The organism is Rhizobium sp. S152 (genome assembly GCF_030380735.1).
Taxonomy (GTDB): domain Bacteria; phylum Pseudomonadota; class Alphaproteobacteria; order Rhizobiales; family Rhizobiaceae; genus Rhizobium.
Genome location: NZ_JAUDRZ010000008.1, coordinates 56,375 through 111,070 on the forward strand (window position 1 = coordinate 56,375; position 54,696 = coordinate 111,070).

General features: G+C 62.7%; 58 protein-coding genes and 1 tRNA gene (2 of these 59 only partly in view). 34 read left to right on the forward strand and 25 right to left on the reverse strand.

Annotated features, from left to right (window positions below; genetic code table 11):
• The 9 genes from QTL95_RS09770 to QTL95_RS09810 form a co-directional block, all read left to right on the forward strand.
• A protein-coding gene (locus tag QTL95_RS09770; RefSeq protein WP_289719785.1) for a globin-coupled sensor protein crosses the window boundary here: on the forward strand, positions 1-1,060 show its 3' portion. 437 nt of this gene lie to the left of the window's left edge; the window shows 1,060 of its 1,497 coding nt (coding positions 438-1,497); its start codon lies beyond the left edge, outside the window; the stop codon is at positions 1,058-1,060.
• 95 nt (positions 1,061-1,155) lie between these two features.
• Positions 1,156-1,674: a peptide deformylase gene (def, locus tag QTL95_RS09775; RefSeq protein ID WP_289719786.1), complete on the forward strand. Its 519-nt coding sequence runs from the start codon at positions 1,156-1,158 to the stop codon at positions 1,672-1,674.
• Positions 1,675-1,738: 64 nt separating this feature from the next.
• Positions 1,739-2,026 (forward strand): FitA-like ribbon-helix-helix domain-containing protein, encoded by a 288-nt coding sequence (locus tag QTL95_RS09780; RefSeq protein ID WP_289719787.1) that lies wholly within the window; start codon positions 1,739-1,741, stop codon positions 2,024-2,026.
• Positions 2,023-2,442 carry a type II toxin-antitoxin system VapC family toxin gene (locus QTL95_RS09785; protein WP_289719788.1) on the forward strand — a complete coding sequence of 140 codons (420 nt, stop codon included), beginning with the start codon at positions 2,023-2,025 and terminating at the stop codon, positions 2,440-2,442. The genes QTL95_RS09780 and QTL95_RS09785 overlap by 4 nt, the downstream gene beginning before the upstream one ends.
• A gap of 40 nt (positions 2,443-2,482) precedes the next feature.
• The gene (gene fmt / locus QTL95_RS09790) at positions 2,483-3,415 is read left to right on the forward strand and encodes a methionyl-tRNA formyltransferase (protein ID WP_289719789.1); all 933 of its coding nucleotides are present in this window, start codon (positions 2,483-2,485) and stop codon (positions 3,413-3,415) included.
• Positions 3,415-4,221, forward strand: a complete 807-nt coding sequence (gene truA, locus QTL95_RS09795; RefSeq protein WP_289719790.1) for a tRNA pseudouridine(38-40) synthase TruA — start codon at positions 3,415-3,417, stop codon at positions 4,219-4,221. Before fmt ends, truA begins: the two co-directional genes overlap by 1 nt.
• Positions 4,199-4,606 (forward strand): arsenate reductase (glutaredoxin), encoded by a 408-nt coding sequence (gene arsC / locus QTL95_RS09800; RefSeq protein ID WP_289719791.1) that lies wholly within the window; start codon positions 4,199-4,201, stop codon positions 4,604-4,606. Before truA ends, arsC begins: the two co-directional genes overlap by 23 nt.
• An 87-nt stretch (positions 4,607-4,693) precedes the next feature.
• Positions 4,694-4,924 carry a DUF4160 domain-containing protein gene (locus QTL95_RS09805; RefSeq protein WP_289719792.1) on the forward strand — a complete coding sequence of 77 codons (231 nt, stop codon included), beginning with the start codon at positions 4,694-4,696 and terminating at the stop codon, positions 4,922-4,924.
• Complete coding sequence (locus QTL95_RS09810; protein ID WP_289719794.1) at positions 4,896-5,375, forward strand: DUF2442 domain-containing protein; 480 nt, start codon at positions 4,896-4,898, stop codon at positions 5,373-5,375. The genes QTL95_RS09805 and QTL95_RS09810 overlap by 29 nt, the downstream gene beginning before the upstream one ends.
• Here the strand turns inward: QTL95_RS09810 and QTL95_RS09815 are convergent.
• The 3 genes from QTL95_RS09815 to dapD all read right to left on the reverse strand — a co-directional run bounded on the left by QTL95_RS09815 (position 5,372) and on the right by dapD (position 8,152).
• The gene (locus QTL95_RS09815; RefSeq protein ID WP_289719795.1) at positions 5,372-5,968 is read right to left on the reverse strand and encodes a hypothetical protein; all 597 of its coding nucleotides are present in this window, start codon (positions 5,966-5,968) and stop codon (positions 5,372-5,374) included. The genes QTL95_RS09810 and QTL95_RS09815 overlap by 4 nt on opposite strands.
• On the reverse strand, positions 5,955-7,148 hold the full coding sequence (dapE, locus tag QTL95_RS09820; protein ID WP_289719796.1) for a succinyl-diaminopimelate desuccinylase: 1,194 nt from the start codon (positions 7,146-7,148) through the stop codon (positions 5,955-5,957). Before dapE ends, QTL95_RS09815 begins: the two co-directional genes overlap by 14 nt.
• A gap of 143 nt (positions 7,149-7,291) precedes the next feature.
• On the reverse strand, positions 7,292-8,152 hold the full coding sequence (gene dapD, locus QTL95_RS09825; RefSeq protein WP_289719797.1) for a 2,3,4,5-tetrahydropyridine-2,6-dicarboxylate N-succinyltransferase: 861 nt from the start codon (positions 8,150-8,152) through the stop codon (positions 7,292-7,294).
• Between the two features lie 195 nt (positions 8,153-8,347).
• On the opposite strand from dapD, the gene QTL95_RS09830 reads away from it, so the two are divergent.
• Complete coding sequence (locus QTL95_RS09830; RefSeq protein WP_289719798.1) at positions 8,348-9,214, forward strand: LOG family protein; 867 nt, start codon at positions 8,348-8,350, stop codon at positions 9,212-9,214.
• Positions 9,215-9,218: 4 nt separating this feature from the next.
• Here QTL95_RS09830 and QTL95_RS09835 read toward each other — a convergent pair whose 3' ends face one another.
• The 3 genes from QTL95_RS09835 to QTL95_RS09845 all read right to left on the reverse strand — a co-directional run bounded on the left by QTL95_RS09835 (position 9,219) and on the right by QTL95_RS09845 (position 11,194).
• Positions 9,219-9,638, reverse strand: a complete 420-nt coding sequence (locus QTL95_RS09835) for a DUF2442 domain-containing protein (RefSeq protein ID WP_289719799.1) — start codon at positions 9,636-9,638, stop codon at positions 9,219-9,221.
• Positions 9,639-9,734: 96 nt separating this feature from the next.
• The gene (locus QTL95_RS09840) at positions 9,735-10,376 is read right to left on the reverse strand and encodes an EF-hand domain-containing protein (protein WP_289719800.1); all 642 of its coding nucleotides are present in this window, start codon (positions 10,374-10,376) and stop codon (positions 9,735-9,737) included.
• A gap of 110 nt (positions 10,377-10,486) precedes the next feature.
• Positions 10,487-11,194, reverse strand: a complete 708-nt coding sequence (locus QTL95_RS09845; protein WP_289719801.1) for a pyrimidine 5'-nucleotidase — start codon at positions 11,192-11,194, stop codon at positions 10,487-10,489.
• Between the two features lie 120 nt (positions 11,195-11,314).
• Here QTL95_RS09845 and QTL95_RS09850 point away from each other — a divergent pair, with 120 nt between their 5' ends.
• A complete protein-coding gene (locus tag QTL95_RS09850) occupies positions 11,315-12,085 on the forward strand; it encodes an isocitrate lyase/PEP mutase family protein (protein ID WP_289719802.1) in 771 nt (256 codons plus the stop codon).
• 184 nt (positions 12,086-12,269) lie between these two features.
• On the opposite strand, the gene argB is transcribed toward QTL95_RS09850, so the two are convergent.
• Positions 12,270-13,157 (reverse strand): acetylglutamate kinase, encoded by an 888-nt coding sequence (gene argB / locus QTL95_RS09855; protein ID WP_037187812.1) that lies wholly within the window; start codon positions 13,155-13,157, stop codon positions 12,270-12,272.
• A gap of 153 nt (positions 13,158-13,310) precedes the next feature.
• Between argB and QTL95_RS09860 the strand changes: the two genes are divergently transcribed.
• From QTL95_RS09860 to QTL95_RS09870, 3 genes are all read left to right on the forward strand, one after another.
• A complete protein-coding gene (locus tag QTL95_RS09860) occupies positions 13,311-13,850 on the forward strand; it encodes a sigma-70 family RNA polymerase sigma factor (protein ID WP_289719803.1) in 540 nt (179 codons plus the stop codon).
• A complete protein-coding gene (locus QTL95_RS09865; protein ID WP_289719804.1) occupies positions 13,847-14,569 on the forward strand; it encodes an anti-sigma factor in 723 nt (240 codons plus the stop codon). The genes QTL95_RS09860 and QTL95_RS09865 overlap by 4 nt, the downstream gene beginning before the upstream one ends.
• 104 nt (positions 14,570-14,673) lie before the next feature.
• A complete protein-coding gene (locus tag QTL95_RS09870) occupies positions 14,674-15,231 on the forward strand; it encodes a fasciclin domain-containing protein (protein ID WP_289719805.1) in 558 nt (185 codons plus the stop codon).
• Between the two features lie 59 nt (positions 15,232-15,290).
• On the opposite strand, the gene yihA is transcribed toward QTL95_RS09870, so the two are convergent.
• The 4 genes from yihA to rpmH all read right to left on the reverse strand — a co-directional run bounded on the left by yihA (position 15,291) and on the right by rpmH (position 18,434).
• Positions 15,291-15,947 carry a ribosome biogenesis GTP-binding protein YihA/YsxC gene (yihA, locus tag QTL95_RS09875; RefSeq protein WP_289719806.1) on the reverse strand — a complete coding sequence of 219 codons (657 nt, stop codon included), beginning with the start codon at positions 15,945-15,947 and terminating at the stop codon, positions 15,291-15,293.
• Between the two features lie 140 nt (positions 15,948-16,087).
• A complete protein-coding gene (yidC, locus tag QTL95_RS09880; protein ID WP_289719807.1) occupies positions 16,088-17,878 on the reverse strand; it encodes a membrane protein insertase YidC in 1,791 nt (596 codons plus the stop codon).
• Positions 17,878-18,279, reverse strand: coding sequence for a ribonuclease P protein component (gene rnpA / locus QTL95_RS09885; protein ID WP_289719808.1), 402 nt, complete (start codon positions 18,277-18,279; stop codon positions 17,878-17,880). The genes yidC and rnpA overlap by 1 nt, the downstream gene beginning before the upstream one ends.
• A 20-nt stretch (positions 18,280-18,299) precedes the next feature.
• A complete protein-coding gene (gene rpmH, locus QTL95_RS09890; protein ID WP_065689331.1) occupies positions 18,300-18,434 on the reverse strand; it encodes a 50S ribosomal protein L34 in 135 nt (44 codons plus the stop codon).
• Between the two features lie 448 nt (positions 18,435-18,882).
• Between rpmH and QTL95_RS09895 the strand changes: the two genes are divergently transcribed.
• The 4 genes from QTL95_RS09895 (at position 18,883) to QTL95_RS09910 (ending at position 23,194) form a co-directional block, all read left to right on the forward strand.
• Positions 18,883-20,883: a methyl-accepting chemotaxis protein gene (locus QTL95_RS09895; RefSeq protein WP_289719809.1), complete on the forward strand. Its 2,001-nt coding sequence runs from the start codon at positions 18,883-18,885 to the stop codon at positions 20,881-20,883.
• A gap of 138 nt (positions 20,884-21,021) precedes the next feature.
• Positions 21,022-22,539 carry an ATP-binding protein gene (locus QTL95_RS09900; RefSeq protein WP_289719810.1) on the forward strand — a complete coding sequence of 506 codons (1,518 nt, stop codon included), beginning with the start codon at positions 21,022-21,024 and terminating at the stop codon, positions 22,537-22,539.
• A gap of 121 nt (positions 22,540-22,660) precedes the next feature.
• Positions 22,661-22,737 (forward strand) — tRNA-Arg (locus QTL95_RS09905).
• Between the two features lie 175 nt (positions 22,738-22,912).
• The gene (locus QTL95_RS09910) at positions 22,913-23,194 is read left to right on the forward strand and encodes a type II toxin-antitoxin system ParD family antitoxin (RefSeq protein ID WP_289719811.1); all 282 of its coding nucleotides are present in this window, start codon (positions 22,913-22,915) and stop codon (positions 23,192-23,194) included.
• 135 nt (positions 23,195-23,329) lie between these two features.
• Here QTL95_RS09910 and QTL95_RS09915 read toward each other — a convergent pair whose 3' ends face one another.
• On the reverse strand, positions 23,330-23,542 hold the full coding sequence (locus tag QTL95_RS09915; protein ID WP_289719812.1) for a hypothetical protein: 213 nt from the start codon (positions 23,540-23,542) through the stop codon (positions 23,330-23,332).
• 209 nt (positions 23,543-23,751) lie between these two features.
• Here QTL95_RS09915 and QTL95_RS09920 point away from each other — a divergent pair, with 209 nt between their 5' ends.
• From QTL95_RS09920 to QTL95_RS09940, 5 genes are all read left to right on the forward strand, one after another.
• Complete coding sequence (locus QTL95_RS09920) at positions 23,752-24,081, forward strand: hypothetical protein (protein ID WP_289719813.1); 330 nt, start codon at positions 23,752-23,754, stop codon at positions 24,079-24,081.
• 120 nt (positions 24,082-24,201) lie between these two features.
• The gene (locus tag QTL95_RS09925) at positions 24,202-24,573 is read left to right on the forward strand and encodes a surface protein (RefSeq protein WP_289719814.1); all 372 of its coding nucleotides are present in this window, start codon (positions 24,202-24,204) and stop codon (positions 24,571-24,573) included.
• A gap of 553 nt (positions 24,574-25,126) precedes the next feature.
• Positions 25,127-26,413: an alpha/beta hydrolase gene (locus QTL95_RS09930; protein WP_289719815.1), complete on the forward strand. Its 1,287-nt coding sequence runs from the start codon at positions 25,127-25,129 to the stop codon at positions 26,411-26,413.
• An 87-nt stretch (positions 26,414-26,500) separates the two neighbouring features.
• Complete coding sequence (locus QTL95_RS09935; protein WP_442981280.1) at positions 26,501-27,748, forward strand: NAD(P)/FAD-dependent oxidoreductase; 1,248 nt, start codon at positions 26,501-26,503, stop codon at positions 27,746-27,748.
• 55 nt (positions 27,749-27,803) lie between these two features.
• Positions 27,804-28,841: a 4-hydroxyproline epimerase gene (locus QTL95_RS09940; RefSeq protein ID WP_289719816.1), complete on the forward strand. Its 1,038-nt coding sequence runs from the start codon at positions 27,804-27,806 to the stop codon at positions 28,839-28,841.
• A gap of 3 nt (positions 28,842-28,844) precedes the next feature.
• On the opposite strand, the gene QTL95_RS09945 is transcribed toward QTL95_RS09940, so the two are convergent.
• Together QTL95_RS09945 and QTL95_RS09950 are read right to left on the reverse strand one after the other, a co-directional pair.
• Positions 28,845-29,327: an RbsD/FucU family protein gene (locus tag QTL95_RS09945; protein ID WP_289719817.1), complete on the reverse strand. Its 483-nt coding sequence runs from the start codon at positions 29,325-29,327 to the stop codon at positions 28,845-28,847.
• Positions 29,311-30,558 (reverse strand): ROK family transcriptional regulator, encoded by a 1,248-nt coding sequence (locus tag QTL95_RS09950; protein WP_289719818.1) that lies wholly within the window; start codon positions 30,556-30,558, stop codon positions 29,311-29,313. The genes QTL95_RS09945 and QTL95_RS09950 overlap by 17 nt, the downstream gene beginning before the upstream one ends.
• 235 nt (positions 30,559-30,793) lie before the next feature.
• Between QTL95_RS09950 and QTL95_RS09955 the strand changes: the two genes are divergently transcribed.
• From QTL95_RS09955 to QTL95_RS09980, 6 genes are all read left to right on the forward strand, one after another.
• On the forward strand, positions 30,794-31,819 hold the full coding sequence (locus QTL95_RS09955; protein ID WP_289719819.1) for a sugar ABC transporter substrate-binding protein: 1,026 nt from the start codon (positions 30,794-30,796) through the stop codon (positions 31,817-31,819).
• A 300-nt stretch (positions 31,820-32,119) separates the two neighbouring features.
• A complete protein-coding gene (locus QTL95_RS09960) occupies positions 32,120-33,199 on the forward strand; it encodes an ABC transporter permease (RefSeq protein ID WP_183901236.1) in 1,080 nt (359 codons plus the stop codon).
• Complete coding sequence (locus QTL95_RS09965; protein WP_289719820.1) at positions 33,199-33,981, forward strand: ATP-binding cassette domain-containing protein; 783 nt, start codon at positions 33,199-33,201, stop codon at positions 33,979-33,981. The genes QTL95_RS09960 and QTL95_RS09965 overlap by 1 nt, the downstream gene beginning before the upstream one ends.
• Positions 33,978-34,604 (forward strand): nucleoside triphosphate hydrolase, encoded by a 627-nt coding sequence (locus tag QTL95_RS09970; protein WP_289719821.1) that lies wholly within the window; start codon positions 33,978-33,980, stop codon positions 34,602-34,604. Before QTL95_RS09965 ends, QTL95_RS09970 begins: the two co-directional genes overlap by 4 nt.
• Positions 34,605-34,721: 117 nt before the next feature.
• Complete coding sequence (pyrC, locus tag QTL95_RS09975) at positions 34,722-35,762, forward strand: dihydroorotase (protein WP_289719822.1); 1,041 nt, start codon at positions 34,722-34,724, stop codon at positions 35,760-35,762.
• 187 nt (positions 35,763-35,949) lie between these two features.
• Entirely contained in the window at positions 35,950-37,128 is a 1,179-nt protein-coding gene (locus tag QTL95_RS09980; protein WP_289719823.1) for a GGDEF domain-containing protein, read from the forward strand.
• A 20-nt stretch (positions 37,129-37,148) separates the two neighbouring features.
• Here QTL95_RS09980 and QTL95_RS09985 read toward each other — a convergent pair whose 3' ends face one another.
• Positions 37,149-38,420, reverse strand: coding sequence for an MgtC/SapB family protein (locus QTL95_RS09985; protein ID WP_289720347.1), 1,272 nt, complete (start codon positions 38,418-38,420; stop codon positions 37,149-37,151).
• A 165-nt stretch (positions 38,421-38,585) separates the two neighbouring features.
• Positions 38,586-39,488, reverse strand: a complete 903-nt coding sequence (locus tag QTL95_RS09990) for a GGDEF domain-containing protein (protein WP_289719824.1) — start codon at positions 39,486-39,488, stop codon at positions 38,586-38,588.
• 435 nt (positions 39,489-39,923) lie between these two features.
• Between QTL95_RS09990 and QTL95_RS09995 the strand changes: the two genes are divergently transcribed.
• Positions 39,924-40,613, forward strand: coding sequence for an orotate phosphoribosyltransferase (locus QTL95_RS09995; protein WP_289719825.1), 690 nt, complete (start codon positions 39,924-39,926; stop codon positions 40,611-40,613).
• A 90-nt stretch (positions 40,614-40,703) separates the two neighbouring features.
• Positions 40,704-41,630 carry a carbohydrate kinase family protein gene (locus QTL95_RS10000; protein ID WP_289719826.1) on the forward strand — a complete coding sequence of 309 codons (927 nt, stop codon included), beginning with the start codon at positions 40,704-40,706 and terminating at the stop codon, positions 41,628-41,630.
• Positions 41,631-41,735: 105 nt separating this feature from the next.
• Here the strand turns inward: QTL95_RS10000 and QTL95_RS10005 are convergent, their stop codons facing one another.
• Together QTL95_RS10005 and QTL95_RS10010 are read right to left on the reverse strand one after the other, a co-directional pair.
• Positions 41,736-42,539 (reverse strand): alpha/beta fold hydrolase, encoded by an 804-nt coding sequence (locus tag QTL95_RS10005; protein WP_289720348.1) that lies wholly within the window; start codon positions 42,537-42,539, stop codon positions 41,736-41,738.
• A gap of 83 nt (positions 42,540-42,622) precedes the next feature.
• Complete coding sequence (locus QTL95_RS10010) at positions 42,623-44,053, reverse strand: aminotransferase-like domain-containing protein (RefSeq protein WP_289719827.1); 1,431 nt, start codon at positions 44,051-44,053, stop codon at positions 42,623-42,625.
• Between the two features lie 90 nt (positions 44,054-44,143).
• Between QTL95_RS10010 and QTL95_RS10015 the strand changes: the two genes are divergently transcribed.
• Together QTL95_RS10015 and QTL95_RS10020 are read left to right on the forward strand one after the other, a co-directional pair.
• Positions 44,144-45,007: a DMT family transporter gene (locus QTL95_RS10015; RefSeq protein ID WP_289719828.1), complete on the forward strand. Its 864-nt coding sequence runs from the start codon at positions 44,144-44,146 to the stop codon at positions 45,005-45,007.
• Between the two features lie 105 nt (positions 45,008-45,112).
• Positions 45,113-45,256, forward strand: a complete 144-nt coding sequence (locus tag QTL95_RS10020; RefSeq protein WP_289719829.1) for a hypothetical protein — start codon at positions 45,113-45,115, stop codon at positions 45,254-45,256.
• 98 nt (positions 45,257-45,354) lie between these two features.
• Here QTL95_RS10020 and pgi read toward each other — a convergent pair whose 3' ends face one another.
• Positions 45,355-46,980 carry a glucose-6-phosphate isomerase gene (gene pgi, locus QTL95_RS10025; RefSeq protein WP_289719830.1) on the reverse strand — a complete coding sequence of 542 codons (1,626 nt, stop codon included), beginning with the start codon at positions 46,978-46,980 and terminating at the stop codon, positions 45,355-45,357.
• A 138-nt stretch (positions 46,981-47,118) separates the two neighbouring features.
• On the reverse strand, positions 47,119-48,819 hold the full coding sequence (locus tag QTL95_RS10030) for a long-chain fatty acid--CoA ligase (RefSeq protein ID WP_289719831.1): 1,701 nt from the start codon (positions 48,817-48,819) through the stop codon (positions 47,119-47,121).
• Between the two features lie 250 nt (positions 48,820-49,069).
• Between QTL95_RS10030 and QTL95_RS10035 the strand changes: the two genes are divergently transcribed.
• Entirely contained in the window at positions 49,070-49,462 is a 393-nt protein-coding gene (locus QTL95_RS10035; protein WP_289719832.1) for a PRC-barrel domain-containing protein, read from the forward strand.
• A 113-nt stretch (positions 49,463-49,575) separates the two neighbouring features.
• On the opposite strand, the gene QTL95_RS10040 is transcribed toward QTL95_RS10035, so the two are convergent.
• The 5 genes in view from QTL95_RS10040 to QTL95_RS10060 are tightly spaced (at most 49 nt apart) and all read right to left on the reverse strand, a layout consistent with a single transcriptional unit that may run on beyond the window.
• Positions 49,576-52,044, reverse strand: a complete 2,469-nt coding sequence (locus QTL95_RS10040) for a glycoside hydrolase family 2 protein (protein ID WP_289719833.1) — start codon at positions 52,042-52,044, stop codon at positions 49,576-49,578.
• Positions 52,045-52,054: 10 nt separating this feature from the next.
• The gene (locus QTL95_RS10045; RefSeq protein ID WP_289719834.1) at positions 52,055-52,450 is read right to left on the reverse strand and encodes a VOC family protein; all 396 of its coding nucleotides are present in this window, start codon (positions 52,448-52,450) and stop codon (positions 52,055-52,057) included.
• A 49-nt stretch (positions 52,451-52,499) separates the two neighbouring features.
• Positions 52,500-53,249 carry an ABC transporter permease gene (locus QTL95_RS10050; protein WP_289719835.1) on the reverse strand — a complete coding sequence of 250 codons (750 nt, stop codon included), beginning with the start codon at positions 53,247-53,249 and terminating at the stop codon, positions 52,500-52,502.
• Positions 53,246-54,190 carry an ABC transporter ATP-binding protein gene (locus QTL95_RS10055; protein ID WP_289719836.1) on the reverse strand — a complete coding sequence of 315 codons (945 nt, stop codon included), beginning with the start codon at positions 54,188-54,190 and terminating at the stop codon, positions 53,246-53,248. Before QTL95_RS10055 ends, QTL95_RS10050 begins: the two co-directional genes overlap by 4 nt.
• Positions 54,187-54,696, reverse strand: partial view of an ABC transporter permease gene (locus QTL95_RS10060; RefSeq protein WP_289719837.1) — the final stretch only. Its footprint extends 657 nt past the window's final position; only the last 510 of its 1,167 coding nucleotides appear in the window; its start codon lies beyond the right edge, outside the window — the gene reads right to left on this strand; it ends in the stop codon at positions 54,187-54,189. Before QTL95_RS10060 ends, QTL95_RS10055 begins: the two co-directional genes overlap by 4 nt.

Below are 54,696 nucleotides of genomic sequence, written 5' to 3' on the forward strand. Positions count from 1 at the left end.
CGCTGTCGTCAAGGCTGCCCTGCTCGACATGGACTACTCCATCTCCGTCTATCTGGAAACGCTGGAAGAGCGACGCCAAGCACTGGAAGCCGAACGGGTGAAGGCAGAATCGGATCAGGCGATTGCACTCGATCAGCTGCGCCGCGGCCTGGAGGCCCTGTCTCGCGGAGACCTCGAGGCGACCTTGCCGACGGACCTGCCCGGCAGCTTCAGGGAAATGGGTGAGGACTACAACCGCGCCGTCGCCGCCCTACGCGCCTCCTTCGCCTCGGTCCGCGCGACGTCGGGCGAAATCCTGCGCGGCACCGATGTCATAGCCAAGGCTTCCGACGATCTCGCGCTGCGCACCGCGCAACAGGCGGCCGGCGTCGAGGAAAGCTCGGCGGCCCTCCAGCAACTCGCCGTCAGCGTCGGCCAGACCGCCGCCAATGCCGAGAAGGCGTCCGAAGCCGTTCGCGAGACGCAGGACAAGGCCAAGAATTCCGGCGAGCTCGTCAACAGCGCCGCGTCCGCCATGGCCGGCATCGAGAAGTCCTCGACCGAGATCTCTAAGATCATCGGCGTCATCGACGAGATCGCCTTCCAGACCAACCTGCTCGCCCTGAACGCTGGTGTCGAGGCGGCGCGCGCCGGAGAGGCGGGGAAGGGCTTTGCCGTCGTCGCGCAGGAAGTCCGCCAGCTCGCCCAGCGTACCGCCGACGCCGCCAAGGAGATCAAGAACCTGATCTCCGACAGTTCCGCGCAGGTGAACGAAGGCGTCGATATCGTCAGCACGACGGGCAGCGCGTTGAGCGACATGATCAGCCGCATCGACATCATCAACCGCTTCGTTGCCGATATCGCCGCTGCCGCGCGCGATCAGGCGACCGGGGTCAACGAAGTCAGCGTCGCGATCCGCAACATGGATACGATCACCCAGCAGAATTCGGGCATGGTCGAGCGCACGTCGGCCGAAACCCGCCGCCTGCGCGGCGAGGTCGACGATCTCGTGGCGCTGCTGCAGCGCTTCCGCACCGGCTCCGAGCAGCGTCTCACCGCCGCCACGCGCCGCGCCGCCTGACCAATGCGGCGAATTTCCGGGCGGCTGCATAAAAAGTGCCTCCGCCCGGTCGCGGGATAATTCCATCCTGAAGAAAGATGCGTTATGGGAACCGCATGACCATCAAGCCACTCATCATTCTTCCCGACCCCGTTCTGCGTCAGCTTTCCAAGCCGGTCGAACGCGTCGATGCCGATCTTCAACGTCTCGCCGACGACATGCTCGAGACGATGTACGATGCGCCCGGCATCGGCCTCGCCGCGATCCAGATCGGCGTGCCGCGCCGCATGCTTGTCATCGATGTCGCCCGCGAAGGCGAGGACAAGCAGCCGCTCGTCTTCATCAATCCGGAGATCGTGACGTCATCGGACGACCGCTCCGTCTACGAGGAAGGGTGCCTTTCGATCCCCGATTACTACGCCGAGGTAGAACGCCCGGCGACGATCGGCGTCCGCTATCTCGATCGTGACGGCAAGGAACAGACCGTGGAGGCCGACGGCCTGCTGGCCACCTGCCTGCAGCACGAGATCGACCACCTGAACGGCGTGCTCTTCATCGACCACATCTCCCGCCTCAAGCGCGAGATGGTGATCAAGAAGTTCACCAAGGCCGCGAAGACCACCAAGGCACTCTGAGCGGCCGGTTGAAAAAACCGGTCGGCCATCCTATGATATCAACGATATCAAATGGGAGGTGCCGATGGGTGATCTTCTGATCCGCAATATTTCCGACGCTATGAAGCGGGATATTGCTTTGCGCGCCGAGAAGAACGGCAACAGCCTTTCCGACGAGGCGAAGAACCTCTTGCAGAAGGCGATGGTCTCTACGCCAGGCACGGATGCGCCGGCGCGTTCGGCTCTGGACGGGTTTCGCGAGATTTTTTCGCCGCTGACAGACGACGAGCGGGAAGAATTCGCCAAGATCATGGACGACATCGAAGCCGAGCGGAAGAAGGATTTTGGCCGACCGCTCGAGGGCTTCGATTGATCGTTCTCGACACCAATGTGATTTCGGAAATCATGAAGCCGGCAGGCGATCCGCGCGTGCTCGCATGGGCGGCCGTCCAGACCGAAGACCGGCTTTACCTCTGCGATATCGTGTTGATGGAGCAATCCTACGGAGCCGAGCGCGTCTGGCTCCGTGACAAGTCCCGCCGCTACTATGAAACACGCGACAGGCTGTTGGCTGCCTACAACGGGCGAATCCTTGCGCTTGAGCGGCACATGGCAATCGAAACCGGCAAGCTCCTCGCGCGTCGCGAATCCACCGGGCGGCCGATCTCGGTGCAGGACGCCATGATCGCCGCGATTTGCCTCGCGCATGGCGCCACCCTCGCCACCCGCAACACAAAAGACTTCGAAGGGCTTGATCTCAGGCTCGTAAACCCGTTTGAAGGCAGCTGATCTTTAAGATTGGCTCCGAGCCAGGAATTGGCGGCATAGAATGTCTCTTCGCATCATCTTCATGGGCACGCCCGAGTTCTCCGTTCCGACGCTGCGCACGCTCGTCGATGCCGGACACCAGATACTGGCCGTCTACACGCAGCCGCCGCGGCCAGGCGGGCGTCGCGGGCTCGACCTGCAGAAGTCGCCGGTCCACCAGGCCGCCGAGCTCTTGGGCCTGCCCGTCCTCACGCCCGTGAACTTCAAGGATCCGGAAGAGCGCGAACGTTTCGCGGCGCTGAAGGCCGATGTGGCCGTCGTCGTCGCCTATGGCCTGCTGCTGCCGGAGGCCATCCTGAACGGCACCCGCTTCGGCTGCTACAACGGCCACGCATCGCTTCTGCCGCGCTGGCGCGGTGCCGCGCCGATCCAGCGCGCCATCATGGCCGGCGACGAGAAGAGCGGCATGATGGTGATGAAGATGGACAAGGGGCTGGATACCGGCCCCGTGGCCCTGACGCGAGAAGTCGCCATCGGCGCCGACATGACGGCGGGCGAACTCCACGACGCGCTGATGCTGACGGGCGCCAAGGCGATCGGCGAAGCCATGGTCAAGCTTGAAATGGGCGACCTGCCGCTTGTGCCGCAGCCGGAGGAGGGAGTTGTCTACGCCGCCAAGATCGACAAGGCGGAAACGCGCATCGACTTCACGAAGCCGGCGGCCGACGTTCACAACCACATCCGCGGCCTGGCCCCCTTTCCGGGTGCGTGGTTCGAGATGGTCGGTGACAAGATGGAGCGCGTCAAGGTGCTCGGCTCACAAGTCGCCGATGGCGCCGGTACGCCCGGCGAGATGCTGGCGGATGGCTTCGTGGTTGCCTGCGGCACGGGGGCTGTGCGCCTGACGAAATTGCAGAAGGCCGGCGGCAAGCCGCTTGCCGCTGACGATTTCCTGCGCGGCACGCCAGTAGCACCGGGAACGAGGTTCGCCTGATGCCGCGTTATCGCATGACCGTCGAGTATGACGGCGGGCCTTATGTCGGCTGGCAGCGGCAGGACAACGGCCCCTCGGTGCAAGGCGCGATCGAGAAGGCCATCCTGTCCCTCTCGGGCCAGAAGGTATCGATCCGCGGCGCCGGGCGGACGGATTCCGGCGTCCATGCCATAGGACAGGTGATCCACGCCGATCTCGAACGGGAGTGGTCGCCCTTCAAGCTGCAGAACGCGCTCAATGCGCATCTGCGGCTCGCCGGTGAGCGCGTGTCGATCGTCGATATCGAGACGGCCAGCGAGTTCTTCGACGCCCGCTTCTCGGCGCTCCGCCGCCACTATCTCTATCGCATCATCACCCGCCGCGCGCCGCTAGCGATCGAAGCCGGCAAGGCCTGGTGGGTGCCGAAGCCGCTCGATCACGAGGCGATGCACGCCGCCGCCCAGACGCTGGTCGGTCGGCACGATTTCACGACGTTTCGCTCGGCCCATTGCCAGGCGAACAGCCCCGTTCGGACGCTCGACCGGCTGGATGTGACGCGGTCAGGTGACCTGATCGAGATCCGCGCCACCGCGCAGAGCTTCCTGCACAACCAGATCCGCTCCTTCGCCGGCACGCTGAAGCTGGCGGGCGAGGGCAAGTGGACTGTCGAGGAAGTCAGGGCCGCTCTCGACGCCTGCGACCGCAAGGCCTGCGGCCCAGTCGCGCCGCCCGACGGGCTCTATTTCATGCAGGTGGACTATCCCGACGTGATCACCGACAGAAGCAGCGGACCGGAAAAGCACGATGAAGACGACGATCTATCATAACCCCGCCTGCGGCACCTCGCGCAACACGCTGGCGATGATCCGACAGTCGGGCGAAGAGCCCGTCGTCATCGAATATCTGAAGACACCGCCGACGCGCGAAACCCTGATCGGCCTGATCGCCGCCATGGGTATCTCCGTCCGCGCGCTGCTTCGCGAGAAGGGCACGCCCTACGCGGAACTCGGCCTCGGCGATCCCGCGCTGACCGACGACCGGCTGCTCGACGCCATGATGGCTCACCCGATCCTGATCAATCGCCCGATCGTCATCACGGAAGAAGGCACCCGCCTCTGCCGTCCGTCCGAGATGGTGCTGGAGATCCTGCCGAACGCCGATATCGGTGTCTTCACCAAGGAAGATGGCGAGGTGATCACTGCTTCCCGATAGGCAATCCGCCGAAATTGCCTGTCCTTGAAATAGTGCGCTAGGTGCACTATTGTCGTGTTTGTAGCAACGATCGCAACAAGGACGCCAATGCCGACCCTTGTGACGATCGGCAACATCAGGATCAGGATGTTCGCGGACGATCACAATCCGCCGCATTTTCATGTGCTGACGCCGGATTACGAGGCGCTGTTGCGGATGTCTGATTTTTCGGTGCTGCGCGGCTCGATCGATCGCCGGAGCTACGAGATCGCTTCGCGGTGGGCGGCGGAAAACAGGGAGCGACTGGAACATGAGTGGCAACGTCTCAACGCGCGATGAGGTCATCTCCGTCGGCAAGCCGCTTCCCAGGATTTCCGGAGTGGAACCGCTTGATGCGCGCAACATCAGGATAACCTGGCAGACCGGCGAGACGGTGACACTGGACCTCGCGCCGGCGCTGCAAAGTCGGCGTATCTATATCCCGCTGCGTGGCGACGATTTGCTGTTCAGACAGGTTGCTGTCAACGAGTATGGTGATGGTATCGAATGGCCGGTGGAAGATCTCGAATTTTCGGCAGCCTGGCTGGAAAGCCTTCCCTCGATTGAGTTCTCCAATGCCGATTTTCGTACCGCGATGGAGAGGCTCGGGCATAGCCTCGAAGGGATGGCAACCGCGCTGCAGATTTCCCGACGGCTGGTGGCGGATTACCGCAAGGACAAGCCGATCCCGCGCCATATCGCTTTCGCGACGCGCTACATGCTCGAACATCAGTTCAGCAAGCTCACTTAAACGGGATAGATTCCCAGGAAGCGCTGCAGATATTCCGATAGCATCAGGGACGGCACGAACAGCGCCAGCGTCAGCGCGCCGACGACAAGGCCGTTGCCGAAGAAGATCATCCTGAGAATCCGCGCCAGAGCGAAGATTTGCGCGAACATGAAGATCAGCAGCAGGATGGAGACCAGGCTGATGGAGCCGGGGACGAAGTAGACGAGTGCCAGCAGGAGCCCGTTGATATAGGCAAGCGGCACCCCCAGCCAGTTGATGCTGACGACGACGGGCGCGAAGCGCTCGCCTTTCTTCATGGCAAGCAGCAGCAGGCCGGCGAGCACCAGCGGCGCGACCCAATTGGAAACCTCCACAAGGCCGAGGCGGAAGTAGAATAGAAGCCCGACATCGGTATGCGGCGGCATGGTATCGAGGAAGGCATGGCGCCACCAGAGCCAGGAAATGCCCATTGGCGGCAGGCACCAGAAGATCGCCCAGAAGGAGCGGCTGACGCCGCGCTCCGACATATCCAGAAAGCGGAAGCCGCGCGGATCCATGCGGATCAGCAGCCAAAGCCCAGCCAGATAATATTGAACCTCCCTAAGCCCCGGCATTCTCGAACCAGCGCTCGATGAAGGTTTGGTAGATGACGGTCAGGCTTTCGAGGTCGGCGACGGCGACGCGCTCGTCGACCATGTGCATGGTCTGCCCGACGAGGCCGAACTCGACGACGGGGCAGTAGTCCTTGATGAAGCGGGCGTCCGAGGTGCCGCCGGTCGTGGAAAGTTTCGGCGCCTGACCGGTCACGCTTTCGACGGCCGATGAAAGCGAGGCGATCAGCGCATTGTTGCGCGTCAGGAAGACGTGGCTCGGACGCTCCGCCCAGACGATGTCGTAGCGCAGAGGTTCGCGGCCGGGGCGCAGCGAACCGTGGGCGGCTGCGTCGTCAAGGCGCCGGATGATCTCCTGCTGCAGGCTCTCCGCCGTCCAGGTATCGTTGAAACGGATGTTGAAGCTTGCCGACGCCCGGGCGGGAATGACGTTGGTGGCCGTATTGCCGACGTCGATCGTCGTCACTTCGAGATTGGATGGCTGGAAATTCTCGGTGCCGCCGTCGAAGGGTGATTCCATCAGCGATTGCGTCAGCTGCAGGATGCCGCGAACCGGATTGTCGGCCAGGTGCGGATAGGCCGCGTGGCCCTGCACGCCGTGCACCGTGATCCTGCCCGACACCGACCCGCGCCGACCGATCTTGATCATGTCGCCGAGCCGGTCCGGATTGGTCGGTTCGCCCACCAGGCAGGCGTCCCACCGCTCGCCGCGTTCGGCGGCCCACTGCAGGAGCTTGGTCGTGCCGTTGATGGCGGGACCTTCCTCGTCGCCGGTGATCAGGAAGGAGATCGATCCCTTCGGCGCACCGTGCTTCTCGATATGGCGGGCAACCGCGGCCACGAAGCAGGCGATTCCGCCCTTCATGTCCACCGCGCCGCGGCCAAACAGTTCGCCGCCCGATATCTCGGCGGCGAAGGGTGCGTGCGTCCATGCGGCTTCGTCGCCGACAGGCACGACGTCGGTATGCCCCGCGAACATCAGATGCGGACCGTCGCTGCCGAGACGCGCATAGAGGTTCTCGATATCCGGCGTGCCCGGCTCCGTCGCCAGCACCTTGTCCACCTTGAAGCCGAGCGGCGAGAGCATCGCGTCCAGCGCCGTCAGCGCGCCGCCTTCGGCGGGCGTCACGGAGGGGCAGCGGATCAGGGTCTGAAGATTGGCGACGGGATCGGTAGCGGTCATGAAACTGGAGGTATCCGGCGGTAGTGGCAAAGAAAAGGCAAGGTGAAGTTGTGCGCGGCGAAATCCGCCGCCGGGTCTTGCCGGGCCTACCCCCGGCAAATGTCGTCCGGCGCCGGGGGGCGGCGCCGGAGAAAGGGGCAGGCTTAGTCGCGCAGCAGTTCGTTGATGCCGGTCTTCGAGCGGGTCTTCTCGTCCACCGTCTTGACGATCACAGCGCAGTAGAGATGCGGCGCGGCAAGACCGTTCGGCATCGTGGCGTTGCCGGATGGCATGGAGCCGGCGACGACCACTGAGTAAGGCGGGACTTCGCCGTACATCACTTCGCCGGTGGCGCGATTGACGATCTTGGTCGACTTGCCGATGTAGACGCCCATGCCGAGAACCGAACCCTCGCGGATGATGCAGCCTTCGACGACTTCCGAGCGGGCGCCGATGAAGCAGTTGTCTTCGATGATGGTCGGGCCGGCCTGCATTGGCTCGAGCACGCCGCCGATGCCGACGCCGCCGGAAAGATGCACATGCTTGCCGATCTGCGCGCAGGAGCCGACGGTGGCCCAGGTGTCGACCATCGTGCCCTCATCGACGAAGGCGCCGAGGTTGACGAAGGACGGCATCAGTACGACGTTCTTGGCGATGTAGGCGGAGCGGCGCACCACGCAGTTCGGCACGGCGCGGAAGCCGGCGGCGCGGTACTCGTTCTCACCCCAGTTTTCGAACTTGGAAGGCACCTTGTCCCACCAGGTCGAGTTGCCCGAGCCGCCCTTGACGACTTCCATGTCATTGAGGCGGAAGGAGAGTAGGACGGCCTTCTTGAGCCACTGATTGACCTTCCAGACGCCATCGGCGCCGCGTTCGGCGACGCGCGCCTTGCCGCCGTCGAGAAGTTCGAGCGCGGCCTCGACCGCATCGCGTACTTCGCCCTTGGTCGAGGTGCTGACGCTGTCGCGGTTGTCGAAGGCGGTTTCGATGGTCTTTTCGAGGGAGGAAAGGTCGGTGGCGCTCATGAGAATTCCTTAAACTTCGATCTTTATCGTGGAGGCCGAAGCCTCCGGGAATTGTGATTGGCGGGATGCGATCTGCTCTATCGCATGCAGGGCTAAAATGGAATGATTTTTCGGGGCGGGATCGATCTCCCGATCACAGGCATGAAACGACACAACGGCAGCGTTTGCCGGCGGTACTGAAAGGCATTGCAGGACATGGCAAAGGGTAAGAACGGCAGGCTGCGGCGCAAGGATGGCGTCTGGGATCCGTTGAAGACGAGCGAGACCGACCGGCAGCGCGCGGAAGCCGTGCCGAAGACGCCGCAGACGCTTTCGCCTGCCTATCGCCTTGCCTATGCCGACGAGGATTTCCTGTGCCGCGAGGAACTGCGGCCGATCCGGCTGCAGCTCGAGCTGATGAAGCCGGAAATGCTGCTGACGGAGCGCGGCATCAAATCAACAGTCGTCATGTTCGGCGGCGCCCGTATCCCGGCGCCCGGCCAGAGCGCCTGGGCGGCGCGCAACGAAACCCAGCGCGCCAATCTGGAGGCGGCGTCCGTCTATTACGACGAGGCCCGCAAGTTCGCGCGGCTCTGCTCGAAATACGCCGCCGGCTTCGATTTCCACGAATATGTCGTCGTCACCGGCGGCGGCCCCGGCGTCATGGAGGCCGGCAACCGCGGCGCTGCCGACGAGGGCGCGCCCTCGATCGGCCTCAACATCGTGCTGCCGCACGAGCAGGCACCGAACGTCTACGTGACGCCGGAGCTCAGCTTCAACTTCCACTACTTCGCCATCCGCAAGATGCACTTCATGGTACGCGCCAAGGCTATCGCCGTCTTCCCAGGCGGCTTCGGCACCATGGACGAATTCTTCGAATGCCTGACGCTGATCCAGACCGGCCGCATGGAAAAGATGCCGCTCATCCTCTTCGGCGAAAAATTCTGGAAGAGCATCATCAATTTCGAGGCTCTCGCCGAATTCGGCACCATCGCCCCTGACGACGTCAAGCTGATCAGCTTCGTCGACACTGCCGATGCCGCCTGGAAGATCATCCAGGAATTCTACGAGCACCCGGAATAGGGGCTCAGGGGGCGTCGCCGGCCTTCTTCGGCCGGCCGCCCTTGGCGCCGTTCGCCCGGCTCGCCGCCGCCTTCGCGGCTGAGCGGGATTGCCCGCCACGGCGTTGCGCCTCCATGAAACTCTTGGTGCCGAACACGCCGTTCATCAGACCTGAAATCGTATAGTCGGCATCAAGGCTTTCCCAGTGAAGGCCGGTCTCTCCAAGCAGTTCGACTTCCGCAAGCTCGGCTACGGTCGCGTCTTCCAAGCCCTGCAAGGCCCTTGCGGGGAAGATGAACGATGCGCCATTGGTGAAATCGAGGATGATGCGCTCCGAAGCGGCGTCGAAGCGGACCGATATGGGTATCGGTCGCTCGGCACGCTCGGCCTCCCAGCGTTGCTTTGCCTGTGCGAGTTCGGTGTCCGTTATCTTGCTCGTAGACATGCTGAAAAAATAACCCAACAACTTGGGTATTTCAATTGCACGAAAAAAGCCCGCCGCGATCGTCGCGGCGGGCTCCCTCATCGGCTGTGTCTCGTCTTACAGGAACGGGCGTTCCGGCATGTCGGCGATCGAGATCGCGCCGTCCTTGTTGGTGTCCATGCGCGTGAAGAACTTGTCGAAGGCGGCTTCGGCTTCCTGCTTGGAAATCTGGCCGTTCTCGTCGGTGTCGATCCGCTGCATGACCATGAATTCGCGGATCATGCCCGGGCCGCGCATGCCGTGGCGGCCAGGGCCGCGGTCGGCTTCGCCCTGCGGCGGTGCAGGCTGGCCTGCGTCGGCGTCAGCCGGCGGGGGGGCGGGCGGGGCATCGTCATCGGCCGCCATGTCGTCGGCGGGCGCCTTGATCTTTGCCATCTGCGCTTCGTGATACTTGCGGATCTCGCCCGGCGTCAGCGAGCCATCCTTGTCGGTGTCGATCGCGGCGAAGATCGTTTCCATGCCGTTCTTGGCTTCGTCCTTGGAAACCTGGCCGTCCTTGTTCGTGTCGAACTGCTGCAGCATGCGAACGAACACGACCTCGCGCATCATCGGACCGCGTGGCCCGCCACCCATCATCGCATGGTGCGGTTTGGGCGGATGCTTGTGCTTGTCGCCAGGCGCGGCAACACTGGTGCCGGCTGCGGCACCGACGATCAGGACGGAGGAGAGTGCGGCCAGTATCAGCTTGTTCCGAGACATATGAATTCCTTTCAGTGTGTAATCTCATTGGGGATCACAGACGAAAAGGTAGGGCCGGTGGCACGGATTGCCCAATTAAACATCGGTAAGCTGGATGAAACTTTCGTAACCTAGTAGATGATCTTCTCAAGAAAATCAGTGAGATCGTCGGTCACGAAGTCGATGTGATCGTCCTCGCCGCTGGTCTTTTCCCACCATTCGACGACCGTATCCTCGAGGTTATTCGGAACGAGCAGAACCGTCTGCATGCCGAGCGCCTTGGGCACCTTGAGATTGCGCGGCAGGTCCTCGAACATCGCCGCCTTCGCCGTTTCCACGCGCTTCAGCTGCGTGAACTTGTCATAGGTTTCCTGCGCGGGTTTCGGCACGAATTCGGCGGCGACGATATCGAAGATGTCGTCGAAATGATCGAGAATGCCGAGCGCGCCTGCCGCCATCTCCGCATGCTTGACGCTGCCGTTGGTGAAGATGAACTTGCGCCCGGGCAGCGCCTTGATCGCCTCGCCGAGATCAGGCTGCGCCGTCAGGCTGGAATAGTCGATCGCATGCGCCTTCTCGAGGAAGTCGTTCGGATCGACCCCGTGATGGATCATCAGCCCCTGCAGCGTCGTGCCGTGATCGTAGTAATACTGTTTCTGCAGCTTGCGCGCCTCGTCCCGCTCCATCTGCAGCAGCGTCGAGACATAGGCCGTCATGTTCTTGTCGATCTGCGCGAACAGGTTGACGTGATGCGGATAGAGCGTGTTGTCGAGGTCGAACACCCACTCTGTCACGTGCGAGAAATCTGTCTTGGAGGGGGCGCGATCTATCTTGCTCATGTCTGCCTTATGACATGCGCGGCGTTCGATTGAAATCTGGAATGCGACCATTCACGCCGCACGATTGATACGCCGCATCAGGCGCAATAGGCTCGGCCCCGACAAACGAGGAGAGAGATCATGAACCAGGCGGAAAAGGCAAAGGCATTCGAGGCGCTGCACCGGAAAGGCGATCCGGTCGTTCTCTACAATATCTGGGATGCGGGAACCGCGAAGGCCGTGACCGAAGCAGGCGCCAGGGCGCTGGCGACGGGAAGCTGGTCCGTTGCCGCGGCCCAGGGCTATGGCGACGGCGAAAAGATCCCGATGGAAGCGTTGGTCGCCACCACCCGCCAGATCACCGCCGTCAACGACCTGCCGCTTTCCGTCGATTTCGAGGGCGCTTATTCCACCGATCCGACCGGTGCGGCAAACAATGTCGAACAGCTGGTAGACGCCGGTGCCATCGGCATCAATTTCGAGGATCAGCTGGTCGGCGGCGATGGACTGCACCCGGTCGAGAAACAGGCCGCCCGCATCCGCGCCATCCGCGAGATGGCGGACCGTCGCGGCATTGCGTTCTTCATCAATGCGCGCACGGACCTGTTTCTGCGTGAAGGCGATCTTTCGAAGCATGCCGGGCTGGTGGAAGAGGCTATCGAGCGCGGCAAGGCCTACGCAGCAGCCGGTGCCGATGGCTTCTTCGTACCCTGGCTGATCGATGAAGCGCTGATCGAGAAGATCTGCGCCGCGTCGCCGCTGCCTGTTAACATCGTGATGCGACCGGGCGCGCCGGACGTGAAGACGCTGGCGAAGCTCGGCGTCAGCCGTGTCAGCTACGGGCCGGGGCCATACAGGGCGATGATGGAGAAGCTGAAGGAAGCCGCGGCGGCGGTGTACGGAGCCCAATAAGATAGACCCCTCCCCACAAGGGGGAGGGGCTAACTTGTGGCGCCCTCAGCGCCATCTCATACCATCGGCGTCTGTTGAGACGCTTCGGTTTCGTAGAGAGGGTAAGCCCAGCAAGCCCCTCCCCCTTGTGGGGAGGGGTTGGGGAGGGGACTTCATCCGATCTCAGAAGGAAAAGCGACCGCCCTTACGGAACGATCAGCGTGCCCGCACCGTGCTCGGTGAAGATTTCGAGCAGGACGGAATGCGCGGTCTTGCCGTTCAGGATGACGACACCCTGAACGCCTGCCTTGATCGCATCGATGCAGGTCTCGACCTTCGGGATCATGCCGCCGGAAATCGTGCCGTCGGCGATCAGCGCATGCGCCTGCGAGACCGAGAGTTCCTTGATCAGGTTGCCCTGCTTGTCGAGCACGCCGGGGACGTCGGTGAGGAACAGCAGGCGCGTCGCGTTGAGCGCGCCGGCAATCGCGCCGGCGAAGGTATCGGCGTTGATGTTGTAGGTCGCGCCGTCGCGGCCCGGAGCAACCGGGGCGATGACGGGGATCATTTCCGAACGTGCGAGAAGGTCGATCAACGTGCGGTCGACTTCCACGACTTCGCCGACGAAGCCGAGATCGAGAACGCGCTCGATGTTCGAATCCGGGTCCTTGATCTTCTTCTGCGCCTTTTCGGCGAAGACCATGTTGCCGTCCTTGCCGCAGAGACCGATCGCCCATTCGCCCGTCTGGTTGATCAGGGCGACGATTTCCTTGTTGATCGAGCCGGCGAGAACCATTTCGACGATCTCGACCGTCTTGGCGTCGGTGACGCGCAGGCCGCCTTCGAATTTCGATTCGATGCCCATCTTCGTCAGCATCGCGCCGATCTGCGGGCCGCCGCCATGGACGACGATCGGGTTGACGCCGGATTGCTTGAGAAGGGCGATATCGCTCGCGAAAGCCTTGCCGAGCTCGGGATTGCCCATCGCATGGCCGCCGTATTTCACGACGATCGTCTTGTTCTCGTAACGCTGCATGAAGGGCAGGGCCTGTGCCAGCAGCCGTGCCTGAGTTTCGCTTTCGGTCTCGATCATGGGATACCCCGCAGAATTGATGGCGGCCTTTTATCGCAAGTTTTTGACAGATGGAATAATCCAGAGCGCAATAGTTTGCCGTATGGGGGGTGTCTTGCAAATTGGCCCGTGAAGCCTTCTGCTGAGACATGGGGTGATTTGAGGGATAGCGGCATGACGAGTGAGGAAGTCGCGCAGTTGATCGGCCGCGTTGCGATCGGCGATCGCAAGGCCTTTGCCGCGCTTTATCGGGAAACGAGCCCGAAACTTTTTGCCATATCTTTGCGTATTCTGAGGGACAGGCCCGAGGCGGAAGAAGCACTGCAGGAGACCTACATGAAGATCTGGCTGCGCGCATCGGTCTATGCGGCCACGAGTGGCGCCCCGTCGCCCTGGCTGGCTGCAATAGCGCGCAATCAGGCGATCGACCTGATGAGAACCCGCAAGCCTGTCGCAGATGAACTGGATACCGCGTATGACCTCGCCGATGATGAACCCGATCCAGAGACACAGACTGTGATAAAGGATGAGGGAAGGCGGATTGACACCTGCATGGAAGAGTTGGAAGCTGATCGCGCAGTGGCAGTGAAACGGGCTTATGTCGAAGGGCTGAGCTATCAGGAACTGGCCGATCAGTTTGGCATCCCCTTGAACACGATGCGCACCTGGCTGCGACGCAGCCTCTTGAAGCTGAGAGAGTGCATGGAACGATGACATCGTCGGATCAAAGCAAGGGAGGCCGCTCCCGTGATGAAGTGCTCGCCGGCGAGTATGTTCTTGGTGTTCTCTCTTTTCAGGATCGTCGTGTCGTGGAGGAGCGTATGCGCCGCGACCGGCAGTTCGCCGCGATCGTCAGTCGCTGGGAAACCAATCTTTCCGCCTTCAACGACGATTACGATGTCGCCAGTCCGAGCCAGGAGACTTTCAAGCAGATCGAGGCCCGCCTTTTCGGGGCGTCGGCTGCTGCTCCGGCACCAAGGGGATTGTGGCATTCGGTGGTGTTTTGGCGGTCGCTGGCCGCCGTGTCGCTCGTCGTGACCGCGGCGTCGCTGGTTCTCGCCTTCGTGTCCGTCTCTCCCCCGAAAGCGGGCGCTCCGCTTCTGGCCGAACTCTCGGCTCCGGGCAGCCAGGTCAACCTGCTGGCGTCCTACGATGCTGAGAACGGCCGTATGCGGCTCATTCCGGTCGCCTCCGGACATCAGGAGGAAAAATCGCTCGAACTCTGGCTTGTGCCGACCGAAGGCGCGCCGAAATCGCTCGGCGTATTCGCGACCGGACAGGGGGCGGATAGCGAGCTCGTCATCCCCGCCGATCTGCGCGGCGCGATCGGTGCCGGCACCACCTTCGCCGTCAGTCTCGAGCCTTTCGGCGGTTCGCCCACCGGCGTGGCGACAGGCCCGATCCTCGCCAGCGGCATCGCGCGCCGGCCCTGATTCTTTTCTGAAACTATTTTCACGACCCTCCCGTAGATCCTTCCGTCCCCGCAGCATCAGGCATTCAGCCGATACTGGACAGCGGACCGAGGAGGATAACAGTCATGATCAAGTCCGCATTGCGCACCACGGCAATTGCCGTCGCCGTCTCCGCAATCGCCTTCGCGGCGCAAGCCAAGAACCCGATGGTTGGTGGCGCCGCCATGTATCCCACCAAGAACATCGTCGAAAACGCCGTCAACTCGAAGGATCACACGACGCTCGTTGCCGCCGTCAAGGCGGCCGGCCTGGTCTCTACGCTTGAAGGCAAGGGACCCTTCACCGTCTTCGCGCCGACCAACGAGGCTTTCGCGGCATTGCCGGCCGGCACGGTCGACATGCTGCTGAAGCCGGAAAACAAGGCGAAGCTGACGAAAATCCTAACCTGCCATGTCGTGGCAGCCGATGCCATGTCGAAGACCGTCGCCAAGATGATCAAGGATGACGGCGGCGAGCACGACATCAAGACGGTCGGCGGCTGCGTGCTGAAGGCCAAGGAAAGCATGGGCAAGATCACGCTCACCGACGAGAACGGCACCGTCGCGCATGTGACGATCGCCGACGTCAAGCAATCGAATGGCGTGATCCACGTCGTCGACAAGGTTCTGCTGCCGAAGATGTAAAGAGTACAATCAGCAGAATTAGGGGCGCCCCTTGCCCGATCCCCGGGGGCGCCTCTTTTTCATTTCCAGTTGGCGACGCCCACCGTCTGCGCGATCGCTTCTCGAAGATCGTCGAGTCCCTCGCTCTTTTCCGATGACGTCGCGATGATGCCAGGGAAGGCCGCGGGACGTTTCTTGATCTTCTCGGCTGTTTCGGCGAGCAGCTTTACCACCGCCGGCGGCTTGATCTTGTCGGTCTTCGTCAGCACCACTTGGTAGGACACGGCGGCCTTGTCGAGCAGATCCAGCACCTCGTCGTCGTTCTTCTTGATGCCGTGGCGACTATCGATCAGAACGTAGACGCGTTTCAGCGTCGCGCGGCCGCGCAGGTAATCGAACACCAGCTTCGTCCAGGCATCGACATGGTCCTTGGGCGCCTGCGCATAGCCGTAGCCCGGCATGTCCACCAGCGCCATCGGCGGCAGATCGCCGGCCTCGCCGGAAAAGCCTTCGGGCACGAAATAGTTGAGCTCCTGCGTGCGGCCGGGCGTATTCGAGGTGCGCGCCAGCCCCTTGTGGCCGACAAGCGCATTGATCAGCGACGACTTGCCGACATTCGACCGGCCGGCGAAGGCCACTTCCGCAGGTCCTTCCGGCGGAAGGAACTTCATGGACGGCACGCCGCGGATGAAGATCCACGGACGCCCGAAGAGCGGCTTGTCGTTGTTGTCGGTCATTCGGCCTTTTCCAGCGCGTCAAATTCCAAGAGGGTATGGCATTCAGGTTTCAGGCGATTTTGTCAACCGGCGGTTCCGAGATGAACCGTCACGAAGACGACCCTGAAAAAGAGAAAGCCCCGGCGAACCGGGGCTTTTCGTCATTTGTCCGCTGGTGCCGGCTTTCGCTTGAACAGGTTCTTCAGGTTGCTGAACAGCTCGACCTTCACCCCGTGGCGGCGCATGATCACCGCCTGCTGGATGACCGAAAGCGTGTTGTTCCAGGCCCAGTAGATGACCAGACCGGCCGGGAAGCTTGCCAGCATGAAGGTGAAGACCAGCGGCATCCAGTTGAAGATCATCGCCTGCGTCGGATCGGGAGGTGTCGGGTTCATGCGCATCTGCAGGAACATCGTTACACCCATGATCAGCGGCCAGACGCCGAGATGCAGGAAGGTCGGAGCCGCGAACGGCAGCAGGCCGAACAGGTTGATGAACGAGGTCGGATCGGGTGCCGAAAGGTCCTGGATCCAGCCGAAGAACGGTGCGTGGCGCATCTCGATGGTGATGTAGATCACCTTGTAGAGCGAGAAGAAGATCGGGATCTGCAGCGCGATCGGCCAGCAGCCGGCGATCGGGTTGATCTTTTCTTCCTTGTAGAGCGCCATGGTCGCCTGCTGCAGCGCCATGCGGTCGTCGCCGAACTTCGCCTTCAGCTCTTCCATCTTCGGCTGCACGCGCTTCATGTTCGCCATCGAAGCGTACTGCTTGCTGGCGAGCGGGAAGAACAGCGCCTTGACGACGATCGTGGTCATCAAGATCGCGACGCCGAAGTTGCCGAAGTAACGGAAGAAGAAGTCCATCAGTTTGAACATCGGCTTCGTCAGGAAGTAGAACCAGCCCCAGTCGATCAGGCGATCGAAACGCGGAATCTGGTAGGAAGCCTCGTAACCGTCGATGACGGGAACTTCCTTGGCGCCGGCGAAGACGAGGTTCTTGAGCTCGACCGACTGGCCGGGCGCGACGCTGACGGCGTTCTGCTTGTAGTCGGCCTGGAAGCGCGGCTGCCCATCCGTGAAGTGGCTGAAGCGTGCGTCATAGGCGGTCGTCTGCGGCGGAATGATCGTTGCCGCCCAATATTTGTCGGTGATGCCAAGCCAGCCGCCGGTCGCGGTCGCCGGCGTTACGGCTTCCTTCTCGACTGCAGAGTACTTGCTTTCGATCAGGCCGTCGTCGCCAATCACGCCGATGAAGCCTTCATGCAGCACGTAGGTCGAGGCGACTGCCGGCTTGTTGTAGCGTGTCACGCGGCCGTAGGACGAGAGAGCAGCCGCTGCATCGCCGGCATTGGTGATCTTGTCGGTGACGGTGAACATGTAGTGATCGTCGACCGAGATCGTGCGGGCGAAGGTGATGCCCTTGTCGTTGGTGTAGGTCAGCGTAACCGGGGTCTTCTCGGTCAGCTTCGCGCCCTCGGGCGCCGTCCAGACGGTCGAGGGGCCCGGAACGCTGCCGGTCGCCGCGTCGCCGATATAGCCGAGTTCGGCGAAGTAGCCGTCCTTGGTTTCCGACGGGCTGAACAGCGTGATGATCGGGCTCGAGTCGTCGACGGTCTCATGGTAGCCCTTGAGCTTCAGGTCGTCGAGGCGGGCGCCGGCGAGGTTGATCGAGCCGGAGAGCGACTGCGTGTCGATGATGACGCGCGGGTTCTTGGCAAGCGCGTCGGCAAGCGAGGTCGTCGCCGCTGCCTGGCCGGTCGGAGCGGAACCGCTCGGCTGCGCGCCACCGGCGGCCGGCGCGTTGTGCGTCTGCTCGGTCGCCTGTTGCGCCTTCTGTGCCTGCTCGGCCTTGCGCTGCGCTTCGATGCGCGGGTTCATGTAAAGGAATTGCCACCCGAGAACGATCAGCACGGAGAGGGCGATCGCAATGAAGTAGTTGCGGTTGTTTTGCATCATACGTTCCTGGGGCGGCCGTCTCCGGACCGCTTGTGTTTCGGCTTCGTCTCGACGCGAGCCTTGAGCTCAGCGGCTAATTCTTTGAAGGATGCTTGGAGCACGTCCCTTCGCGCGACAACCACATAGTCGTGTCCGGGCTGCATTGCAAACCCTGCATGAAGTCGCACCGCCTCTTTGAGGCGCCGCCGCATGCGGTTTCTCTCGACCGAGTTACCATGTTTCTTGGTGACGGTGAAGCCGACGCGGGCTTCGGTATCGGGTTCCTTCCTGTCGAGCACCTCGAGAAGGAAGAAGCCGCCCCTGCGTTTTTCGCCATTGCGAACAGCAAGAAACTGCGGGCGGTTTTTCAACCGCCCGGCAGTCTTTTTCAATTCCTGGGTCGTCGGTTCGCCCGCCATCTGATCGGGCAATTCCGGCCTTAGGCCGAAAGACGCTTGCGGCCGCGACCGCGGCGAGCAACGATGACCTTACGGCCGCCCTTGGTAGCCATACGTGCACGGAAACCGTGGCGACGCTTGCGAACAAGCTTGGATGGTTGGTAGGTACGCTTCATTTATTTTAATCACCGCGGAGTGCGGCCCTTCTTGAATTTGCATATTGCAAGGAGCGTTGTTTTTCGAACGGGCGAGGCTATCAAAAGCCTTATATGACCGGACGTGCGGCGGCTTATACGGATGAAGGCGGCCAAAGTCAATTACGTGCGGGAAACGCCCGCCGAAGGGAAACCGGGCCAGCGCTCCCGCCCGCCCTTAACGACTGTGACAGGCGTTGATGCGGGCTCGAAGAGCGGCAAATCCATCAAGATCAACCGAAGCGCGTGCCGCATTGAAAAGCGCCGAAGAAATGCACGTAAAAATTTGCATCGAGCGACTAAGCGCGGGTAATTTCTAGTAGTGCCGCCAGCGCTCATCTGAAATTCAACGTTAATTTATTTGGGCCAAATTTAGCCATCGGCCAACTACGTGTGTTCCTGGCCTCGACGGCTCCAGGGGGGATGTTTCATGAAGATCAAAGGTAAGATCAATCTGCTTGTGTCGGCCATGTGTGGCGTGGCGCTGCTGATCGGCGCGACCGCATTGTGGGCGGTCAACCAATACGACCATAACCTGTCGGCCTACGAGGACGCGTCCGACCGCGCTTATGCCGGCGAACAGCTGAACCGCTACGTGACGGCCACCGTCATGGAAGCGCGCGGCATCTACAGCGCGCCCACGACCAAGGAAGCCGCGGCATTCGCCAAGGGTATTCTCTCCAACCTGGACAGGATCGACGAAGTCATCGCCAAATGGGCGCCGCTCGTTCCGGAAGACCAGAAAGCCGCCTTCGCCAAGCTCGGCGACCGCGCCAAGGAGTTCCGTACCTTCCGTGCCGAAACCGCGCGCCTCGGCACCGAAGTCAGCCCGCAGGCTGCCAACGAGCAGGGCAACAACGAAGCCAACCGCGCCAACCGCAAGGCGTTTCAGGCCGAGATCGACGCTGTCGTCGCAACCGACAAGGCGACGCTCACCGCGGTCGACCAGCAGGTCGACCGCTTCCGGACATCCGTTCTCTGGCTGGTCCTGACGATAACCGGCCTCGGCATCCTCGCCGGCGTCGCCATGGGTCTTTACATCGGCACCGTGCATCTGAGTGGCCCGATCAACCGCCTGACCCAGGCGATCAAGAACGTCGCCGACGGCAACTTCGACGCCGAGGTGCCGTTTGCCGGTCGCCAGGACGAAATCGGCGAGATGGCCGCGACCGTCGCCGTGTTCAAGGAAAACGGTCTTGCCGTCCGCCGCATGAATGCCCAGGAAGCCGCCATGCGCGCCAAGAGTGACGACCTGCAGTCGAGCATGTCCGTCGTCGTGGCCGCTGCCGCCGCCGGCGACTTCAGCCGCCGCATCGACAAGGATTACGGCGACGAGAGCCTCAACCAGTTCGCCAGCAACATCAACAACTTGCTCTCGGGCGTCGACAGCGGCGTCGGCGAGACCCGCCGCGTCATCGCCAAGCTATCGGAAGGCGATCTGACGCAGACCATGCGCGGCAATTTCCAGGGCGCCTTCGCCGAGCTGCAGCAGAACGTCAACAACACTTTCGAAACGCTGCAGACGACGATGCGCGAAGTGCGCGAGACGGCCGAGACCTTCCACGGCAACACCAACGAGTTGCGTGCCTCGAGCGACGACCTGTCGAAGCGCACCGAGCAGCAGGCCGCGGCGCTGGAGCAGACCTCCGCCGCGCTCGACCAGATCACCGCCGTCGTCAACAACTCCACCGAGCGCGCTCAGGAAGCCACCGTCATGGTGTCGGCCGCCAAGGACGATGCCGGCAAGTCCGGTATCGTCGTGCGCAACGCTGTCGAAGCCATGGGCCGCATTGAGCAGGCGTCGATGGAGATCAGCCAGATCATCAACGTCATCGACGAGATCGCCTTCCAGACCAACCTGCTGGCGCTCAACGCCGGCGTCGAGGCGGCCCGCGCCGGCGAGGCCGGCAAGGGGTTTGCCGTGGTTGCCCAGGAAGTGCGCGAACTCGCCCAGCGTTCGGCAACGGCCGCCAAGGACATCAAGGGCCTGATCACCAAGTCCGGCGACGAAGTGCAGGTCGGCGTCAAGCTGGTTCAGGAGACCGGTGCGGCGCTCTCGGCGATCGAAAAGCGCGTCAATGCCATCAACGATCACATCCATTCGATCGCCACGGCAGCCAAGGAGCAGTCGACGGGCCTGAAGGAAGTCAACACCGCCGTCAATCAGATGGACCAGGTGACCCAGCAGAACGCCGCGATGGTCGAGGAAACCTCCGCCGCGACCCACAAGCTCTCGGCCGAAGCAGACAGCCTCGTTCGCCTCATCTCGCGCTTCAGGGTTTCCAATGCACCGGCGGCGGCACCCGTGGCCGTGGCCAGCCGCGGAGATTATCGCCCCGTCGCCTCGCCGGCCCGCCGCGCCATGGGCACCGTCGCCCGCGCGTTCAGCGGCAATGCTGCGCTCGCCGATCAGAACTGGGAAGAGTTCTGATCTTCCCGACGATCACTTTGCGAACGCCGCCTCCGGGCGGCGTTCTTTTTTGCCGCATCGCGAAGATTTGAAAGCGCTGAAGGATAAGTCTAGGATAAAACACTGACATGGCGCCAATCGCGCGAGCGGACGAAAGACATGCCTGACCACAATCCCGGCGACGGTTTGACAGCAGACAAGGCGACGGCACCCGAACTCGGCCAGGATGCTGTGCGCCCGTTCGGCCGCTTCGCCGGCCTTTCCGGCAAGCTGCTATGGCTGACCGTCATCTGCATCATGCTCGCCGAAGTGCTGATCTTTTTCCCGTCGGTTGCCAATATGCGCCTGCGCTGGCTGGACGAGCGGCTGAATGCCGCCGCCGCCGCGGCGCTCGTCATCGATGGTCTGCAGCCGGTCGATCTGCCGCGCGCGCTGCAGAAGGAAACGCTGATGGCCACGCACACCAAGGCGATCGTTCTGCGCAAGGACGGTACCTCACGGCTATTGGCGACCGCCGACATGCCGAATTCGGTCGACGCGCAATATGACCTGACGGACGTTCCGCCTATGACGGCGATCCGCGATGCGCTCGACACCCTGATCTTCGGCGGCGACCGGATGATCCGCGTCTATGGTCCTGTGCTCGATACCAATACCGGCGTCGAGGTGCTGATGAAGGACAAGTATCTGCGCAACGCGATGCTCGTCTATTCGCGCAACGTGTTTCTGCTCTCCATCCTCATCGCGCTCTTCACCGCGACGCTCGTCTTCTTCGCGATCGATAGAATCCTGATTCGCCCGATCCGCAAGCTCACCGGCAGCATGCAGCAGTTCTCGAGCGATCCTGAAAATCCGCAGCATATCTTCGTGGGCGATGGCGGCCGCGACGAACTGGCGCTCGCCGGCCGGCATTTGACGTCGATGCAGCTGGAGCTGCAGAAGACGCTGAAGCAGCAGCGCAATCTTGCAGCACTCGGCCTTGCCGTCTCCAAGATCAATCACGACATGCGCAACATCCTCGCCTCGGCACAGCTGATGTCCGACCGCCTTGTCGATGTCGACGATCCCATGGTGAAGGCCTTCGCGCCCAAGCTTTTGCGCACCATCGACCGAGCTGTCGGCTATACGACCGAAGTCCTTTCCTATGGCCAGGCAAGCGAATCGGCCCCGCGCCGGCGCCGCCTCAGCCTCTACGAGCTGACGCAGGACGTGAAGGACATGCTGGCGATCGACGCGGAAAGCGGCGTGGAGTTCATCGAGCAGATGGCGCCCGATCTGGAGGTCGATGCCGACAGCGAACAGCTCTTCCGCGTCATCCACAATCTCTGCCGCAACGCCCTGCAGGCGCTGGCCATGCCGCGCACCGGAGCGGGGGGCGTGAAACAGATCACCGTGTCCGCGCAGCGCGTCGGCAGCGTCGTCAGCATCACCGTGGACGATACCGGCCCCGGCATGCCCAGCAAGGCCCGCCAGAACCTCTTCGCCGCCTTCCGCGGCTCCGCCCGCTCGGGCGGCACCGGCCTTGGCCTCGCGATCGCCCGCGAGCTGGTACTCGCCCACGGCGGCACGATCGCCCTTGTGGAAAAGCCCTCCGTCGGCACCCAGTTCCGCATCGAGATCCCGGATCGTCCGGTTTCCCTGGAAGATTACCGCAGCCGCGCGCTTTCCGAGAAGTGACGCGGATTCCGTACGCCGGCTCAAATGTGCGAAAGGCGCGATTTTTTAAAAAAGCCTATTGCATTACCCGAAAGGACCCTCTAGAGAACCGCTCACGCCAGCGGGACACACCGCTGCAGACGCACCCGTAGCTCAGCTGGATAGAGCACCAGACTACGAATCTGGGGGTCAGGAGTTCGAATCTCTTCGGGTGCGCCACTTCTCTCTTCAGTGAATTCACCAGCACGATACGTCCGCTACGCGGGCCACGTTTTTCCGCGCGGGCTTTGATCTCTGCCGCGTATGCGGACAGGTCTCGGTGCTTTCACGATGCCCGCAGCAATCGAGTATGATTTATTCATACCGTGTGCTATAGTGTTCGGCGAGGTGTCCGATGGCCAACATTGAAAAGCGAACGATTAGCCTCCCTGGCGACCAGGCGGCTTTCATTGATGCCAAGGTGCAGGCCGGCGAATATGCTTCCGCCAGCGAAGTGATCCGCGCGGGTCTCCGGGCATTGCGGGAGCGTGATAAAGCCGTTGAGCGCTGGCTCAAGGGCGAGGTTGCCGCATCGTATGATGCGATGAAAGCCGATCCAGCACGAAGAGTATCCGTCGATACGGCCTTTGCTTCCGTTCGCGACCGTCACGCCGCGCGTGTGAAAGCCCATAAGTGATCGTGCGCGAAATTGTTCTTTCCCCAGAGACGAGCAGGCATCTTCTGCTGCTCTACGACTGGATCGCGGATCAGGCGTCTCCGGATATTACTCTGGCTTATGCGGGTCCGCTATTCGAAGAAAAGCGGAACTGATCTAGCGCCCGCGCCGCATCGACGATGCGGCAAGGCCGGCGGCGAAGGTGATGGCGGCGGCGGCGAGGCCGGCGCAGATCAGGCCGGCCGGCGTTATCCTGAAGCTCCCTTGTACGGTGATGTGCTCCCCGACGCGCATGTCGAAAACCGATTTGATCTCCTCGGGGTGCGAGGGGACGGGCAGCGTATCATCTTCCTCTTCCGCATGTGCCATTTCACGCTCCGGTGCTCAGCGGCTGCGGACCATTCCGCGCCGGGCACAGGATAGCATGGCGCCTTTCGAAATCCATCGCCCGCGACTTTCTCGGCAGGTTACGGCTCCTCGGATAGCCTGACGCAATGTTGCGCGGCCATGGTCGCGTCGATGGCGCGCATTCCGCGCTGCTTTGTCGTGCAATCGCGGTCCATGCGGCCGGAGGGAATATGCTGGGTAGTCTGGTTCGGGTGGTGGTCTTCTGCGGGTTTGCTGCGGTGCTTGGCGGTTGCGTGGATCATGCCAACGCGCCGCTCATCGTTCCGGTTGCCGCGCAGACCGATCCGCCGCTCAATTTCACCGGCGTCGCCCACACCATCTGCGTTGCGGACGGTAACTTCATGTACGCTGAGGCGCGCCGCCAATACGAACTGCGCGCCGGCATGACCAATATGCCCATCGACGCGGCCAACGAGGAAGCGACGGCCCGCGCCGCCGCCCGCCGCCAGTACGTGGCCTGCCTTTCCAGCCAGGGATATCGCACGGTCTACGATCGCTAGAACAGCGTCCTCATCACGCGCAATCGCCTGCAATCACGAGTGCCGGAGGCCGGCCTGCGGCGAGGAACCCGGGCGGTTGGGACGCATTGTCTTCATGTAAATCCGAAAGGAGGGTTTATCATGAAGATGTCTCGTATTGCGTTCCCTGCAGCCTCGCTTGGTGCCTTTCTGGCGATCGCGACCTGCGGACCTGTCATGGCGCAACAGATGCCCGTGCCGTCGGCCACTGCCGCCGTCGGCACCATGGAAATGGCCCAGAATACTCAGCAGCCGGGTTACTGGCACGGCTATCGCGGCTCGCGCACCGAGCGCGCCGGCACGCGCCTTCACGATGGTTACTGGTACCCGCTGGCAGCCTTCGGCGTCGAGCCGAGCACGACGGGCTCCATCGCCAGCCCGATGGCAAGGCCTATGGAGCGCCAGACCTATTGCCAGAACACTTTCGGCGGCACCAATGGCGACGGCAGCATGCCGTGCGACAACGGCTTCTGATTGATGTGATGAATGAGACCGAGCCGGATTCGCGGCTCGGTCTTTTTGATGTCGACGATCCTGGTGCGCCTCTCGGACATTTGGGGAGAGGCCGCAAATGCAGGGGCGCCGTTGCCTTCGAAAGTTTTGTTTTGCTCAATAAACCGACCGGATGATCGAAAATGCTGCAAAAATAGGCTCCCAAAGCAAATCTCATTTGCCAGCATTGCGTCTGATGCATTGCTGCGTTGCGGGAATTCTTCTGTTCCTGAGTAAAAGGATGGGCTACTTATCTTCTCGAAGGCAGCGCACTCCTCCTCCCAGCGCTCCTTCATCGGACTGACAACACTCCTCCTCCCAGTTGTCAGTCAGGATCAAGAGCCCGGTGCACCTCCTCCCGCGCCGGGCTCTTTTCTATTCGGCCCTTCGTTTTGAAACCTGTTGCCGATTCTCCCCATGCTTCCGCCCATTGCCTTGCACCGGCGCCACCGTTCCCGGCCTTGGTTTGACTTGCTCCGTTCACGCGGCCTATCTGAGGGCGGCCGAACGGGTACCGGAATTTGTTGGAGTGGGCATGATTGAGAAAACTCGTTCCGCGCGACGCGCATTGGCTGGCGCCGTGCTTGCCGCTGTTGTTCTCACCGGGTGCGGTGGCCGCCTGATCGGCGTCATGCAGCCAGCCGGCGTCTCGGCGTCGGCCAACTCCGCCGGTACCTCGAAGGTCGATCTCCTCGTCGCGACCACGCGCGCGCCGGACAAGGACCCCGCCGTCCTCTTCTCGGGCGAACGCGGCACCGGGCTTGCGGTAAACGCCGTCGAGGTCTCCATTCCGCCGGACGCCAATCGCAAGGTCGGTCAGGTGCAGTGGCCTAGCAAGCTGCCGGCCGATCCGCAAAAGGATTTCGTCACGGTCGCCGTCGATCCGCTGGAGGGCGAGCATGCCGGCGAGAAGTGGCTGAAGACGCATATGCCGAAAAGCCGTCGCGTGCTGATCTTCGTGCATGGCTTCAACAATCTCTACGAGGACGCCGTCTATCGCTTCGCGCAGATCGTTCACGATTCGCACGCGGACGTGGCGCCCGCCGTCTTCACCTGGCCGTCGCGCGGCAGCATCTTCGACTACAACTACGACAAGGAAAGCACCAACTACTCCCGCGATGCGCTGGAGGAGCTGCTGCGCCGCACCGCCGACAATCCCGCCGTCGACGACATCACCATCATGGCGCACTCCATGGGCACCTGGCTCACGGTCGAGGCGCTCAGGCAGATGGCAATCCGCGATGGCCGCGTGGCGCCGAAGATCAATAACGTCATCCTTGCCTCGCCCGATCTGGATGTCGATGTCTTCGGTCACCAGTTCGCGAGCCTCGGCAAGGACAAGCCGCATTTCACGATCTTCGTCTCGCGCGATGACCGCGCTCTGGCGCTCTCGCGCCGCATCTCCGGCAATGTCGATCGCCTCGGCCAGATCGATCCGTCGGTGGAGCCGTATCGCAGCAAGCTGGAAGCGGCCGGTATCACCGTTCTCGATCTCACCAAGCTCAAGGGCGGCGATCGCCTGAACCACGGCAAGTTCGCCGAGAGCCCGGAAGTGGTGAAGCTGATCGGCGACCGGCTGATCGCCGGGCAGGCGATCACCGATTCGCAGGTCGGCCTCGGCGAGGCTGTCGGCGCCGTGGCGATCGGCGCCGCGCAGACGGTCGGAAGTGCGGCAAGCGTCGCCGTCAGCACCCCGATCGCGATCTTCGACCCGCGCACGCGGCGCAACTACGATGCGCAGCTTAAGCGCCTCGGCCAGTCGGTGGAGAACACCGCGGGCTCGGTGGGCGATAGTGTTGGCGCGGGCATTCCGAACCAGTAAAATTTTCGTAGGAAAATGCCGCGGTTCTGATATATCACATGTGGAGGCGGTTGCCGTTCTGGCCACCGTGCGATGGGCGATGGCATCATGGAAGATACGAAGAAGACGGTTGCGGTTGTCGGTGCAGGTGTCATCGGCGCGGCGATTGCGTTTGAGTTGCAGCGTCGCGGCCTGCAGGTCACCCTGATCGACAAGGGCGAGCCGGGCAGGGGAACCTCCTACGGCAACATGGCGAGCGTGGCGCTGGATTTCGCCGCCGGTTCAGGCCCGTCCACATGGCGCAAGATCCCCGGCTGGTTGCTCGATCCCGAGGGGCCGGTATGGCTTCGACCCTCTTATGCGTTGAAAATGCTGCCTTGGTTCCTGCGTTTCATCTTGGCTGGCCGGCCGTCGCGGCTGCGGGAGATCGAGGATGCGGGCATGAGCCTGTCGGCGCATGCGCTGGCCGATTTCCGCGCCATGCTGTCGGCGATCGACGCACCCGGCCTGATGACGGACGAGGGCTGCCTTGCGATCTACGAAACCGAGGCGGAATTCGCCGGCGATCGCGGCCATGTCGAGATGATGCGCCGCTACGGCTTCCAGTTCGATGTGCTCGACGGCGGCGCCATTCGCGAGCTTGAGCCAACGCTGTCGCCCGCCATTCCCAAGGCCGTGCTGCTGCCCGACAACAAGTCGATCCGCAATCCCTATGAACTGGTGGTGAAGCTCGCCGCTTCCGCCCGCGCGCTGGGCGCGAGCTTCGTTTCCGGCGTGGTGCGCAACATCCAGAAGAGCGGCGATGGCACCGCTGTCGTCCTTCTGGAGGACGGACAGAGGATCACGAGCGACTTCGTCGTACTCGCCGCCGGCGTCCACACCCGCACCCTGGCCGAAAAGCTCGGCGAGCCGATCCCGCTCGAGACCGAGCGCGGCTATCATACCCAGATCATGAAGCCCGGTATCGACATGCGCTATTCCGTGATCTGGCCGCACCGCGCCTTCATGATCACGCCGACGGCGGGCGGCATCCGCGTCGGCGGCAATGTCGAACTCGCCGGCCTCGATGCCGCCCCCGATTTCCGCCGTCCGCGTGTGCTGGTTCGCCACGCGCAGCGCGCGGTGCCCGGCCTCAAGGTTGAGGACACCACGGAATGGATGGGCCATCGGCCATCGCTGCCGGATACGATCCCGATCATCTCGTCGTCGTCGAAGATGCCTGGCGTCTGGTACGCGACCGGCCACGGCCATCTCGGCCTCACCTATTCGGCAACGACAGCACGGCTGATCGCCGATATGGTGACAGGCGCCAAGCTCGCGGTCGACGTCACGCCGTTCCGTATCAACCGGTTCTAGAGAATATACGCTTCGATGGCGGCCTGGTCTGCCACGCTTGATTGGGAGTTGATTGATGAGATGGAAGCGCACGATCCAGCTGCTGGACGTTCACGCGGAAGGTGAGATCGGCAAGGTCGCGATTGGCGGCGTGCCGAAGATCCCGGGCGAAACGGTCGCGGCACAGCTGCATTGGCTGAACACGGATCCGAAGGGCCAGGAGCTGCGCCGCTTTCTTTGCCTAGAGCCGCGTGGAGCCCCTATCGGCTCCGTCAATCTGCTGCTGCCGGCCAAGCACCCCGATGCCGACGCCGCCTTCATCATCCTGCAGCCCGACCAGGCGCATGCAAGCTCGGGGTCGAACTCGATCTGCGTGACGACCGCACTGCTCGAATCCGGCATCGTCGAAATGCAGGAGCCGGAAACGGTGGTGACGCTGGAAACGGCGGCCGGCCTCGTCAAGGCCACCGCCACCTGCCGCGACGGGCGGTGCGAGAAGGTCAAGCTCACCATGGTGCCGTCCTTCGTGCACGAACTCGATGTCGAGCTGGACACGCCGCAATGGGGCAAGATCAAGCTCGATCTCTGCTATGGCGGCATCTTCTACGCGCTTGTTGACGTGGATCAGATCGGCTCGAAGATCGAGAAGGCGAATGCCGCGACGCTGGTGCAGGCCGGTATGGTCATCAAGGACCTGATCAACCGCAGCATTCCTGTCGTCCATCCCGAGATCCCGGCGATCTCGGGCGTCGCCTATGTGATGTTTCGCGATCTCGAAGCTGATGGCACCGTGCGAACCTGCACGACCATGTGGCCGGGTCGGGCCGACCGTTCGCCCTGCGGCACGGGCAATTCCGCCAACCTCGCGACGATGCATGCGCGCGGCAAGGCGAAGGTGGGCGACAGCTTCAAGTCGCGCTCGATCATCGATTCCGAATTCGAGGTCGGTCTTATCGCCGAAACCGAGGTTGCCGGTCGCCCGGCGATCATCCCGACCATCACCGGCCGCGGCTTTACCTTCGGCCTTTCGCAGGTGGCGCTCGATCCCTTCGATCCGCATCCACTTGGTTTCGCGCTTACGGATGTCTGGGGTCCGCAGGCCGGCGATATCTGACGTTCAGTAGTCGAACGGGTCGGCTTCGCCTTTCGGGGAGGCGTGGTCGCCCGTCTTCTTCGGGTAGATCACGCCCTTGCGCAGGATGATATTGCCGTAGAGCCTCGGCTCGCTGGTCTGGATGATGGCGTGGGCTGCGCGCACGCGGCCGTAGAAATCAGGGCCGATCAACGGAACGACGTCCCGGTTCGGCTCGTGCCTCGCGCAGCAGTCGATCATCTCCTCATGCACCGGATCGAGCTTGTCGCGGTCGGCCTTCACCGTTGCGCGGAAGATCGCCTGCTCCACGAAATCGTCGATCGGCAGCACGCTCAAGACCGCATCCAGAACGCGGATCACACCATGCCCGTCGAGGCGGATCAGCCGTCGCGCATGTTCCAGGCCCGGATAGTTGCCATCGACGATGGCGATCTCGTCGCCGTGACCCATCGCCCGAAGCGTCGAAAGCAGCTCCGGGCTCAGCAGCGGATCAAGTCCCTTCAGCATGTTCGACCTCCTTGAAAAGCACGTTCTGGTCCGTGAGATAGCGGGCGAAGATCGGCAGGCTGGCGCCGCCGATGGCGCGCGCATGAGCGCCGACCATCCCCTCGATGATATCGGGCATGACGACGCCCTGCAGGTCGAGCTTGTCGGCTTCGTGGATCGTTGCCTGCACCAGGCGCTCGCGCACCCAGTCGGGAAAGCCGCCGTCGATCACGGCGGCGCTGAAGTCGATGATCGACGCCGCCGCGACGATGCCCTGCGCCAACGCCTTGGCGGCATCCTGGATCCACAGTTCCAGCGGCTCTCCAAAGTCGATCCAGTCGTCGGCGGAGTACCATAAAGGCTGCGGATCGATGCCGCGCTCGCGCAGCATGTTTTCGAGCACGAAGATCGAGGCGACCTCGAGCAGCTGCAGCGTTTCGCCGTTCTTGCCGCGCACCGGCAGCGGCCCGATCGCTCCGGCCGTGCCCGTGCGACCGGAAAAGATCGCCGAGTTCAAGACGATGCCGCCGCCGATGAACGAACCGATGAAGAAATACACGAAATCCGGATGCTGCGGACCGATGCCGAACACCAGTTCCGCCCCACAGGCGCTGGTGGCGTCGTTCTGCAGATAGACCGGGTAGGGCACGCGGGCGGCGATCTCTCCATGCAGGTCGAAATCACGCCAGACATCCATCGCGCCCTTGGGCGAGCCCACTTCCTCTTCCCAGTTCCAGAGCTCGAAGGGGGCGGCGATCCCGACGCCGGCGATCCGCTGCCGCTGGCTCGCGTCGAGCCTGCTTTCCAGTTCGCTGATCCCTGAAGTGATGAAGTCGAGAAAGACCTCGGGCAGGGGATAGGCGTAGGTGACGTGCAGCTGCATCCGGATCTTGCCGACGAAATCCATCAGCACCAGATCGGCGCTGCGCCGGCCCATCTTTACGCCGAAGGAATAGACCGCGTCGGGATTGAGCCGCATCGGGATCGATGGCTGTCCCACCCGGCCGCGGATCGGTTCGCCGCGCGACAGCAGCCCTTCCTTCTCCAGCGCACGCATGATCACCGAAACCGTCTGCGCCGAAAGCCCGGTGCGCCGCGCCACATCCGCCTTCGATTGCGAGCCGTGGAGACGCACCAACGAGAGCACGAGCCGTTCGTTATAGGCACGCACCCGGACCTGGTTCGCACCGCCCGCTGGACTGAGGTTAGGCTGTTGGGCCGGCATGTAAACCGGACCTCCCATGGACGACATCGGTGCTCCTCCCGTTTATCGACCTATGCGTTATTTCGCGTGAGCATGCCATAGCGAATAAATAATTCAATTGGATTTATTTATTGACAAGCCGAATGTTCTTGCCCTTAATTAGCATCGTAAACAGCACGGATCGGCTCGGAGGAGGCCATCGGCGCTATTCGCAGACGATGTTCGTGCTCGTCAATTCCGGTCAAGCCAAGGGGCGCGCCGGTGAAAACTCTGGGAGGAGTAAATGAAGAAATCAGTTCTGTCTGCCGCGCTCGCCACGCTTGCGATCGGTGTCGCCTTCTCGGCGCCTGCAAAGGCCGCGGACGTATCCGCCTGCCTTATCACCAAGACCGATACCAACCCCTTCTTCGTCAAGATGAAGGAAGGCGCGACCGCCAAGGCCAAGGAACTCGGCGTCACGCTGAAATCCTACGCCGGCAAGATCGACGGCGACTCGGAAAGCCAGGTCGCCGCGATCGAGACCTGCATCGCCGATGGCGCCAAGGGTATCCTGATTGCCGCCTCCGACACCAAGGGCATCGTGCCGAACATCAAGAAGGCCCGCGACGCCGGCCTGCTCGTCATCGCGCTCGACACCCCGCTTGAGCCGATCGACGCCGCCGACATGACCTTTGCCACCGACAACTTGCTCGCCGGCAAGCTGATCGGGCAGTGGGCCAAGGAAACGCTGGGCGACAAGACAGCCGACGCCAAGGTCGCGTTCCTCGACCTGACGCCGTCGCAGCCTTCCGTCGACGTGCTCCGCGACCAGGGCTTCATGATGGGCTTCGGCATCGATCCGAAGGATCCGAACAAGATCGGTGACGAGGACGACAAGCGCGTCGTCGGCCACGACATCACCAACGGCAACGAAGAGGGCGGCCGCACCGCGATGGAAAACCTTCTGCAGAAGGATCCGACCATCAACGTCGTCCACACCATCAACGAACCGGCAGCCGCCGGCGCCTATGAAGCGCTGAAGGCCGTCGGCCGCGAGAAGGACGTGCTGATCGTCTCCGTCGACGGCGGTTGCCCTGGAGTCAAGAATGTCGCCGACGGCGTCATTGGCGCCACCTCTCAGCAGTACCCGCTGCAAATGGCAGCTCTCGGTATCGAGGCGATCAAGAAGTTCGCCGACAGCGGCGAGAAGCCGAAGCCGACCGAAGGCAAGAACTTCTTCGACACCGGCGTGACGCTCGTCACGGACAAGCCGGTCTCCGGCGTCAAGTCGATCGACACCAAGGAAGGCCTGGGCAAGTGCTGGGGCTAAGCGATCGGGCCTAAGACCCCTCCCAACCCTCCCCACAAGGGGGAGGGCTAACCCGGCCGGTTCCGCTGAGCCTTGATTGGGGCAAGTGGGTGCAGCCAGTCTTCTCCCCCCTTGTGGGGGGCTCGAAGAGCGGGTCGAGACAAGTGGCTCGACCCCGGCAAGCCGGCAGGCCAGAGGGGGACTTTCCCGGTGCAACGACTGTCACCCCAGGCGGCCGGAAGGCAGGCCTGGGGAAAGACCACCACTCACATGCAATCGTCCCGCGCACGCACAGCGGACGGGATTCCGGGAGGAACATCCATGAGTGAGCCAACCGCGGCATCGCCGCATCACGATTACGAAAAAGTCCTCAAGGACAGTTCGACCGACGTCGCCTCGTTCGACACGGACGACAAGAGTTTCCTTCAGAAGTTCCGGCATTTCCTGCATTCGAGCCCATCGGCGGTGTCGCTGATCGTGCTCGTGCTGTCGCTGGTCATCTTCGGCGCCCTCCTCGGCACCAAGTTCTTCTCCGCCTTCTCGCTCACGCTCATCCTTCAGCAGGTGGCGATCACGGGTATCGTCGGCGCCGCGCAGACGCTTGTCATCATGACGGCTGGTATCGATCTCTCGGTTGGCGCCATCATGGTGCTGTCCTCGGTGGTCATGGGCCAGTTCGTCTTCCGCTACGGCCTTCCGGTCGAGCTGGCCATCCTCTGCGGCTTTGCCGTCGGCGCGATCTGCGGCTTCATCAATGGCTGGCTCGTCGCCCGCATGAAGCTGCCGCCCTTCATCGTCACGCTCGGCATGTGGCAGATCGTTCTCGCGACGAACTTCCTCTATTCCGCCAACGAGACGATCCGCGCCCAGGAAATCGAAACCACGGCGCCGCTCCTGCAGCTCTTCGGCGATACCTTCCGCATCGGCGGCGCGGTCTTCACCTATGGCGTCATCGCCATGGTGCTGCTGGTGGCCTTCCTCTGGTACGTGCTGAACCACACGCCCTGGGGCCGTCATCTCTACGCCGTCGGTGACGATCCGGAAGCGGCTGAACTGTCGGGTGTCAACGTCAAGCGCATGCTGATCTCGGTCTATGTCCTCTCCGGCATCATCTGTGCGCTCGCCGGCTGGGCTCTCATCGGCCGCATCGGCTCGGTATCGCCCACCGCCGGCCAGTTCGCCAACATCGAAAGCATCACCGCGGTGGTGATCGGCGGCATCTCGCTCTTCGGCGGTCGCGGCTCCGTTCTCGGCATGATGTTCGGCGCGCTCATCGTCGGCGTCTTCTCGCTCGGTCTGCGCCTGCTCGGCACGGACGTGCAATGGACCTACCTCTTGATCGGCGTCCTCATCATCGTCGCGGTCGCGATCGACCAGTGGATCAGAAAGGCAGCAGGCTAATGGCTACCGAACCCCTTCTCATGGCGCGTGGTCTCGTCAAGCGCTACGGCCGCGTCACCGCCCTCGACCATGCGGATTTCGATCTCTATCCGGGCGAAATCCTGGCGGTGATCGGCGATAACGGCGCCGGCAAGTCCTCGCTCATCAAGGCGATCTCCGGCGCCATCCGCCCCGACGAAGGCGAAATCCGCCTCGAGGGCCAGCCGATCAACTTCCATTCGCCGATGGAAGCCAGAAAGGCCGGCATCGAGACCGTCTACCAGAACCTTGCCCTGTCGCCGGCGCTCTCGATCGCCGACAACATGTTCCTCGGCCGCGAGATCCGCAAGCCGGGCTTCATGGGCAAGTTCATGCGCAAGCTCGATCACTCGGCGATGGAAAAGATGGCGCGTCAGAAGCTCACCGAGCTTGGCCTGATGACCATCCAGAACATCAACCAGGCGGTGGAAACGCTGTCCGGCGGCCAGCGCCAGGGGGTTGCGGTGGCGCGTGCAGCGGCTTTCGGCTCCAAGGTCATCATTCTCGACGAGCCGACGGCGGCGTTGGGCGTCAAGGAAAGCCGTCGGGTGCTCGAACTTATCCTCGATGTCCGCTCGCGCGGCATCCCGATCGTGCTGATCTCGCACAACATGCCGCATGTCTTCGAGGTGGCGGATCGGATACACATACACCGTCTCGGTCGCCGCCTCACGGTGATCGATCCGAAGGAATACACCATGTCCGATGCGGTTGCCTTCATGACCGGCGCCAAGTCGGTCCCCACGGAGCCGGTTGCCGCATGAGCATGACAATTGAAGACATCGCCGGCGAGGTCATCCGCCGCGCCGGCGACCAGAAGCGCTTCCTGATCGCCATCGCCGGCCCGCCCGGCGCCGGCAAGTCGACCATGGCGGATCACATCGCCGATGCGCTCAGGGCGCGCGGCGAAACCGCCGCCGTCCTGCCGATGGATGGTTTCCACATGGACAACGCCATCCTCATCGAGCGCGGCCTGCTTGCCCGCAAGGGCATCCCCGAAACCTTCGACGTGCGTGGGTTCCTCGATATCATCCGCGCCGTGCGCCCGGCCGACCAGGAGGTTCTCGTTCCGGTCTTCGACCGCTCGCGGGAACTCGCCATCGCCTCGGCCCGGCCGATCACGCCGGAGCACCGCTTCATCATCGTCGAGGGCAACTATCTGCTGTTCAGCCAGGGCAAGTGGAGCGAGCTCGAAGGCATCTTCGATTATTCGATCATGCTCGCCCCGCCAATCGAGGTGCTTGAGGAACGCCTCTGGGCACGCTGGCGCGGCTACAAACTGAGCGAAGAGGAATCCGCCAGGAAGGTCTACGAGAACGACCTTCCCAACGGCCGGCTGATCCTCGGCAACCGCCGTCGCGCCGACGTCACCTTCGAGACCGACTAAACGCCGGAACGCGCCGGCGGTCCGATGTAGAATTGACCTTCGGAATGTTGCCATCGGCTGCATTGGGGTGATAATCCCCCGGCTGAACCTTGAAGGTCAGCCGCCGGAGTCTCCTCAATGCAATCGATCACCATCCGCCGCCCCGATGATTGGCACCTGCACCTGCGCGACGGCGCCATGCTGGAGGGCGTCATCGGCGATACCAGCCGCGACTTCGCACGCGCCATCATCATGCCGAACCTCGTTCCGCCGGTGGTGACCACCGCCGATGCCGAGGCCTACAAGGCGCGTATCATGGCAGCCCTGCCGAAGGGCGATCGTTTCCAGCCGTTGATGACGCTCTACCTCACCGAACACACCGACCCCGATGATGTCGAGAAGGGCAAGGCAAGCGGTCTCATCACCGCCGTCAAGCTTTACCCCGCCGGCGCCACCACCAATTCGCACGGCGGCGTGCGCGATATCGAAGAGGCCATGCCGGTGCTGGAGCGCATGGCGAAAATCGGCCTTCCGCTTTGCGTTCACGGCGAAGTAACGACATCGGATGTCGATATCTTCGACCGCGAGGCGGTCTTCATCGAAACCGTCCTCGATCCGTTGCGCAAGCGCCTTCCGGAACTGAAGGTGACGATGGAGCATGTGACGACCAAGGACGGCATCGACTACATCAAGTCGTCCAAGGCCAATCTCGCCGGCTCGATCACCACCCATCACCTGATCATCAACCGCAATGCCATTTTGGTTGGCGGCATCCGGCCGCACTATTATTGCCTGCCGGTCGCCAAGCGCGAACTTCACCGCCTTGCCCTGCGTGCCGCTGCGGTGAGCGGCGATCCGCGCTTCTTCCTGGGAACGGATTCGGCGCCGCATGTCGATCCGCTGAAGGAATGCGCCTGCGGCTGCGCCGGCATCTACACCTCGGTGAATACGATGAGCTGCCTTGCCCACGTCTTCGAACAGGAAAATGCCCTCGACAAGCTGGAAGCCTTCACCTCGCTGAACGGCCCGGCCTGGTATAGTCTTCCCGTAAATGAGGAAAGTCTAATTCTCGTCAAGCGGCCGGATCCCGTTCAGTTTCCGTCGAAGATCGAGACCGGCGCCGGAACGGTAACTGTTTTCGATCCAATGTTCCCGCTGCATTGGGACGTTCAGCGATAGAAATTATTCTTTAAGACCGGGATCTATATTGTCGGATCTCCTTGATGGTGGCATGCATGTGCCACCGTCACGTCGATTTTTCTTTGACCATTTCATTTTTAACGAAGCCGCTAAGACATTGGTCATAACCCGATGGCTAGTCTGCGGAAGATTGAGGACTGCGGCATTAGCCGCATGGGTTTGAAGCATGACGCTTGATTACAACTCCCTGCTGATCGCGCTTGCCGTTTCGGCAAGCTGCCTGGCAGCAACCTTGTTCGGCAGCTGGATAGGGCGCCGTACGGAAACCTTTCTTCTCGCTTGTACATTCGGGCTCGTGCTGGTCGTGGGCGGCATCGTCGTGTACGGCATGTATGTCGCCGAGCCGTCCCCGTCGCTGGGCGCGGCGACCTTCGCGTTCCTCCATTCCGGCATCGCCATGGCATGGGGTGCCGGATATGAATTCCGCACAGGGCGTTTTCCTGTCATTCGCACCGTCATCTGCGCTGCCGGCGCAGTGATCCTGTCCGTGCCGCCCATTGTCTTCGGCTATGACGGCCTCGGCTTCATCGCTCAAAACACCATGCTGTCGGTCGTCATCTTCGCGACCGCCTACCAGTACTGGCTTGCCCGTGCCGAGGCACGTGCGCCGCTGATCGCGATCACCGTTCTCTATTCGCTGACCGCCGCTTCGTTCGCCCTGTGCGCCATCGTTCTGATCGCCGGCGGCAAGCTGGTGCTGGAGGCCGCGCCGAGCGGCTGGGCGGAAGATCTCAACATCGGCGTCTGCATTGCCAGCATGACCGGCATCGGCGCCTTGTCGCTGGCGCTTTACCAGTGGCGCGTCGCCGCCCGTCATCGTATCGAGGCAATCACCGATCCTCTGACCGGCCTGCTCAACCGCCGCGCCCTGTTCGACCGCTACGGCGGCCGCACGATGGATGCCGCCACCGCCGTCGTCGTCTTCGATATCGATCATTTCAAGTCGATCAACGACACCCACGGCCATGCGGCGGGCGATCAGGTCCTGAGAGCCTTCGCGGCGATCCTGGACGAAAACTGCCGCGCCGGAGACGCCGTCGCGAGGTTGGGCGGCGAAGAGTTCGCACTGGTGCTCGAAAACGCAAAGGCCGGCCATGTCGAAGTGGTGGCCGATCGCATCCGCAAGAGCTTCGAGAGTTTCGAATTTCGCGCCGAAGGCAAGGCAGTGCGGTGCACTGTCAGCGCCGGCGTCGCACTGGCGCGCATTGTGCCCACGCATTTCGATGCCATGCTGAGCGCCGCCGACAAGGCGCTCTACGGTGCCAAGCGCGGCGGCCGCAATCGGGTGGAGCTCGCCAGCCACCTCCACACCGTTCCAGCTGAAACGGTTCGTACGGGCTCTTGATCCTCATGCCTGGTTGATCTCTAGGCCAGCCACAACCCGCGCAGCGACAGATATCCAACAGCACCCAGGCCAACGGCGACCGCCGAAGCGACGCCGAGCGCCGTCCCGTATTCGCGGCGCCCGGCGGTGAAGGCGAGCGCCACCTTCGCGATCATGTTGACCGCCACCGCGATCAGGATGACGTCGGCCGCCGTTATCACGCCGATCGTCGAGCCGACGAGACGCGCGGTGGAGAGCGTGATTGCGTCGACATCGACAAGTCCCGATATGGCCGACACGACGAAGAGCGCCGATGGCCCGACATATTCGATCGCGATCTTGGAGACGAGGCTAATCAGGCCAAGCAGCAGGGCGAATGAGATCACCGTCTGCAGTTCGAACGGGTTCTTCAGCCCGATCTCGGGCGCCTGCGCGTCCGATTTCGAGCGCCACGCCGAAATGAAACTTGTGGCGAGAAATCCGAGGATGGCGGGGACGAGCGCCGAGGCCAGCGGCCCAAACATGCTGAAGGACAGCGCGCTGGCGATAATGAGCACGCGCGCGAAGGACAACGCGCCCGCGATTGCCGCACCCGCCGCCAGATGCCGCGCGCTTTGCGGCGCCTCGGTCGAATAGCGGGCGAAGGAGAGCGTTAGCGCGGTCGACGAAACGAGCCCGCCCGCCGCACCCGCGAGCAATATGCCGCGGCTGGTGCCCATCAGCCGGATCGCCACATAGCCCGCGAACGAGAGTGTTGCGATGGTGATCGTCAGGAGCCAGAGCGAGTAGGGATTGAGCGCTCCCCAGGGGTCGAGTGCCCTGTCCGGCAGCAGGGGCAGCGCGATCACCGTCATGGCGAGCAGCATCAGCGCGGATCTGAGTTCCACCCATGTCAGCCCCTGCAGGAAGCCATGCAGGCTCGTGCGCGCCGCCAGCACCACGGTCGTCGCGACAGCGCCGGCACCGGCCGTTGTGACGTCGCCGACCGCAGCGAGTACGCCCAGCGCGAAGACCGCGAGCGCCGCCACGATCGAGGTGATGCCGTAATCCTTGTCTTCGATCGCCTCCTGCCATTTGCCCGCGATGTAGACGAGGCCGAGCAGGGCGGCGATCGTCGCCGGCAGGAAGGGGCCGGTCAGCGGCTGCAGCGTGCCGACCACGCCGCCGAGAAAACCCGTGAGCCCAAAGGTACGGATGCCCGCCGTGCGTCCGCCCTCACGCACCTCGCGCTCGGTCCAGCCGCGCTCGACGCCGACGAGAAGACCGATGGCAAGCGCGACGCCGAGACGGCGGAAGACCTCGATGTGTTCCATGGCGTTCACGATATCGCCGCCACGCCGCTAAGCAAGCCCGAACAAATGATGCCGGTGGTGCATTCCCGTGTTCGATGCCAATCGTTGCTGTCGCGGAAACTTCAAGGGCAGGCGGCCCCGCTCGATGCGGATGCCGCCTGCCCATTTTCGATCGATGTCGGACGTCTAGGCCCGGATCCTGGCATCCCTGATCGAACGGGCGACTTCGGAGTGCACGGTGTTGCGTCCGCCGTTCTTGGCTCCGTAGAGCTTGCGGTCGGCCGCCATCAGCATGGACTTAAGGGTCTCGCTCACCGGATCGCCGCGATAGACGCCGAAGCTTGCCGTCACACGGCCTTTCGGCAGCGGCCCCACCGTCTTCGCCTCGAACTGCGACCGCAGGCGCTCGGCAATCGCGATGGCGTCGTCGATATCGGTCTTCGGCAGGACGAGGCAGAATTCCTCGCCGCCGATCCTCGCCGCGATGTCATAGGGGCGCAGGTTCTGCTGGATGGTGGCGCCCGCCATCATCAGCACCTGATCGCCGACATCGTGGCCGAACTGGTCGTTGATCGACTTGAAGTGGTCGAGGTCGAAGACCACGACGGAAAGCGGCGTGCGCTCGCGCGCGGCACGGTTGATCTCGAGCGTGCCGATATCCTTGAGCCAGCGGCGATTGCCTAGGCCGGTCAGCACATCCGTCGTCGCCTGACGGCGCAATTGCGAAAGCGTGGCGTCGAGCTCGGCGATCAGCGTCGAGATGCCGTTCGATACGATGCCGACCTCGTCCCGCCTTTGGGAGCGTACCGACCGCACAGCGCCCGATGAGCGATAGATCTCCACGACGCCGGCGACGTCGTTGAGCGGCCTTATCATCGACCAAACGGACGAGAGGCAGAAGGCGGTGCCCAGTAGCGTCGCGGCCAGCACCGTCAGCAGGACAGGCACAACTTCGTTATGGAAGCCGGTGAAAAGATAGACGACGAGCGCGATAAGAGGCACGTGCGTCGACACAAAGCAAACTGAGAAAATCTTGAGCGTGAGCGACGTGCTGAACCTTTGAAGCACGTTGGACATCGTCAGGCGCATTCGGGACTCCTTCATGGTGTCTTTGGGCGCTGCGAAAATGGCGACGATCTCTCACCTCGTTCTTAATGGAATGGTTCGAATGTGAGCGATCGTGTTAACATTTCGCTCATATCCGATCTTCAGCCCCTGCTTATCAAAGCATATGATTATCCTCTAAAATTTTGCGAGATTGTGGAAAATCGAATTGCTCGCAAAGTAAAAACCAGCCATGGTTTTGGGAGTGCCAAAAACTCGCGTGACACGCGCGCACCATTATCTTGCGGAAGCTCTGTTCTGCTATCTGGCGTCGATCGATCGGCGCCTGTCGATGAACCGAAACCGCATATTTTTTGGCATCATTCCCGCGTCGAAAGCTCGCTCCATTCTGGAAACTTGCGACACTTGCTGCTATTGGCCCATAAGTTTGAGCACAAGATCCAGGCAAAGGAGAGAACGATGATCCAGGCAACATTCACCGACCGCAAAGTCATGGCCGAACTGGTGGCGAAGATGCTGTGGGAGATCAAGGCCGTTCACTTCAATGCCACTCAGCCCTACAAGTTCGCCTCCGGCATGGCGAGCCCCGTCTATATCGACTGCCGCAAGCTTCTCTCCTTCCCGCGCGTCCGCTCGACGGTCATGGATTTCGCCGCCAGCGTCGTGCTGCGAGAAGCGGGCTTCGAGAAGTTCGATTGCATCGCCGGTGGCGAAACGGCTGGCATTCCTTTTGCGGCCCTTCTCGCCGATCGTCTCGGCCTGCCGATGATCTACGTCCGCAAGCAGCCGAAAGGCCACGGCCGCAACGCCCAGATCGAGGGCAACATGCCGGAGGGTTCGCGCGTGCTCGTTATCGAGGACCTGACGACGGCGGGCGGCAGCATGTTCAAGTTTATCGACGCCGTGCGCGCCGCCGGCGGCATTGTCGATCATGGCATTGCGCTGTTCTATTACGGCATCTTCGATGAGGGCGCACTGCGCTTCGCCGATGGCAAGGTCAAGCTGCACTACATCGCCACCTGGCGCGATGTGCTTGCTGTCGCCAAGGAGCAGCAGCTGTTCGATCAGAACACCTTGAACGAGGTCGAATCCTTCCTCGACGCGCCGCTCGCCTGGTCGGGCCGCAACGGCGGTATTTCGTCACTTTGAGTGAATAATTGCTCACGGCGCTTTGCTTTTGCCATGAAGTTATCTAATCGATTGAGCATCGACAGATCGTAATGCCCCTGGGAGACGGACATGATTTTGTGCTGTGGAGAAGCGTTGATCGACATGCTGCCGCGGGAGACGACGCTCGGCGAAAAGGGCTTCGCGCCCTATGCCGGCGGCGCCATCTTCAACACGGCGATCGCGCTCGGGCGCCTGGGCATTCCCACTTCCTTCTTCACCGGCCTCGCCGATGACATGATGGGCGAGATCCTGCAGGAGACCTTGAAGGCGAGCAATGTCGACTTCAGCCTCTGCGCCATCAGCCCGCGCCCCTCGACCGTCGCCTTCGTCAAGCTCGTCAACGGCCAGGCGACCTACGCCTTCTATGACGAAGGTACCGCCGGCCGCATGATCACCACCGACGATCTGCCCGCTCTCGGCGACGATTGCGAGGCGCTGCACTTCGGCGCCATCAGCCTGATCCCCAGCCCCTGCGGCGAAACCTACGAGGCGCTTCTCGACCGCGAGGCGGACAAGCGCGTCATCTCGCTCGACCCGAACATCCGCCCCGGCTTCATCAAGGACAAGCAGGCCCACATGGCGCGCATCAAGCGCATGGCCGCCAAGTCCGATATCCTGAAATTCTCCGACGAGGACCTGGAGTGGTTCGGCCTCGAAGGTAGTCATGACGACCTCGCCGCCCACTGGCTGAACCACGGCGCCAAGCTGGTCGTCATCACCAAGGGCGCCGAGGGCGCGACGGGCTATACGAGCCACCGCAAGGTCACCGTTCCCAGCCAGCGGGTCACCGTGGTCGATACCGTCGGCGCCGGCGATACATTCGATGCCGGCGTTCTCGCCTCGCTGAAGATGGATGGCCTGCTGACCAAGGCGCAGGTCGCCTCGCTGGATGAAAAGGCGCTCACCAACGCCCTTTCGCTTGGCGCCAAGGCTGCAGCCGTTACGGTCTCCCGCGCTGGCGCCAACCCGCCATGGGCCAAGGAAATCGGCCTCTAGAGCAATTCCACTTTTCTTCGAATCGCGGAACAGCTCTATCCTTTTGTTTTCACGCAATTCCGGACGGAAAACCGCTTTGCACTTTTACTGGAATTGCTCTGAGCCTCAAGCCAGCCGGTCGAGAAACGCAAGCACGGCGCCATTGAAATAATCGGGCCGCTGTAGCGGCGCGAAGTGGCTTACGCCCTCCAGCGGAACGAAGGTCGCGCCGGGAATGTTGCGTACGAGGTGTGCGGCATGCTCCGGCTTGATGAACTCGTCCCGGTCGCCGAGCACCACCGACACCGGCACGCGGATCCTGTTCAGATCGGCGGCGGAATAATTCGGCTCGGTCGACATCATCAGGCTCACGTCTTCGACAAAGGCATCGAACTGATCGGGCGTCGGCGACAGCGCGGCGTAGTCCATCCGATGCCGGTGAAAGCAGCGGTCGATGACAGGCGTCGGCACGAAGGGTTTTACGCCTGATGGGTCCATGCTGCAGGCGAAGAAGAACACGCCGTCGACGCGCTCCGGATGCTGGTCGGCGAGAATGAGCGCCGTACAGGCGCCATCGCTCCAGCCGACAAGGGCTGCCTTCTCGATATTGAGGTGGTCCATCACGGCAAGCACGTCGGATGCCATCAGTTCGTAGGTGTAGGGCTTTCCATCCCGGGTGCTGCGGCCATGCCCGCGACTGTCGATCACCACCACCCTCCGGCCCGATCGCAGCAGCGCCGGCACCTGATAGCCCCAGTTGCCGCTGTTCCCGAGCCCGCCGTGCAGAAGGATCACCGAAGGTCCGGAGCCATAGGCGCTATACCAGATATCGGCGCCATCATGCGTGACCACGCCGTCGTCACCGTCATATGGCAGCGATTCCGCTCCATGTGCTGCAAATTGCTCGAGCTCGTCGTCGGTCATATCGATCCTCCCAATTCTTCATTCTCTCAAGACGGATGACGCGGCCCCATCTCGACACCTCCACCGAAATAATCGTCGTGCCGAACGAATTACAACTTTCTTCGCGCCACCTGCATGGCCTCGCGCAGCACCTCGAACACTTTCGGGTCTTCCGTCTGCGAAACGTTGAACCGCATGAAATCCGTCGCCGTCTGCGACAGGCTGAACGCATTACCCGGCGCCAGCACCACGTCCCGCTCCAACGCCGCGCGCGCCACATCGGCGGCGTCGATCCCGTCAGGCAGCCGGCACCACAGGAACATCCCCGCCTGCGGCTCGATCCACGGCACGATGCCGAGGTTCTTGAGCTTGGCTGAGACATCGAACATCGTCTTCGACAGCCGGCTGCGCAGCGTCTCGATATGCTTGCGGTAGCTGCCGTCGCTGAGCACGCTCAAGACCAGCTGCGCCGCATGTCGCCCGCCGCCGAACGAGGTGGCGATCTTCAGGTCCGTCAGCCCGCCGATCCACTCCGGCTTGGCGGCGATGAAGCCGCAGCGCGCGGAAGCCGACAGCGTCTTCGAGAAGCTGCCGATATGGATGACGCGATCCAGCCCGTCGAAGGCGGCGAGCCGCGGCGCAGTCACGTGCTCGAAATCGGCGAAGATGTCGTCCTCGATGATCGTGAGGTCGAACTGCTCGGCGATCTTCAACACCCGATGCGCCGTCACCGGCGAGAGGATCGCGCCGGTTGGGTTATGCAGCGCCGAATTGGTGACGTAGAGCTTCGGCCGGTGCTCGGCCACCGTGCGGGCGAAGACCTCGATATCCGGGCCGGATGGCGTATAGGGCACGCTGACGATCTTGGCGCGGTGGGCGCGAAGCAGCGCGTGAAAATTGAAGTAGCAGGGGTCGTCGACCATCACGGTGTCACCCGGCTCGATCAGGAAACGGCAGAGAAGGTCGATCGCCTGGATGCCCGATTCCGTCAGGATGATCTGGTCGGGCGACGCGCCGATCCCCTTGTCGGCCATCCGCCGCGCGATCAGCTGCCTGAGCGGCGGCAGTCCGAGCGGCGATCCATAGGCGAGCAGCACCGGCCCATCGGCCCGCGCCAGCGACCGCACGGCGCGCCGAACGCCATCCTCGGGAAGCCAGTCCGGCGGCAGCCAGCCACAGCCCGGCTTCAGACCGATATCGCCTGCCTCGAGAGACTGCCGCGACACCCAGAATGGATCGATCTCGCGATCGAGCCGTGGCCCGACCTCCGACAGCGCGAAGGGGGCCGCCTGGTTGGCGACGTAAAAGCCCGAGCCTGGCCGCGACAGGATCGCGCCCTCGGCAACCAGTCGTTCATAGGCCTCGACGACGGTCGAGGTGGAGATCTTCAGCGACCCCGCAAGCGCTCGCACCGAAGGCAGCTTCGCCCCCGCCGTCAGGCTGCGGCCGGCGATGCGCTGCTTGATGGTGTTCATAACCATCGCCACGCGGGTCGTGCCAACGATTACGTTGTCGCTCATCCGTACTGCTCTCTGATGCATAACAGTTTGGATAAACCGTACCATACCGTAACTGGCATGGCCACGCCGCGTGGGATCATAAGATGGCCATTGATGATGAGGGAGTGTGCCATGGACCGCACGGCGGCCGGTTGGTTGAATGGTTTTATCGGGGTTCTGATTTTCAGCGGCTCGCTGCCCGCGACGCGCATGGCCGTGACGGGGTTCGATCCGGTCTTCCTCACCGTCGCCCGCGCGGCGATCGCCGGGCTGATCGCGCTGGCGCTGCTCGTGCTGTTTCGAGAAAAGCGGCCGGCGGCGAGCGATCTCCTGTCGCTTGCGATCGTTGCCTTCGGCGTGGTCATCGGCTTTCCGTTGTTGACCGCGCTGGCGCTCACCCACATCACCTCGGCGCATTCGATTGTCTTCATCGGCCTGCTGCCGCTCTCGACGGCGATCTTCGGCGTTTTAAGGGGCGGCGAGCGTCCGCACCCGGCCTTCTGGATATTCTCATGCCTCGGCAGCGCGCTCGTTGCCGGCTTTGCCGTGTCGCAAGGGGTGACTGCAGCCCCGCTCGGCGATCTCCTGATGCTGGCCGCCATCATTGCCTGTGGTCTCGGCTATGCCGAGGGCGCCAAGCTGTCGCGCAGGCTGGGTGGCTGGCAGGTCATCTCCTGGGCGCTGGTCCTGTCGCTCCCTGTCATGCTCGCCCTTGCGCTCCTCAATCTGCCGCTGTCGTTTGCGGCGATCGAAACGCCGGCCTGGGCGGGGCTGGTTTACGTCTCCCTGTTCAGCATGCTCATCGGCTTCTTCTTCTGGTATCGCGGGTTGGCGCAGGGCGGCATCGCCGGTGTCGGCCAGCTGCAACTGCTGCAACCCTTCTTCGGCCTCGTGCTGGCGGCGGCGCTGCTGCATGAGCAAGTGAGCCCCATCATGCTCTTCGTCACGGTCGCCATCGTCGGCTGCGTCGCCGGCGCCAAAAAGTTTGCCCGGTAACGCCCAGCAGAGGTCCGGTGTGAGAATGGATTTGCATTTTGCCGATTAAACGCGCCTGCTAGCTGGACCCACATCGCTTGATGTGGTCAAACGAAGGAGCTTGAAATGGCAAAAGGTCAACTCCGCGGCACGCGTGAAGCGCGCAAGCCGAAGAAGGACAAGTCCGCTCCGGCAGTCGCCTCGCGTCCGGGCTCGCAGGTAAAACAGGCCGCGAGCACCATACCATCAGGCAAGGGCGCCAGGCCCTGACCTCCACCAAGGTGTGGTCCTGAGGGCAGTCATATCAGCCAGATAGAAAACGCTCCCGCGGCGGTCACCACGGGAGCGTTGGTTGAATGTTGCGCTCTTTACTTCGCGAGCTTCGCCAGTTCAGCAACGAGGCCCTGCGTCGAGGAATCATGGCCCGCCGCGCTTTCCTTGCCTTCGATGACGGGCAGCAGGCCCGTTGCCAGTTCCTTGCCGAGCTCGACGCCCCACTGGTCGAAGGAATTGATGCGGAACAGCACGCCTTCGACGAAAACGCGGTGCTCATAGAGCGCCACCAGGCGGCCGAAGGCGAACGGTGTCAGCTTGTCGTAGACGAAGGTGATCGACGGGCGGTTGCCGGTGAAGACGCGGTGCGGCGCAATGAAATCGGCCTGTTTGTCGTCCATGCCCTTGTCGGTCAGCTGCTTCTTGGCTTCCTCGAAGGTGCGGCCCTTCATCAGCGCTTCCGACTGCGCGATGCAGTTTGCCATCAGGAGCTGATGCTGGTGGCGCAGCTCAGGTTCGAAGCCGTTGGCGGCGATCATGAATTCCGCCGGGATCACGCTCGTGCCCTGGTGGATCAACTGGTAGAAGGCATGCTGGCCGTTGGTGCCGGGCTCGCCCCAGACGACAGGGCCGGACATGCCCTCGACCGGCGTGCCGTCGATGGTGACGCCCTTGCCGTTCGATTCCATGTCGAGCTGCTGCAGATAGGCAGGGAAGCGCGACAGGCGCTGATCGTAGGGCAGGATCGCGCGGGTGGCGTAGCCGAGAACGTTGCGGTTGTAGAGGCCGATGAGGCCGAGCAGGATCGGCAGGTTCTGGGCGATCGGCGCGGTGCGGAAGTGGTTATCGAGGCTGTGCGCGCCATCAAGGAACTTGCCGAAATTCTCCGGACCGACGGCGATCATCAGAGGCAGACCGATCGCCGACCAGATCGAATAGCGACCGCCGACCCAATCCCAGAAGCCGAACACGCGCTCGCTCTCGATGCCGAAGGCGGCAACCTTGTCGAGTGCCGTGGAAACGGCGGCGAAGTGATGCTGAACGGCGGCTTCACCCAGCGCATCGGCGACGAACTTGCGCGCCGTCTGGGCGTTCGTCATCGTCTCGATGGTGGTGAAGGTCTTGGACGCGACGATGAACAGCGTTGTCTCAGGCTGCACCAGCTTCAGCACGTCGGCGATATGCGCGCCATCGATGTTGGAAACGAAGTGCGCGCGCGGGCCGTCATGATAAGGCGCCAGCGCCAGCGTCGCCATGACAGGGCCGAGGTCGGAGCCGCCGATGCCGATGTTGACGACGTCGGTGATCGCCTTGCCGGTCGCGCCCTTCAGCGCGCCCGAGCGAATGCCGTCGGCAAACTTGCCCATGGCCGCGAGCACGCCGTTGACATCAGGCATCACGTCCTTGCCGTCGACCAGCACGGGGGTGTTGGAACGGTTGCGCAGCGCCGTGTGCAGCACGGCGCGATTTTCGGTGAAGTTGATCGCCTTGCCCGAGAACATCTCGTCGCGCTTGGCCTCGACACCGCCGGTTTCAGCGAGCTTGACCAGAAGGGCCAGCACTTCGTCGTTCACGGCCGTCTTCGAGAAATCCATCAGGAGGTCGTCGAGCGACGCGGTAAAGCGGGAAAAGCGTTTCGGATCGGCGGCGAACGCGGCACGGATATCGGTGGCCTTGGTGGCAGCCGCAGTGCTTTTCAGTTGGTCGACGATGGCATTCATGGGAGGCTCCTTTGCAGGGCGAGAGGGTCGCGGAAACTATTCGCTTTACCCGGTGCAAATCAAGTTCAACCACCTGCTTAAACGCAAAAAAGCCACCCGCGATTGCGGATGACCTGCAATTTTCACGAAACATTCAAATCAGTTACGCAGATCCTTGCGCAGGATCTTGCCGACCGGCGATTTCGGCAGTTCTGTGCGGAACTCGATGAAACGCGGCCGCTTGTAGTTGGTGAGATTGGCCGCGCAATGCGCTTTCACGTCCGCTTCCGTGATCCCGTTGTCCTTCTTGACCACGAAAAGCTTCACCGCCTCGCCCGAGTGTTCGTCCGCCACGCCGATCGCCGCCGCCTCGAGAATGCCGGGGTGCATGGCCGCCACCTCCTCGATCTCGTTGGGATAGACATTGAAGCCCGACACCAGGATCATGTCCTTCTTGCGGTCGACGATCTTGGTGTAGCCGCGCCCGTCCATGAAGCCCATGTCGCCGGTGCGGAAATAGCCGTCCGGGGTCATCGCACGCGCCGTTTCCTCCGGCTTGTTCCAATATCCCGCCATCACCTGCGGCCCACGAATGCAGATCTCGCCGACTTCGCCGAGCGGCAGGGACGTGCCGCTCTCATCGCGGATGTCGAGATCGGTGGATGGGATCGGCAGGCCGATCGAGCCCGTGAACTCGGGCGAATCGAAGCGGTTGGCGGTGGCGACGGGCGATGTCTCGGAAAGCCCGTATCCCTCGGTGATGTGGTTGCCCGTGATCTTCAGCCAGCGCTCCGCCACCGGCCGCTGCACGGCCATGCCACCACCCAGCGCAATCACCAGCGAGGAGAAATCGACCTTGGCGAATTCGGGGTTGTTCATCAGCGCGTTGAAAAGCGTGTTGAGGCCGGGGAAGACATGCACCTTCGATTTCGAGAATTCCTTGATGAGGGCAGGGATGTCGCGCGGGTTGGCGACCAGCACGTTGTGCGCGCCGAGCGACATGCCCATCAGCGAATTCACCGTCAGCGCGAAGATATGGTAGAGCGGCAGTGCGCAGAGGAAGTTCAGCACCGCGGGACGCTGCCTGTTTTCGAAGGCCGAGTTCAGCCAGAGTTCGAGCTGCAGCTTGTTCGACAGGAGGTTCCGGTGCGTGAGCACCGCGCCCTTTGCCACGCCCGTGGTGCCGCCGGTATATTGCAGGAAGGCGATGTCGTCCTGGCTGAGTTCGGGAGCTTTGAAAGTCCTGCCGGCGCCTTCGCGCAGCACCTGCTTGAATGTCTTGTGGCCGGGGATCGACCAAAGGGGAACAAGCTTCTTCACCTTGCGGACGAGCAGATTGACGATCAGCCCCTTGGCGCCCAGCATTTCGCCGAGCGAGGTGACCACGACATGGCGGACATCCGTGTTGGCGAGCACCTGCTCCACGGTGCGAGCGAAGTTTTCCAGCACGAAGATCGCCTTGGCGCCAGAATCGCGCAGCTGGTGTTCGAGTTCGCGCGGCGTATAGAGCGGATTGACGTTCACGACCACGAAGCCGGCGCGCAGAATGGCGTAGGCGGCGATGGGGTTCTGCAGCACGTTCGGCATCATCACGGCGACGCGGTCGCCCTTCTGCAGGCCGATACCCTGCAGCCAGGCCGCGACATCGCGGGTCCGCCGCTCCAGTTCCCGATAGCTGAGCGTCTTGCCCATGCTGGAAAAGGCGATGCGCTCGGCGTAGCGCGCGCAGTTTTTCTCGAGCAGTTCCGCAAGCGATGCGTATTGCAGCGGCGGAAGCTCGGCCGGGACGATGGTGGGATAGGTGGCGAGCCAGGGTCTCTCGGGCTTCGCCCCGTCTGGATAGACGGAAATGCTGTTCATCGTGTTTCTCTCTCCCTGTCGCTGCCCGCCCGGCTGTCCCGGCGCGCCGATTGGATGATCCTCCATCTTCCAATACGGCAGCTTATGTCATTGCCCGAATGGTTCAAGCCGGAATGAAGCTACAATAACCTTGACGTAAACGTCAATATTGCTGGTGCCGCGATTGTAGAAGACCGGGAACTTTGATCGTGGCGGTACGTTTTGAATTCAGACACCAGCCACAACAAGGCTATTTCAAAGGAGGTTCATCATGCTGCACCAGGACGCTGACAACACCCGCCGCGACCCGAACGTCAAGGACACGCCGACGCTGATTGCCAGCGACCGGGTGGAAGGAACCCGCGTCTACGGCGCCGACGGCAAGCATATCGGTTCCGTCGAACGCCTGATCCTCGGCAAGCAGGATGGCCGCGTCGCTTACGCGGTCCTGAGCTTCGGCGGCTTCATGGGCATCGGCCACGATCACTATCCGCTGCCCTGGGAAAAGCTGACCTACGATACCCAGCTCGACGGCTACCGCATCGATCTCACCAAGGAGCAGATCGAAGGTGCGCCAAGCTATTCGGACGACGATGACAGCTGGTACAACGATAACGGACGCCGCGTATACGACTACTACGGCGTACCGCCCTACTGGATGTAAGACCGTCCGATGTGCGCGGTGAAAAAACCGCGCACCGCCGCCTGATCCATGCTTCTTCCTGGCAGGACATGGCGGACATGTACTGGATGGGCCCCGTCGCTGACGGGGCCTTTTCAGAGTGTGGACAAGGCCGGCGGCGCAACCAGGTCGTTGGCCGAGCGCAGCACTTTGCCCAGTACGATGTCACCGGTGGTGATTGCCACTGATGTTGCCACCTTGAATACGTGGCTCTCGCCCGGCAGCAAGGTGACCAGCATCGTATCGACGACCGCCGCGGGATCGAGACGGTCGGCCATCATGCACAGATCCTTCAAGAAGCTTACCGCCGTCACCTTGATATCGTAGCCGCCCTCGGTGGAAGTGACCGCGATATCGGCTTTCGGCGCCGGCAGCTTCAGGTCGATATCCTCGACGAAGTAGTAGAACGCGCGGCGGTCGAGCATGTCGACGACGATCATCTCATCGGTCGCGTCCCCTGATGTCGCGACGTCAGCCGGCAGCGGAAAGGCCTTGGCTTCGAAGCGATCGCAAAGGTGCCGCCAGAACTCGAATTCCGCCAGCACCGTGCCGTCGAGCCTGAGGCGCTTGCCCGAAATCTTCGCTCGCCAGAAGAGGGTTCGTTCGTTCACCGCCACGGCCGCCAGTCCGCCATCGCGCGGCTGGATGGTCAGGAGCCTCGGGTCGAAGGCCTGGCGCATCGCATACCACAGCGGCTTGCGCCGCCCGGCTGAATCCAGCGCCGACCACGACGTCACGGGCCAGCAATCGTTGAACTGCCAGACGACTGCGCCCTTGCAGATGTCGCGATGCGAGCGCATGTGCTCGATGGCGAAGCGGATCGCCCGCGCCTGGTTGAGCTGCGTTGCGAAGTGCCAGTCCTCCATCGTTTGCGGCTCCGGCAGATGCCCCGCCAGTCCGCGGATGAGCTTGTCGTTGCCAAGCGTTGCCTTCTGGTGGTGGAACACGCCGTTTGAAACCGGCGTCAGCGGCGCGTCATGAACGCTTTCGGAAAGCGTCGCCCAGTTCGGCGGCGCCTGCCAGCCGAACTCCGAGCAGAAGCGCGGGATGTAGTTGCGGTAGACCTCGTAGCCCACATCGTTCCAAACATCCCATATGTGCTTGCAGCCATGCTCATCGGCGTTCGGCTCGATGTCCATGCTGCCGGAATAGGGACTGCCGGGATAATAGGGCCGTGCCGGATCGAGTTCGGCGCAGAGCCGGGGCAGGATGTCGAGATAATATCCGAGCCCCCAGCTTTCGTCCGGCTTGATCACCGGCCGCCAGCCCCACTCGTCGTAACCCCAGATATTCTCGTTGTTGCCGTTCCAGACGATGAGCGAGGGGTGCGGCATCAGCCGCACGACATTGTCGCGCACTTCGGCCTCTACCTCCGAGCGCAGCGGCTCCTCCTCGGGATAGGCGGCACAGGCAAACAGGAAATCCTGCCACACCAGCATGCCCGCCCGGTCGCAGGCCTCGTAGAACTCGTCGCGCTCGAAAATCCCGCCGCCCCAGACGCGCAGCAGGTTGACGTTGGCGGCCTTCGCCTCGTCGATGCGCGCGGCATAGCGATCGGCCGTCACGCGCGACGGGAAGCAGTCGTCGGGTATCCAGTTGGCGCCGCAGGCGAAGATCGGCACGTCGTTGATGACAAAGGTGAATGCCGAACCATGTTCGTCCTCGCCGGTGTCGAGCCGCACCGAGCGAAAGCCGATCTCCTTCGAGTAGCTATCGAGCAAATCGCCGCTCACGCCATCGCGCAGTTCCAGCTGCAATGGATAAAGCGGCTGCGCGCCGAGATGATGCGGCCACCAGAGCTGCGGCGAGGGAACGGTAAGCTCGAAGCTCACCTCGTCCGCTTCCGCGGTGATGGCGATCTCGCGTTCGTCGCCGCCGATCCGCGCAATCAACCGGCAATCCGCCCGCTCGCCCTGCCGCGACAGTTTCGCGTTCACGCGCACCAGCCCGTCGCCACCCGCAAGCGTCGCCGAGACCCGTGTCTCCGCAAACCGCGCGCGGTCCCAGCATTCCAGCCGCACCGGTTTCCAGATCCCTGACGTGACCAGTGTCGGACCCCAGTCCCATCCGAAATTGCAGGCCATCTTGCGCATCAGGTTGCCGGGGCCGGGATAGTTGTTCGGTCGATAGCCGTAGTGCGCCTCCATCTCGGCGCCATAGTCATAGGCCGAACGGAAGGTGACGCTGAGCTCGTTTTCGCCGTCGATCAGCCGCTCCGACACATCGAAGCGATAGGTCCTGTTCATGTTGAACGTCCGGCCGATCTCCTCGCCGTTGAGGGTGATCGTGGCGATCGTGTCTAGCCCGTCGAACACCAGCTCCCGCATCTTGCCGTCGCCGTTTTCGGCGTCGAACGTGCAGCGATAGGTCCAGTCCTGCCTGCCGATCCAGTCGTTGGTGATCTCGTTGACGTCGATATAGGGATCGGGGATCAACCGCTGCGCCAAGAGGTCGAGATGTACGCAGCCGGGCACGGCGGCAGGAATTTCGCTGGGCAGGTCGGGGCGACCTGCAACGTTGCAGTAAAGCGACCAGCCGCTGTTAAGTTCGGTTTTCTCGATCATGGGGGAGCTCTTAGAGGTAGCGGCCGTGGCGCTGCAGGACTTCGATCTTGTAGCCGTCGGGATCGGTGATGAAGAAGAACAGCGCCAGCAGCTTGCCGTCGCGGTTGAGCTCAACGATCTTGCCGGGGTTGAGCCCGGCCTTGGTCAGCCGCTCGTGCTCGGTCTTCAGTTCGTCCACCGAAACGGCGAGATGGCCGTAGCCATTGCCGAGGTCATAGGGCGCGGTGTGCCCCTTGTTGACCGTCAGTTCCAGCTCGAAACCGGTCTCGCCGTTGGAGAGATAGATCAGCGTGAAGGTGTCGAAATCGATGCGGTCGGCGACCTCGAGGCCAAACACCGTGCGGTAGAACGACACGGAACGCGCCTCGTCGAGAACGCGGATCATCGAGTGGATCATCTTGGCCAAGGGCTTCCTCCGGCAATGCGATATGTGCGCAGCTTTGGTAGCCGCTGGCTCACGCTGGGCGCAAGCCTATTCTGCGCGAAATCCCGCTTTCGATGATGCCGAGCGCATCGTAGATCAGCACCGCCATCAGGCCGACGATCAGGCCGCCCTGCAGGATGAAGGCGGTGGTGTCGGAAATCAGTCCGGCGATGATCACCTCGCCGAGACCCTTCGCCGCCACCGTGGACCCGATCGTGGCAGTGCCGATGTTGATGACCGTCGCGACCTTCAGCCCTTCGAGGATGAGCGGCAGCGCAAGCGGCAGCTCCACGCGGAAAAGCCGCTGCATCGCGCTCATGCCCATGCCGTCGGCGGCTTCCAGTATCGAGGCCGGCACCTGCCGCAGGCCGGAGACAGTGTTTTCGAAGATCGGCAGCAACCCGTAGAGGAACAGGGCGATGAGGGTCGGTCCGGCGCCGAAGCCGGTGGCCGGAACGGCGAGTGCCAGAACCGCGACCGGCGGAAAGGTCTGGCCGGCATTGGCGATGGCGCGCGACAGCGGCAGGAAATCCTCGCCGCTCTTGCGGGTCACGAAGACGCCGCCGAGAATGGCGAGCACTGCGCTGCCGACAATCGAGATGGCGACCAGATAGAGATGCGCGGCGGCCAGCGCCGGCAGGCTGTTCTGGGTGTAGACAGCGGGCGCGTTGTTGTTGGTGAGCGGCACGAGCAGGAAGGAAAGCCACTCGGTCCTGAACAGCAGGATCAAGAGTAGCGCCAGCGCCGCTACGCGAAAGAGATTGGCGGTGACGTGCTTCATGCCTTGCGGCCCAGTTCGAGAAGTCGCGCCATCGAGATCGAGCCAACGGGAGCCTTTGCGGCATCCTGCACGGCCGCCTCGTCGATCCCCTGCCAGATCATCTCGGCCAGTGCGTCGCGCAGGCTGAGCGATTGCGGCAGCGCGTGGTTCAACCCCGTCTTCGCCGGCGCCATGCTGTCCTTCAGCGACAGCAGCGACATCAGCTTCAATGCACGGTCGGACGTTCCGGTCAGCTGCTGCACGAAGGGATCGGCTGGCTCCGTCAGGATCTTTTCCGGCGTCGAGCACTGCAACAGCTTGCCGGCGCTCATGACGGCGATCTGGTTGCCGAGGTGAAAGGCCTCGTCCATGTCGTGGGTGACGAGAATGACCGTCGTGCCGAACTGCTTCTGGATCGCCAAGAGGTCGTCCTGCGCCTTGCCGCGAATGACGGGGTCGAGCGCGCCGAACGGCTCGTCCATCAGGAGCAGTTCCGGCTCCGCCGCCAGCGCGCGCGCCACGCCGACGCGCTGCTGCTGTCCGCCGGAAAGCTGATGCGGATATTTCTCCGCGAACGTCGCTGGCTCGAGATTGAAGAGCCCCAGCAACTCGTTCACGCGGCCATCGATCCGCGCCGCGTCCCAGCCGAGAAGCTGCGGCACGGTGGCTATGTTCTGCGCTACCGTGCGGTGCGGAAACAGCCCGTGGCCCTGGATCGCATAGCCGATCTTGCGCCGCAGCTCGGTAACGGGTGCGTCCATCACGTTCTGGCCGTTGACGAAGATCTCACCCTCGGTGATCGGCACCAGCCGGTTGATCATCCGCATCAGCGTGGATTTGCCCGAACCCGAGGTGCCGACGATGACGGTGATCGACCCTTTCTCGACGCTCATCGATACGTTGTCGACGACGGTAGCGTTGCCGTAGCGCTTAGTGACGTTGCGGATCTCGATCATGCTCATGCGGCGGTTCCCCGTATGCTGTCGATGACCGCATCCAGGATAACGGCCGAGGAGAAGGCGAAGAAGACGGTCGGCACGGCGCCGAGCAGCACGAGGTCCATGGCCGTCTGGCCGAGACCCTGGAAGATGAAAATGCCGAACCCGCCGCCGCCGATCAGCGCCGCGACCGTCACCAGCCCGATCGCCTGCACAAGCACGATGCGGATGCCCGTGAGAATGACGGGAAAGGCGAGCGGCAGGTCGATGCCAACAAGGATCTGGCGGCGCGTCAGCCCCATGCCGGCCGCCGCGTCGCGCACCGCGGGATCGACGCCCTGCAGGCCGACCACGGTGTTGGCGACGATCGGCAGCAGCGAATAGAGCACCAGCGCGATCAGCGCCGGCGCGGCGCCGATGCCGCGAATGCCAAGCGCGGCGGCCGCCGGCACATGCGTGGCGAGATAGCCGAGCGGCAGCATAAGGAGCCCGAAGAGTGCAAGGCTCGGGATAGTCTGGATCAGGCTCAA

Bases quoted from the DNA above. Each gene is read 5' to 3' on its own strand.
- QTL95_RS09900 (WP_289719810.1), top strand. From the start codon at position 21,022: ATGCCTGACCACAATCCCGGCGACGGTTTGACAGCAGACAAGGCGACG.
- QTL95_RS09840 (WP_289719800.1), bottom strand. From the start codon at position 10,376: ATGTCTCGGAACAAGCTGATACTGGCCGCACTCTCCTCCGTCCTGATC.
- QTL95_RS09865 (WP_289719804.1), top strand. From the start codon at position 13,847: ATGACATCGTCGGATCAAAGCAAGGGAGGCCGCTCCCGTGATGAAGTG.
- QTL95_RS09940 (WP_289719816.1), top strand. From the start codon at position 27,804: ATGAGATGGAAGCGCACGATCCAGCTGCTGGACGTTCACGCGGAAGGT.
- QTL95_RS09950 (WP_289719818.1), bottom strand. From the start codon at position 30,558: ATGTCGTCCATGGGAGGTCCGGTTTACATGCCGGCCCAACAGCCTAAC.
- QTL95_RS09915 (WP_289719812.1), bottom strand. From the start codon at position 23,542: ATGGCACATGCGGAAGAGGAAGATGATACGCTGCCCGTCCCCTCGCAC.
- QTL95_RS10040 (WP_289719833.1), bottom strand. From the start codon at position 52,044: ATGATCGAGAAAACCGAACTTAACAGCGGCTGGTCGCTTTACTGCAAC.
- QTL95_RS09990 (WP_289719824.1), bottom strand. From the start codon at position 39,488: ATGCGCCTGACGATGTCCAACGTGCTTCAAAGGTTCAGCACGTCGCTC.
- yidC (WP_289719807.1), bottom strand. From the start codon at position 17,878: ATGCAAAACAACCGCAACTACTTCATTGCGATCGCCCTCTCCGTGCTG.
- QTL95_RS09780 (WP_289719787.1), top strand. From the start codon at position 1,739: ATGGGTGATCTTCTGATCCGCAATATTTCCGACGCTATGAAGCGGGAT.
- QTL95_RS09850 (WP_289719802.1), top strand. From the start codon at position 11,315: ATGAACCAGGCGGAAAAGGCAAAGGCATTCGAGGCGCTGCACCGGAAA.
- QTL95_RS10035 (WP_289719832.1), top strand. From the start codon at position 49,070: ATGCTGCACCAGGACGCTGACAACACCCGCCGCGACCCGAACGTCAAG.
- rnpA (WP_289719808.1), bottom strand. From the start codon at position 18,279: ATGGCGGGCGAACCGACGACCCAGGAATTGAAAAAGACTGCCGGGCGG.
- QTL95_RS09810 (WP_289719794.1), top strand. From the start codon at position 4,896: ATGAGTGGCAACGTCTCAACGCGCGATGAGGTCATCTCCGTCGGCAAG.
- truA (WP_289719790.1), top strand. From the start codon at position 3,415: ATGCCGCGTTATCGCATGACCGTCGAGTATGACGGCGGGCCTTATGTC.
- QTL95_RS10015 (WP_289719828.1), top strand. From the start codon at position 44,144: ATGGACCGCACGGCGGCCGGTTGGTTGAATGGTTTTATCGGGGTTCTG.
- QTL95_RS09955 (WP_289719819.1), top strand. From the start codon at position 30,794: ATGAAGAAATCAGTTCTGTCTGCCGCGCTCGCCACGCTTGCGATCGGT.
- QTL95_RS09910 (WP_289719811.1), top strand. From the start codon at position 22,913: ATGGCCAACATTGAAAAGCGAACGATTAGCCTCCCTGGCGACCAGGCG.
- dapE (WP_289719796.1), bottom strand. From the start codon at position 7,148: ATGACCGCTACCGATCCCGTCGCCAATCTTCAGACCCTGATCCGCTGC.
- QTL95_RS09830 (WP_289719798.1), top strand. From the start codon at position 8,348: ATGGCAAAGGGTAAGAACGGCAGGCTGCGGCGCAAGGATGGCGTCTGG.
- QTL95_RS09805 (WP_289719792.1), top strand. From the start codon at position 4,694: ATGCCGACCCTTGTGACGATCGGCAACATCAGGATCAGGATGTTCGCG.
- QTL95_RS10050 (WP_289719835.1), bottom strand. From the start codon at position 53,249: ATGAAGCACGTCACCGCCAATCTCTTTCGCGTAGCGGCGCTGGCGCTA.
- QTL95_RS09935 (WP_442981280.1), top strand. From the start codon at position 26,501: ATGGAAGATACGAAGAAGACGGTTGCGGTTGTCGGTGCAGGTGTCATC.
- QTL95_RS09860 (WP_289719803.1), top strand. From the start codon at position 13,311: ATGACGAGTGAGGAAGTCGCGCAGTTGATCGGCCGCGTTGCGATCGGC.
- QTL95_RS10055 (WP_289719836.1), bottom strand. From the start codon at position 54,190: ATGAGCATGATCGAGATCCGCAACGTCACTAAGCGCTACGGCAACGCT.
- def (WP_289719786.1), top strand. From the start codon at position 1,156: ATGACCATCAAGCCACTCATCATTCTTCCCGACCCCGTTCTGCGTCAG.
- QTL95_RS09835 (WP_289719799.1), bottom strand. From the start codon at position 9,638: ATGTCTACGAGCAAGATAACGGACACCGAACTCGCACAGGCAAAGCAA.
- yihA (WP_289719806.1), bottom strand. From the start codon at position 15,947: ATGACCGACAACAACGACAAGCCGCTCTTCGGGCGTCCGTGGATCTTC.
- QTL95_RS10000 (WP_289719826.1), top strand. From the start codon at position 40,704: ATGATTTTGTGCTGTGGAGAAGCGTTGATCGACATGCTGCCGCGGGAG.
- QTL95_RS09815 (WP_289719795.1), bottom strand. From the start codon at position 5,968: ATGCCGGGGCTTAGGGAGGTTCAATATTATCTGGCTGGGCTTTGGCTG.
- argB (WP_037187812.1), bottom strand. From the start codon at position 13,157: ATGATCGAGACCGAAAGCGAAACTCAGGCACGGCTGCTGGCACAGGCC.
- rpmH (WP_065689331.1), bottom strand. From the start codon at position 18,434: ATGAAGCGTACCTACCAACCATCCAAGCTTGTTCGCAAGCGTCGCCAC.
- QTL95_RS09930 (WP_289719815.1), top strand. From the start codon at position 25,127: ATGATTGAGAAAACTCGTTCCGCGCGACGCGCATTGGCTGGCGCCGTG.
- fmt (WP_289719789.1), top strand. From the start codon at position 2,483: ATGTCTCTTCGCATCATCTTCATGGGCACGCCCGAGTTCTCCGTTCCG.
- QTL95_RS09845 (WP_289719801.1), bottom strand. From the start codon at position 11,194: ATGAGCAAGATAGATCGCGCCCCCTCCAAGACAGATTTCTCGCACGTG.
- QTL95_RS10030 (WP_289719831.1), bottom strand. From the start codon at position 48,819: ATGAACAGCATTTCCGTCTATCCAGACGGGGCGAAGCCCGAGAGACCC.
- QTL95_RS09980 (WP_289719823.1), top strand. From the start codon at position 35,950: ATGACGCTTGATTACAACTCCCTGCTGATCGCGCTTGCCGTTTCGGCA.
- arsC (WP_289719791.1), top strand. From the start codon at position 4,199: ATGAAGACGACGATCTATCATAACCCCGCCTGCGGCACCTCGCGCAAC.
- QTL95_RS10010 (WP_289719827.1), bottom strand. From the start codon at position 44,053: ATGCATCAGAGAGCAGTACGGATGAGCGACAACGTAATCGTTGGCACG.
- QTL95_RS09920 (WP_289719813.1), top strand. From the start codon at position 23,752: ATGCTGGGTAGTCTGGTTCGGGTGGTGGTCTTCTGCGGGTTTGCTGCG.
- dapD (WP_289719797.1), bottom strand. From the start codon at position 8,152: ATGAGCGCCACCGACCTTTCCTCCCTCGAAAAGACCATCGAAACCGCC.
- QTL95_RS09970 (WP_289719821.1), top strand. From the start codon at position 33,978: ATGAGCATGACAATTGAAGACATCGCCGGCGAGGTCATCCGCCGCGCC.
- QTL95_RS09945 (WP_289719817.1), bottom strand. From the start codon at position 29,327: ATGCTGAAGGGACTTGATCCGCTGCTGAGCCCGGAGCTGCTTTCGACG.
- QTL95_RS09895 (WP_289719809.1), top strand. From the start codon at position 18,883: ATGAAGATCAAAGGTAAGATCAATCTGCTTGTGTCGGCCATGTGTGGC.
- QTL95_RS10020 (WP_289719829.1), top strand. From the start codon at position 45,113: ATGGCAAAAGGTCAACTCCGCGGCACGCGTGAAGCGCGCAAGCCGAAG.
- pgi (WP_289719830.1), bottom strand. From the start codon at position 46,980: ATGAATGCCATCGTCGACCAACTGAAAAGCACTGCGGCTGCCACCAAG.
- QTL95_RS09965 (WP_289719820.1), top strand. From the start codon at position 33,199: ATGGCTACCGAACCCCTTCTCATGGCGCGTGGTCTCGTCAAGCGCTAC.
- QTL95_RS09925 (WP_289719814.1), top strand. From the start codon at position 24,202: ATGAAGATGTCTCGTATTGCGTTCCCTGCAGCCTCGCTTGGTGCCTTT.
- QTL95_RS09985 (WP_289720347.1), bottom strand. From the start codon at position 38,420: ATGGAACACATCGAGGTCTTCCGCCGTCTCGGCGTCGCGCTTGCCATC.
- QTL95_RS09960 (WP_183901236.1), top strand. From the start codon at position 32,120: ATGAGTGAGCCAACCGCGGCATCGCCGCATCACGATTACGAAAAAGTC.
- pyrC (WP_289719822.1), top strand. From the start codon at position 34,722: ATGCAATCGATCACCATCCGCCGCCCCGATGATTGGCACCTGCACCTG.
- QTL95_RS09995 (WP_289719825.1), top strand. From the start codon at position 39,924: ATGATCCAGGCAACATTCACCGACCGCAAAGTCATGGCCGAACTGGTG.
- QTL95_RS09870 (WP_289719805.1), top strand. From the start codon at position 14,674: ATGATCAAGTCCGCATTGCGCACCACGGCAATTGCCGTCGCCGTCTCC.